Genomic DNA, 57,671 nt, shown 5'->3' with positions numbered 1-57,671 from the left:
GGTTTCATCGTCAACGCGCTGCTCTTCCCGTACCTGAACGACGCGGTGAAGATGCTGGAGGCCAGCTACTCCACCGCCGACGACATCGACCACGCGATGAAGCTCGGCTGCGGCTACCCGATGGGCCCGTTCGAGCTGCTCGACGTCGTCGGCCTGGACGTCTCGCTGGCCATCCAGCGGGAGCTGTACCTGGAACTGCGCGAGCCCGGCTTCGCGCCGGCGCCGCTGCTGGAGCACCTGGTCACCGCCGGCTACCTGGGCCGCAAGAGCGGTCGCGGGTTCCGCGACCACACCAGCCGCTGACCGGTCAACGGCCTGCGCCGGTGACGGCGTCATGAGGGTGTGACCTTCGAGGAGTACGTCGGCAGCCGGGGCCCGGCCCTGTTACGCCTGGCCCGGCTGCTGACCGGCGACGCGCACCGCGCCGAGGACCTGACCCAGGACGTGCTGGCCCGCGCGTACGTGCACTGGCGGCGGATCGCCCGCGCCGACCGGCCCGACGTGTACGTGCGCCGGATGCTGGTCAACGCCAACCACTCCTGGTGGCGGCGGCGGTCCAACCGCGAGCTGGCGATGGACACGTTCGCCGAGCGGCCCGAGCGGGGCGACCTCGACGGCGAGGCGGCCGACCGGGACGAGATGTGGCGGCTGATCCGTGCCCTGCCCGACCGCCAGCGCGCCGTGCTCGTGCTGCGCTACTACGAGGACCTGGACGACGCGACGATCGCCCAGATCCTCGACTGCTCCCCGGTCACCGTCCGCACCCACGCGATGCGGGCGCTCGCCCACCTCCGGGAGCGCTGCGGCGTCCCGACGACCAAGGGGAGCCGGCCGTGACCGACCTCGACCAGCGGATCGCCTCAGTGCTGCGGGAGCACGCCGAAGGGGAGACCGACACCGGCCGCCTGCTGCGCGGTTCCCGCACGCTCGGCCGGCGTCGGCAGGCGCGCCGCCGGGCCGCCGCCGGCGCCGCGCTTGCCCTGGTCGGCGTGCTCGGCCTCGTCGGGGTGGAGCGGGCGGACGTGGGCGGGTTGGCGGGGCGCCTGCCCTGGACCGCCGCCACCCCGGCGACGCCCCCGCCCCCGGTGCCGCCGACGGCCGACGGGGTACCGGGGGCGGCCACCGACCCGGCCCGGGTCGGCGCCGATCCGCGGGTGCTGCACTTCGGCGTCGACCCGACCCAGGTCCGTTACCTGAACTGGGAGGTCCTCGGCCAGGTCGAGTCGATCCAGGTGGACACCGGGCACGGGCCGCCGGTCACGGTGCAGGTGGCGCGTTCCCGGCAGGAACTCGATGTCCGCGAGATCGACGGGTTCTCGGCGAAGGTGAGCCGGGAACGGCTCAGGTTCGACGGTGGGCGCTGGTCCAGGGTCGGCACGGACGGTCGCACGCCCGTCGCCTGGATCCAGTCCTGGCAGCCCGCACCGGGAGTCTTCGCCCGCGCGGCCACCAGCAGCGGTGACCTCTCGGTGCTGGCCCGAGCGGTGAACGCCCTCCGGTGGGACGAGGCGCGCCGGTGCGCCGCGCCGGTACGGATCGACGCGCTTCCGGAGGGATCGATTGTCGACTCGTGCCGCGCCGACGTCTCCTCGTACCCGAAGTTGGTCACCGCCCAGTTCTCGGTGATGCGGAACGGCGCGACGATGACCGTCTGGTATCGCTACGCGGTGGGCGCCGGCACCAGCACCAAGGCCAACCGGTCGTACGCCGGCCGGCCGGCGTACGTGGTGCCTGGTGGATGGACGCTCGACCTGGTCGGCGTCCCGAAGGTGGAGCTGAGGGCCACCGTCGGCACGGCGGTGCCCGGATTCACCGAGGCGGAGGCGGGGATGCTGCTTGCCGACGCGCGACTGGCGAAGGATCCGTCCGACCTGACGACGTGGCCCTGACCGTGCGAGATCCTGGTACGGGAGCCGCCCCGGAAGCGCGGGGCCGTACCAGGATCGCCCGGATGCGGGCCGTACGCTTGGTGACCGTGAGCCCCCGTCGCAATCGGCCCCGCCGGGACGAGACCACCGGTCTGGACGCCGAACGAGCCCGCCACGGCGTGTCGACCGTGCAGCAGTGGCGCGACGGCGACTGGCAGGTGCGTGGGATCAGCGGCGGCGCCTCCGCCAAGACGTACCGTTGTCCCGGGTGTGACCAGGAGATCCGTCCGGGCGTGGCGCACCTGGTGGCCTGGCCGGCCGACGACCGGGGTGACCTGACCGACCGCCGGCACTGGCACAGCGGCTGTTGGCGGGCCCGGGACCGGCGCGCCCCCAACCTCCAGCGCGGCCGGGGCGCCCCCCGGCACGGCTGAGCGATCTGGATCACCCGGTTCCCGCCCCGGCGGGCGGCGGGGCCGGCGGCGCGGGACACTGGCACGGTGAGCACTCCGATTCGCGCGTCGTCGATCCTGCCCGGCCGCCGGGAGGACATCGAGCTGCACACCGCCGACGGGCTGACACTCGTCGGCGAGCTGGCCCGGCCGGTGGAGCGCGAGCCGGTCGGCACGCTGGTGTGCCTGCACCCGCTGCCCACCCACGGCGGGATGATGGACAGCCACGTGTTGCGCAAGGCCGCCTGGCGGCTGCCCGCGCTGGCCGACCTGGCCGTGCTCCGGTTCAACACCCGGGGCACCAGCAGCGTCCGCGGCACCAGCGAGGGGGCGTTCGACAACGCCGTCAGCGAGCGGTTCGACGTGGCCGCCGCGATCGAGTACGCCGAGTTCCACGAGCTGCCGAACATCTGGCTGGTCGGCTGGTCGTTCGGCACCGACCTGGCGCTGAAGTACGGCTGCGACCCGGCTGTCGCCGGCGCGATCCTGCTCTCCCCGCCGTTGCGCTTCTCCGCCCCGGAGGATCTCGCGGTCTGGGCCGACTCGGGCCGGCCGCTGACCGCCCTGGTGCCGGAGTTCGACGACTACCTGCGCCCGGACGAGGCCCGGCAGCGGTTCGCCGCCGTGCCGCAGGCCGAGGTGGTCGGCGTGGACGGCGCCAAGCACCTCTGGGTCGGCGACGCGGAGAAGGCGCTCGACGAGATCGTCCGGCGCGTCGCCCCGGGCGTGCCGGTGCCGCTGCCGACGAGCTGGGACGGCCCGATGGAGACCGGCGACGTCAGCGCGTACGCGGACCGGACGGTCGCCGCGTTCGCCGACACCCCGGTCCCCGGCCCGGCCCAGCGGCGCGCCGAGTAGCGCTCACCCGGCCGGCCGGCTCTCCCCCGCGTGGACGGGGATGGGTGAGCAAGGGGTTTGCGTCATCGCGGAGATCGACTGTGACGCGAACTCCTTGATCACTCCCGAGGCGGGTCAGTCCTTGTCGACGGTGACCGCGCTGGGCTTGGCGCTGCGCTCGTCGGTGGTGGGCTTGGTCGGGCGCTTGCCGTTCTCGCCGGTGCTGGTGATCTTCGTCGGGGTGGCGCCCCGGCCACCCTCGCCCGGCACGGCGGCCACGGTGGGCTCCCCGTCGACACCCGTGCCGACGGCCGAGTCCATCGTGGTCACCGGCTCGGCGATCGGCTTCGCCGGCCCGGCCTCCGCCGGCTCGCCGGCCGACCGGTTCCCGCCCTGCTCCGGCCCGGCGCCGTTGGCCGAGACCGCGGCGGTGCCCTTCGCCGGGCCACGGCCCCCCGGGGCGCCGCCACCCACGGGCACGCCGTCCCCCGCCGGCCGGCCGCCGGTGGCGGCGGTGGCCAGCTCCGCCGGGTCGACCGGGGTGGCCGAGATGCCGGCCGAGTCGGCGTCCCGACGCAGCTCGGTGAGCCGGCGCTCCAGGTCGTCGGACTCCTGCCGGGACTTCCACGTCCCGGTGCGCAGGTCGGCCAGCTCCTGCTGCGCCGTGGCGATCTCCAGCATCACGTGGGCGAGCTGCTGCCGGCCGGCGGCCACCTCCTGCTGGGTGGCGGCGAGGTGCTGCTGGGTGGTGGCCAGGTGCTGCTGGGTGGTGGCCGCGTACTCCTCGAACTGGCGACGCGAGGCCGCCACGTGCTCGTCGGCCCGGCGGCGCTGCTCGGTGGCGTCCGCCTCGGCCCGGCGCAGCAGCTCGGCGGCCTCCAGCTCGGCCTGCTGCCGCATGGTGAGCGCGTCGGACTCGGCGGCCTGCCGGATGCTCGCGGCGTTGCGCTCGATCTCGTCGCGCCGGGCAGCGTACGCCTGCTCCAGCTCCTCGTGCCGGCTGGTGTGCTGCTTGTCGAGCTCGTCGCGGCGCTTGGCGAACTCCTGCTCGGCGGCGGCGCGGCGCTGGGCCAGCTCCTTCTCCGCCTTCTCGCGCTGGCCGGCGACCTCCTTCTCCACCCCGGCCCGCCACGCGCCCAGCTCCTGCTGGGTCTGCGCGCGGGACTGCTGCACGTACGCCTCGGTCTCGGTGCGCATCCGCTGCACGTACGCCTCGACCTCGGCGCGGTTGCGCTTACCGGCCTCGGTGGCCTCGGTGGTGAGCCGACTGGCCTCGGTGCGGGCCCGGCCGCGGGTGGCCTTGGCGGCCTCCTCCGCGTCGTCGACGATCTTCTTGGCCTCGGCGAGCGCCTTGGCGTGGGTGGCCCGGCCCGCCTCGGCGGCGGCGTCGGTGAGCCGCTTGGCCTCCTGCTGGCCCTTGGCGTGCACCTCCTTGGCCGCCTCGCGGAGCTGGCTGGCCTCCTGCTGCGCCTTGGCCAGCACCTCCTTGGCGGCCTCGCGCAGCCGGGCCGCCTCCTGCTGGGCCCGGGCGTGGATCTCCTTGGCGGTGTCCCGTAGCTGGGTGGCCTCCTGCTGCGCCTTGGCCAGCGCGTCCTGGGCGGTCCGGCGCAGCTTCTCGGCCTCGTCCTGGGCGGCCGTACGCAGCTTGGCGGACTCGTCCCTGGCGGCCTTCAGCGTCGCCTCCGCCTCGGCCTTGCGGGTCGCGGTGTGCCGCTCCTCCTCGGCGCGGCGGGCGGCGAGCGCGATCTCGAAGTCGTTGAGCGCCTGCGCGGCCTGCTCCCGGGCCTCCTCGACGATGTGCTCGGCGGCGGCCCGACGGGCCTCGATCTCCTCGTTGGCGGCGGCGAGGATGTCGTCGGCCTGCTCCTCGGCCATGGTGAGGATCTGCTCGACCCGGGGACCGAGGTGCCGGAACGAGGCGCGGTCCACCACACCGACCTGCTTGCGCACCTGGGCGAGGTCGCGCTGGAGCACCTCGACCTGGCCGGCGAGCTTGTGGATCTGGGTGTACGCCTGTTCCCGCTCGGTGGTCAGCGCCGCGATCTCGTGTTCCGCGCGGGCGACGTAGCGGTCGACCTGTCGTTTCTCGTATCCCCGCAGCGCGGACTCGAAGCTGGGCTCCGTGGTCACGTCCCCGCCGAGCGCGAACAGTTCCTCGCCGTGCGACATGCCCCCATCCTCACACGCCTCCGCCTCCGCGGGGGCGATACGGACGCCCCTTCTGGGACCTACTTCACCCTCGTGGCGAAACGGGCCGGGGAAAGCATGACGGCGCGGGGGGCACCGGTCACCCGGTGTCACCCCGCGCCGTGGCGCATGCCCCGTCAGCGGGTGGTGGCTCAGCCGGCCGTCTCGGCCGTGACCTTCTGCCCGGAGGTGTCGGCCTTCGGCGTCTCGGCTGCCTTGTTGCCGCCCGCCGGCACACCCGGCACGATGCCGGCCAGGCCGGAGAGCATCTGCCCGAGCTGGGAGGTGACCGCGTCCTTCTGGCGGGTCAGGTCCTCGACCTCCCGGCGGGCCGCCTGCGTGGTCAGCTCCGCCTCGGTGCGGGCCTCGTTGAGCACCCGCTGCGCCTCGGCCCGCGCCTCGTTGAGCGTCTTGTCGGCCAGCGCCTTGGCCTTGTCGACCGTGTCGTTGGCGGTGCGCTCGGACTCGACCCGGCGCGACTCGGCCCGCTGCTCGATCTCCTTGGCCCGCTCCTGGGCGGCCCGGGCCCGCTGCTCGGCCTCGTTGACCATCTTCTGGGTCTGCGTGACCTGGGCGGCGTGCCGCGCCGACTCCTCGCGCTCGGACTTCTCGCGCCGCTCGGCGAGCTGGAGCTCCAGGGCCTGGAGGTCCTTGTCGCGCTTGTCGCGCGCGTCGGTGAGCAGCTTGGTCGCCTCGGCCCGCTTCTCCTCGGCCTCCCGGGCGGCCTTGGCCCGCTGCTGGGTGATCTCCCGCTCGGCGGTGGCGCGCAGCGTGGCGACCTCCCGCTCGACCGTCGACTTCAGCTCGGCCACCTCGTGCGCGGTGACCGTACGCAGCTGCTTGGTCTCCCGGTCGGCGTCGGAGCGCAGCGTGTCCGCCTCCCGGCGGGCCTGCACGCGGACCTCGGCGGCCTCCCGCTCGGCGGCGGTGCGGACGGTGCCGGCCTCCCGCTCGGCGGTGGCCTTCATGGCGGCGGCCTCGGCGCGGGCCTTGTCGGTGATCTCGCGCGCCTCCAGGCGGGCGGCGGAGAGGATGCCCTCCGACTCGCGCTTGGCCTCGTTGCGGTGGTCGTTGGCCTGCTCCTCGGCCAGCCGCAGGATCTGCTCGACGCGGGTGCCCAGGCCGGAGAGGGTCGGCCGGCTGTTCTCCTCGAGCTGCTTGTTGGTCTCGGTGAGCTTCTGCTCGAGCGCGCCCTGGCGCTGCTCGGCCTGCCGGAGCCGGCGCTGGGCGTCGTTCATCCGCTGCTCGGCCTCGGCGCGGGCCTGCTCGGACTGGCTCAGTGCGGCGCTCAGCCGGCCGATGAAGTCGTCGACCTGGTTGGTGTTGTATCCGCGCAGGCCAACAGTGAAATCGGGCTGTGAGTTCGCGTTATCGAAGAACGCAAGAGGGGAGGACTGCTGCTGGGGCATTGGGACATACTCGCAGACCCCCCAGGGTGGTTCGCAAGAGTGGTCGGCAGCTTTCGCGTCCTCTTTACATGGTCAACTTCTGCCGGCCGGGGGACCGGAGCAATCGGCGATCTTGGCAGGTCCCGGGCCGGACGGTGGCGCCGGACGGTCGGCGGGAAAGGGCCGCGGACGGGTGCCCGCGGCCCTTTGTGTTGATGACTGTCTTCATGACTGTCCGGGCGACAGTCGAATGGCGTCCCGCTCCGCCGGAAAGGCAATCCGTCGACGCCGTACGGTCAGTGCCCGCGGAACCGGTTGATCGCGCTTTCGTGCCGGGAGCGCAGCTCGGTGTCCCGGACGCCGAGCCCGTCGGTGGGCGCCAGGCAGCGCACGCCGACCTTGCCCTGGTGCGCGTTGCGGTGCACCTCGTACGCGGCCTGACCGGTCTGCTCCAGCGGGTACGTCCTCGACACCGTCGGATGCACCTTGCCGAGCGCGACGAGCCGGTTGGCCTGCCACGCCTCGTGGTAGTTGGCGAAGTGGCTGCCGACGATGCGCTTGAGGTGCATCCACAGGTAGCGGTTGTCGTACTGGTGCAGGAACCCGCTGGTGGAGGCGCAGGTGACGATCGTGCCGCCCTTCTTGGCGACGTAGACGCTGGCGCCGAACGTCTCCCGGCCCGGGTGCTCGAAGACGATGTCCGGGTCCTCACCGCCGGTCAGCTCGCGGATCCGCTCGCCGAAGCGCCGCCACTCGTCCTGGTCCTGCGTGTGCTCGTCGGACCAGAACCGGAAGCCCTCGGCGGTGCGGTCGATGACCAGCTCGGCGCCCATCCGCCGGCACAGCTCGGCCTTCTCCGGCGAGGAGACCACGCAGACCGGGATCGCGCCGCCGCCCAGCGCCATCTGGGTCGCGTAGCCGCCCAGGCCGCCGGAGGCGCCCCAGATCAGCACCACGTCGCCCTGCTTCATGTTCGCGCCGTGGTGCGAGACGAGCTGCCGGTACGCGGTGGAGTTGACCAGCCCGGGGCTGGCCGCCTCCTCCCAGCTCAGGTGGCGCGGCTTCGGCATGAGCTGGTTGGCCTTGACCACGCACAGCTCGGCCAGGCCGCCGAAGTTGGTCTCGAAGCCCCAGATCCGCTGCTGCGGGTCGAGCATGGTGTCGTCGTGGCCGGCGGCGTCCTCCAGCTCGACCGACAGGCAGTGCGCGACCACCTCGTCACCGGTCTTCCACCGGGTCACGCCGGGGCCGGTCCGCAGCACCACGCCGGCCGCGTCCGAGCCGACCACGTGGTACGGCAGGTCGTGGCGGCGGGTCAGCTCGGAGAGCCGGCCGTACCGCTGGAGGAACTTGAACGTGGGCAGCGGCTCGAAGATGCTGGTCCACACCGTGTTGTAGTTGATCGCGCTGGCCATGACCGCGACCAGCGCCTCGCCCGGCCCCAGCTCGGGGGTGGGCACCTCCTGGACGTGCAGCGCCTTGCGCGGGTCCTTGTCCCGGGTGGCCATGCCCTCGAACATCCGGGTGTCCTCGGCCCGCACCACCACGCCCCGGTAGCTCTCCGGCACCGGCAGGCCGGCCAGGCCGGCGAGGTCCCGTTCCGGCCGCGCCGAGCCCTCCGTCGCCATGATCGCTTCAAGGATGTCCTGCACGGTGACCTCCCGTTCGTCAGCACCCGCACCGGGGCAGGGGTGCTGCCATCGTCGGCGCCGGTGCGACGGGACCGCCATGTCGGCAATCGACACATCCGGCACCGGTCGCGCTCCTGTGGGCCGGGACGTTACTGAACGGTAGCTTGGGTCGGAAGGGCTGTGTGAAAAACTGCATCGGCCGATGCGTGGAGATGTCCGTGGGAACGCGCAACCGCGCATGGCCGCGCGTGTTCCCACTGGTTAGGAAGGGCCCCTCGTTAACAGACGTCTGTTAACAAGGGGCCCTTCCTTGCGCCTCAGGCGGGTTGGACCAGCTCGATCAGCACGCCGCCGGCGTCCTTCGGGTGCACGAAGTTCACCCGGGAGTCCGACGTGCCGCGCCGGGGCGCCTCGTACAGCAGCCGGACGCCGCGCTCGCGCAGCGCCGCGCAGGCCACGTCGATGTCCGCCACCGTGTACGCGACCTGCTGGATACCCGGCCCGCGCTTGTCCAGGAACTTGCCGATGGTGGTGTCCGGCGAGAGCGGGGCGAGCAGTTGCACCATGCCGCCGGAGGCGTCCGGCCCGACCGCCAGCATCGCCTCGCGTACGCCCTGCTCGTCGTTCGTCTCGGTGTGCACGCAGCGCATCCCGAAGGTGCGCTGGTAGAAGTCGATCGCGGCGTCCAGGTCCGCGACCGCGATCCCGACGTGGTCGATGCGGCGCAGACCGATGTCTGTGACAAACTCGGCAGCGGGCTCGACGGGGGAGTTCTCAGCCATGGCGCTAGTCTGACCGAACAATCGTTAAGGCGTACAGGTCGGCACCCCTCGGAGGCAGGCAATGGCTTCGGTGATCGTCAGCGGCGCGCGAACCCCGATGGGGCGCCTGCTGGGCAACCTCAAGGACCTCCCCGCGACCAAACTCGGTGGCATCGCGATCAAGGCGGCGCTGGAGCGCGCCGGCGTGGCACCGGACCAGGTGCAGTACGTGATCATGGGGCAGGTGCTCCAGGCCGGCGCCGGGCAGATCCCGGCCCGCCAGGCCGCCGTCGAGGCCGGCATCCCGATGTCCACCCCGGCGCTGACCATCAACAAGGTGTGCCTCTCCGGGCTGGACGCCATCGCGCTGGCCGACCAGCTCATCCGGGCCGGCGAGTTCGACATCGTGGTGGCCGGTGGCATGGAGTCGATGACCAACGCCCCGCACCTGCTGCTCGGGCAGCGCTCCGGCTACAAGTACGGCGACGTCACGGTCAAGGACCACATGGCGCTCGACGGTCTCACCGACGCCTGGGACTGCTGCTCGATGGGGGAGTCCACCGAGCGGCACGGCGCGAAGCACGGCATCACCCGCGCGGAGCAGGATGCCTTCGCCGCCGCCAGCCACCAGCGCGCCGCCGCCGCCCAGAAGAACGGCCACTTCGCCGAGGAGATCACCCCGGTGATCATTCCGCAGCGCAAGGGCGACCCGCTGGTGGTCAGCGAGGACGAGGGCATCCGGCCGGACACGACCGCCGAGTCGCTGGGCCGGCTGCGTCCCGCCTTCGCCAAGGACGGCACCATCACCGCCGGCAGTTCCTCGCCGATCTCCGACGGCGCCGCCGCGGTGGTCGTGATGAGCAAGGCCAAGGCCACCGAACTGGGCCTCACCTGGCTGGCCGAGATCGGTGCGCACGGCAACGTGGCCGGGCCGGACAACTCCCTGCACTCGCAGCCGTCCAACGCCATCAACCACGCGCTGCGCAAGGGCGGCCTGAGCCTGGACGACCTCGACCTCATCGAGATCAACGAGGCGTTCGCCGCGGTCGGCATCCAGTCCACCCGTGACCTCGGGATCAGCGCGGACAAGGTCAACGTCAACGGCGGCGCGATCGCGCTGGGCCACCCGATCGGCATGTCCGGCGCCCGGCTGGTGCTCACGCTGGCGCTGGAGCTGAAGCGGCGCGGTGGCGGCACCGGCGCGGCGGCGCTCTGCGGCGGTGGCGGCCAGGGCGACGCGCTGATCATCCACGTGCCGACGGGCGGCGAGTCGCACGCGTGAGTGACGTGACCAACCCGGCCACCCCTCCGGTGCGCCGCAGCCGCGACGTACCCCTGCTGGTCGAGCGGGCCCGCGCGGGTGACGCCCGCGCGGTGGCCCGGCTGATCACCCTGGTCGAGTCCGGCGACGAGGTGCTGCCGCAGGTCGCGGCCGCCCTCGCGCCGTTCGCCGGGCACGCCCAGGTGGTCGGGCTGACCGGTTCGCCGGGCGTGGGCAAGTCGACCACCACGAACGAGCTGGTACGCGCGCTGCGGGCGCGCGGTCACCGGGTCGGCGTGCTGGCCATCGACCCGTCCAGCCCGTTCACCGGCGGGGCGATCCTCGGCGACCGGGTCCGGATGCAGGACCACGCCACCGATCCCGGCGTCTACATCCGTTCCATGTCCAGCCGGGGCCATCTCGGCGGGCTCTCCGCCGCGACCCCCCAGGCGGTGCGCGTGCTGGAGGGCGCCGGCTGCGACGTGGTGCTGGTGGAGACCGTCGGGGTGGGGCAGGCCGAGGTGGAGGTGGCCTCGCTGGCCGACACCACGCTGGTGCTGCTCGCGCCGGGCATGGGTGACGCGATCCAGGCGGTCAAGGCCGGCATCCTGGAGATCGCCGACGTGTTCGTGGTGAACAAGGCCGACCGGGACGGCGCGGACGCCACGGTCCGCGACATCCAGGGCATGATCGCGCTCGGCGAGCGTGGGCCGGGGGAGTGGCGTCCGCAGGTGGTGCGCGCGATCGCGGCCCGCGCGGAGGGCATCGACGACATCGCCGCCGCGATCGACAAGCACCGCGACTGGCTGGAGCGCCACGACGAGCTGCGCCGTCGCCGGGAGGCGCGGGCCGCCGCCGAGATCGAGGCGATCGCGCTGGGCGCGCTCCGCGCCCGGATCGGCTCACTGCACGACGGTACGCAGCTCCCTGCGCTCGCCGCAAAGGTCGCCCAGGGCGCCCTGGACCCCTACGCAGCCGCCGCCGACCTCCTCACTCAACTCGCCACCTGACCCGTCGATCTTGCGGTTACTGCCCCGGCAAAGGCGACACAAGGGGCATTCGCCGGGCACAAAGTCCATGATCGACGGTGGTGTCGGGCGGGGGCGTGGCCGGGGCGGTGTGGCTTGTACGCTCCCGGGGTCGGTTGGAGCGAGGGTGGGGGAAAGCGTGGAGCACGAGGCTACGCAGGAGCTGTCGATCACGCCGGCCGCAACGGCGGGCGGGACGACGCACGTCGCCGACGAGGTGGTCGAGAAGATCGCGGTGGCCGCCGCGAAGTCCGTGCCCGGCGTGGCCGAGTTGGGCGGCGACGTGGCCCGGTTCTTCAACGCCGTGCTGGACCGGGTCGGCCTGGACCAGGTCGGCGACGCCCGGCGCGGCTGCTCGGCCCATGTCACCGACGGCGCGGCCGTGGTCAACCTGGTCATCGTGATCGACGGCGGTCACCCGGTGCCGCAGGTCACCGACGGTGTGCGGGCCGCGGTCACGTCCGCGGTCGAGGCGTACGGGCTGCGCGTCGACGAGATCAACATCCGGGTGGACGACGTCGCGATCGGGGACCCGGGCACGTCTCTCGGCTGATCCCGCTCGCCCAGCGACGCCGGGGCCGGTGAGTGGGTTCGCATAAGCCGGCACGGGAGATGCCTGTGCCGGCCTTCCCCGGTCGTTCACCGCGGGCGCCAAACACCCATGGCGTTCCAGTCAAGCCCTGTCGGGGCGGTGGGTGGAACGCCATGGGTGTGTCAGGGTGCCGCAGACACCCGTGGCGTTCCAGTCGTGCCCTGTCCTGTCCGGAACGAGCGTCGGGGCTGATCGCCTCGGTCAGGCGTCGGGCGGGCGGATTAGCTCCACCTCGCCCGGGCGGGGCGGCCGGGTGGATCCGCCCTTCCAGTGCTCCGACGCGAGAGGCGAGCGCGATGCCGGACCGGTTCGTCATCCACCTGCCAGTGGTTGCCGGTGACCTGGCCGGCGCGGTGCGCCTGGCCCGGGTGGTCGCCCGCTGGTCGGGCGTGCTCACCTCGGCCGACCCCGGGGAGACCACCGTGTCGGCCGAGGCGAGCAGGGCGTACGCCATCGGGTCTTCTGCGACCTGCGGATGATCGGCGGCCGGCGCTGTCTGCTCCGCGCCGACCACGACGGGCCCTGCTCCCGGGTTACCGGCCGGTACGCCGGTCCTTAGCGATCGTTCAGGCATTCGTTCTACACTCGGTCTTCACGAGGACCGAGGAGGAGCTCCGCGCATGGACGCTGACGAGATCGCCGCCGGCCGGGCCCGCTGGCAGGCCCGCTACGACGCCGCCCGCAAGCGCGACGCGGACTTCACCACGCTCTCCGGCCTGCCGGTCGACCCGGTGTACGGCCCGCCGGAGGGGACCGCCTACCCGGGCTTCGAGCGGATCGGCTGGCCGGGCGAGTTCCCGTACACCCGGGGGTTGCACCCGACCGGCTACCGCGGACGGGCCTGGACCATCCGGCAGTTCGCCGGCTTCGGCAACGCCGAGCAGACCAACGAGCGCTACAAGATGATCCTCGGCGCGGGCGGTGGCGGGCTCTCCGTCGCGTTCGACATGCCGACGCTGATGGGCCGCGACTCGGACGACCCGCAGTCGCTCGGCGAGGTCGGCCACTGCGGCGTCGCGATCGACTCGGCCGCCGACATGGAGGTGCTCTTCGACGGCATCGACCTGGCCGGCGTCACCACCTCGATGACCATCTCCGGGCCGGCCGTGCCGGTGTTCTGCATGTACCTGGTCGCCGCGGAGCGCCAGGGCGCCGATGTGTCCACGCTGGACGGCACGCTCCAGACGGACATCTTCAAGGAGTACATCGCGCAGAAGGAGTGGCTCTTCGACCCCGAGCCGCACCTGCGCCTGATCGGCGACCTGATGGAGTACTGCGCGGCGGAGATCCCCCGCTACAAGCCGCTCTCGGTCTCCGGCTACCACATCCGCGAGGCCGGCTCGACCGCCGCGCAGGAGCTGGCGTACACGCTCGCCGACGGGTTCGGCTACGTCGAGCTGGGCCTGTCGCGCGGGCTGGACGTCAACGTGTTCGCCCCCGGGCTGAGCTTCTTCTTCGACTCCCACCTGGACTTCTTCGAGGAGATCGCCAAGTTCCGCGCCGCCCGCCGGATCTGGGCCCGCTGGCTGCGCGACGTGTACGGCGCGACCAGCGAGAAGGCGATGTGGCTGCGGTTCCACACGCAGACCGCCGGGGTGTCGCTGACCGCCCAGCAGCCGGTCAACAACGTGGTACGCACCGCGGTGGAGGCGCTGGCGGCGGTGCTCGGCGGCACCAACTCGCTGCACACCAACGCGCTGGACGAGACGCTGGCCCTGCCCACCGACGAGTCGGCCGAGATCGCCCTGCGGACGCAGCAGGTGCTGATGGAGGAGACCGGCGTGACCAACGTGGCCGACCCGCTCGGCGGCGCCTGGTACGTCGAGGCGCTCACCGACCGGATCGAGGCCGAGGCGGAGGAGATCTTCGCCCGGATCCGGCAGCTCGGCGGCGACGGGCCGCACCAGATCGGGCCGATGACCTCCGGCATCCTGCGCGGCATCGAGGACGGCTGGTTCACCGGGCACATCGCCGAGTCGGCGTTCGTCTACCAGCAGGCGCTGGAGAAGGGCGACAAGAAGATCGTCGGCGTCAACTGCCACACCGGCACGGTCGCCAAGGAGCTGGAGATCCTCCGCATCTCGCACGAGGTGGAGCTGGAGCAGCGTCGGGTGCTGGCCGAGCGCAAGTCGGCCCGCGACGACGCCGCGGTCACCGCCGCCGTACGCCGGATGGTGGAGGTCAGCCGGACCGGCGGGAACATGATCCCGGCGATGCTGGACGCGGTCCGCGCCGAGGCCACCCTGGGCGAGATCTGCGACGCGTTGCGCGGCGAGTGGGGCGTCTACCGCGAGCCCGCCCGCTTCTAGGCACCAGGAAGGGCCTTCCTGACGGGGCGTCTGTCAGGAAGGCCCTTCTTGCGCACTCTGAGCAGGGGTGAGAGTCGCAACGTCGCCGTTGCGGGTGAGCGGAGTTCCGTGCGGTACGTGCGAGACTAGACAACCATGAGCGACCCACGGATCACCTCGTCGATCTTCACCCGCGGCGCGGTCGACCTCAGCGCGCTGCGCACCCCCGCACCGGCCGACACCTCTCCCGCCACACCGTCCCAGGGCGGCCCGCCCGCCGGGCTGCCGGGCAGCCCCGCCGGCTCAGCCGCCGTGATCGACGTGACCGAGGCGAACATCCAGTCCGAGGTGCTCGAACGCTCGCTCGCCACACCGGTCGTGGTCTTCTTCGGCGCCGCCGGGTACCCGGAGAGCGACCAGTTCGCACCGGTGCTGGAGCGGCTGGCCGCCGAGGGCGCCGGCGCGTGGCTCCTGGCCCGGGTCGACGTGCAGCAGCAGCCCCGGCTCGCGCAGATGTTCCAACTCCAGACGTTGCCGACCACCTACGCCATCGTCGGCGGGCGGCCGGTCGACGCCTTCCCGGGCGTGGTGCCCGAGGCGCAGCTACGGCAGTGGATCCAGGCCGTGCTCAAGGCCGCCGGCGTCGAGGTGGCCGAGCCGGAGGACCCGCGGCTCGACGCCGCCGACGACGCGCTGATGAGCGGTGACCTGGACGCCGCCGAGGCGGCGTACCGGAAGATCCTGGCCGAGTCCCCGACGGACGCGGCGGCGGAGGCGGGCCTGGCGCAGGTCGGGCTGGCCCGCCGGGTGGCCGGGGCGGACCCGCAGGGGGCGCTCGACGCCGCCGCGGCGGCCCCCGACGACGTGGACGCCCAACTGCTGGCCGCCGACATCGAGGTGCTCAGCGGTCTGGCCGACCAGGCCTACCAGCGACTGGTCGGCCTGGTTCGCCGCACCGCCGGTGAGGAGCGGGACCGGGTCCGCCAGCACCTGATCGGCCTGTTCACCATCGCCGGCCCGGACGACCCCGCCGTGGCTTCCGCCCGACGCGCCCTGGCCAGCGCCTTGTTCTGAATTCGTCGCACGCCCGCGCGGGCCGGCGCGCCGCCGGCCCGCCCGACCATCGAGGACGGGAGCTCATGATGCGCCGGATCGCCGTCCTCGACGCGCCGACGAACCTCGGACTGCGCCCCCCGACGGTCAGCTCCGTGCCCGGCTGCGGCAAGGCGCCCGGCGCGCTGCGCGACCACGGGCTGCTCGCCCGGCTGCGGGCCCGCGACGCCGGCTGTCTCACCCCGCCCCGGTACGACCCGGGCGACTGGCGGCCCGGCGACGGCGTCTGCCACGCGCCGGAGATCTCGACCTACTCGGTGGCGCTGGCCGACCGGATCGGCGCGATCATCGACCGGGGCGAGTTCCCGCTGGTGCTCGGCGGGGACTGTTCGGTGCTGCTCGGCTCGGCGCTGGCCATGCACCGGCTCGGCGAGGCGGTCGGCGGGCGGATCGGGCTGGTCTTCGTGGACGGCCACTCCGACTTTCGGCACCCCGGCAACGCCTCCTACGTCGGCGCGGCGGCGGGGGAGGACCTCGCCCTGGTCACCGGGCGGGGGCAGCCCGACCTGGCCGCCATCGAGGGGCGACGCCCCTACTTCCGAGACATCGACGTGGTGGTGCTCGGCATCCGCGCGCAGGACGAGTACCGCCTCGACCTGCAGGCCGCCGGCATCACCACCCGGCCGGTGCCGGCGTTGCGCGCCGAGGGCGCGGCCCGCACCGCCCAGTGGGCGCACGAGCAGCTCGTCGACTGTGCCGGCTACTGGGTGCACATCGACGTGGACGTGCTCGACCCGGCCGTGATGCCCGCCGTCGACGCGCCCGACCCGGGCGGCATCGCCTTCGCCGAGCTGGAGATCCTGCTCGCCGGGCTGGTGGACACGCCGCACTGCCTCGGCGTCGAGCTGACCGTCTTCGACCCCGACTACGACCCGGACGGGGCGTACGCGGCGGAGATCGTGAACACGGTGGTGGCCGGGCTCGCCCCGGTCGTCGCCCCGGACGCGGTGCCGCCCCGGCTGCTGCCGGCCGGCCCGGCGGCCCCGGCACCCCGGGCGGGTGACGGCCGGGTGCCGCGCCCCGCGACGACGGTGCTCGTACCCGCCGTCGCGGCGGATCCGATCGGCCCGCCGGCCGTCCCGGACGGGGACGACGACGGTGACGACGACACGGCGGCGTGGCTGCCGGAGCCGGGCGAGAAGGACTCTGGGCCGGCCGTCGGCCCCGGGCTGCTCCGCCGCGTCGCGGTGCCCGGGATGGACGGCGGACCGGTCGGGGAGGCGCCGGCCACCGGGGAACCCGCCTGAGCGACGCCGGACCGCGCGAACCCGGTCAGCGGGTGGGGCCGGTCAGCGGGCCAGGCCGCGCAGGAACCGCTCGGCGATCGGCACCGCGCTGGCCGTGCTGGAGCCGCCCTGCTCGACGAAGACGGCGAAGGCCACGTCGCCCTGCCAGCCCACGAACCAGGCGTGCGTGTGCGCCGGGTTGTTGTCGTACTCCGCGGTGCCGGTCTTGCCGTGCACCGGCTCGCCGGGCACCTTGGCCAGGGCGGTCGCGGTGCCGGCGGTGACCACGCCGCGCATCAGGGTCTTCAGCGCGGCCACCGACTCCGGTTTGAGCGCCGGCCCGGCCGGGGCGGGCTTGCCCGGCGCCGGGTCGAGCAGCAGCTTGGGCTGCTCGAAGCGGCCCCGCGCCACGGCCGCGGTGGCGCCGGCCATCGCCAGCGGGCTGACCAGCGTGGTGCCCTGGCCGATCGCGGCGGCGGCCTGCTCGGTGCGCTCCCCGTTCGCGGAGATCTTGCCGGTGAACACGTCCGCGCCCAGGTCCCACCCGGCCTCCAGCCCGAGCGTGCGGCCGGCCTGGGCGAGCCCGTCCGGGCCGAGTTGCGGGGCCAGCGCGGTGAAGGCGGTGTTGCAGGACTTCGCGAAGTCGGTGGCGAACGGCACCGCGCCGAGCGCGAAGTTTTCCGAGTTCTTGAAGATGCGCCCGTCGACCTCGGCGGTCTTCGGGCAGTTCACCGTGGTCTGCGGGGTCACCGCGCCGCGGTCGAGCAGGCCCAACGCGCTGACCATCTTGAACGTGGAGCCGGGCGGCACCTGGGCGGTGAACGCGAGGTTCTCGCCGGCCGCGCCGGGGCCGTTCGCGGTGGCCAGCACCGCGCCGTCGCTGATCCGCACCGCGACCAGCGCGGAGCGGCGGGTCTGACCCCGCAGCGCGGCGTCGGCGGCGTTCTGGGTGGTCACGTCCAGCGTGGTCCGTACCGGCTGGCCGGGCTTCGGGTCGCTGCGGAACACCTCGGTGCCGGTGGGCTCGGTGGCGCCCTCGGCGGCGGGCCGCTCGGTGATCACGGTGACGCCGGGCACGCCACGCAGCCGCTCGTCGTACCGGCCCTGGAGGCCGCCGTGGCCGACCAGGTCGCCGCGGGCGTACCGGTCGGGGTGGGCCTGGAGATCGTCGGCCTGGGCCTGGTCGACGGAGCCGAGCAGCGCCCGGGCGAACTCCCGGGTCGGGGCCAGCATGAGCTGGTCGGTGGGGAACCGGGTGCCGGGCAGGTCGTAGATGCGGGACTTGATCTGCCGGTACGCCTCGTCGCGCAGCGTCACCACCTCGACGAGCGCGTCCCGGTCGGCCTCCTTGAGCCGCTTCGGCAGGTCGCTGAGGTCGACCGGCGGGCTGAGCGCGGGCCGGACCGCCTTGAACGCGGCGTCGAGCCGGCGCACCAGGCCGGGCACGTCCTTCACCTCCCCGGGCGCGACCTGGACCCGGACCACCGGGCGGGGCGCCACGACGGGCTTGCCGGCGGCGTCCAGGACCGCGGCCCGCTCCGCGGGCTCCCGGCGCAGGGCGAGGTGGTCGCCCTCGGTCAGCTTCTCGTGCACCACGGCCGGCTCCCAGATCACCTGCCACTGGTCGCCGCTGCCCTTGAGGCGCACCGGGTTCTCGTAGGCCCAGCGGGCGCCGCCCGGCAGCGTCCAGGTCAGCCGGACCCGGGCGGTGGCGATGTCGCCGGCGGTCGTGACCTCGCCGGTGCGTTCCAGCGTCGGCGGCGTCGCGGCCAGGTCGCCGGAGAGCGCCTTCAACTGCTTGGTCACCTCGGCCGCCGGCACCCGCGCGCCGGTCGGCGCGAGGAAGCCGACCGGTTGCAGGTCACCCGAGCGCCAGCCGCTCAGGAAGGCGTCGACGGTGCTCCCCGGCCCGTCCTCGCCGGAGCACCCGGTCACCGCGCCGGCGGCCAGCAGCGCGGCGACCAGCGCCGCGATCGGCCGGCGGCGGGATTGGCGACGGGGGTGGACGGGGTACGACAGGGGCATGAAGCGGTCCTCCGGTGCGAAGCTGACCTGCACGCTAGTACGCCACGCGGCTCCCCACCGCCCCGCCACCGCCCGCGGCGGGTTCAGAAGTGGCATGTGGCAGTGTGATGAACATCGCCAGCCGGGGTAATCCGCGACCGGCCGACCACGGACCCGCAACAGGTGAAAGGGCACAGTCCCGATCCGGACGTCCGGCCAGTGGTCCGCCGACCGAGGGGCACAACGGCAGGGCCTAGGCTGGGCGGCAGAGTGACCCACAACGCGGTGGGTCGAGGGGAGTGGCACCGATGGACCGGCGTCCGGCGATCAAACCGGGACCCGATCTCCAGGCTGACACCAGCCGGGACGATGACAGCTTCGATTCGGCGACCGACGGGGACGGTTTCGGCCGTCTCGACACAGGAGTGACCGGCCTGACCGGTTCCAGCATCGACACCCTCTACGACCTGGGCCTGCCCGCGCAGGCACTGGCCGACGACGTGGAGGACGCCGAGCTGGACGAGCCGGTGCCCAACGCGGAGCGGCTGGTCGCCCAGGCGGTCGCGCTGGCCGGCGACGACCACGACGCGGCCACGCTGGTGGACCGGTTCTGGCGGTTCGCGCCGGACGAGGAGCTGATCGGCTTCACCGCCGAGGAGATGCTGGAGGCGGCCCGGGCTCACCGGGACCTGGCCCAGCAGCGGGTGCCGGGCGAGCTGAAACTGCGCATCCACGAGCCGGACGCCGAGCAGCACCACACCGTCGTCGAGATCGTCACCGACGACATGCCGTTCCTGGTCGACTCGGTCACCGCGCTGCTGAACTCCCGCCACCTCGACGTGCACCTGCTGGTGCACCCGTTGGTGGTGGTCCGTCGGGAGCCGCTGGGCCGGCTCACCGAGGTCTCCGCGGACGTGGAGCCGGACGACGCGATCGCCGGTGACCTGGTCGAGAGCTGGATGCGGATCGAGATCGACCCGGTCCGTGACCCGGCCGAACGGGAGGCGGTGCGCCGCGAGCTCCAGCGGGTGCTCACCGACGTGCGGGAGGCCGTCGAGGACTGGCCCAAGATGCGGCAGCGGGCGTTGGCGCTCGCCGACGAGCTGGCCGCCGCGCGGACGTCGGACAGCCGCCCGCCGGTGCCGGAGAAGGACATCACGGACTCGGTGGAGCTGCTGCGCTGGCTCGCGCACGACCACTTCACGTTCCTCGGCTACCGGGAGTACCGCCTGGTCGACGCGGACGGGGCGGCCGGCGGGCAGGCGTTGGAGGCGGTCCTCGGCACCGGGCTGGGCATCCTGCGGTCCGACTCGCCGGAGGCCCGGTCGCTGAACTCGATGACCCCGGAGGCGCACGAGCGGGTGCTGGAGAAGCGCCTGCTCATCATCACCAAGGCCAACTCCCGGGCCACCGTGCACCGCTCGGCCTACCTCGACTACATCGGCTTCAAGATCTTCAACGAGGCCGGCGAGGTGGTCGGGGAGCGGCGCTTCCTGGGCCTGTTCTCGACCGCCGCGTACCGGACCAGCGTGCAGGAGCTGCCGGTGGTCCGCCGCAAGGTCGCCGAGGTGCTGGACCGCTCCGGCCTGAGCCTGCGCAGCCACTCCGGCAAGGACCTGCTCCAGATCCTGGAGACCTACCCGCGCGACGAGCTGTTCCAGATCAAGACCGACGACCTCTACCACGCGGTGATCGGCGTGCTGCGGATGGCCGGCCGTCGGCAGCTCCGGGTCTTCCTGCGCCGGGACGCGTACGGGCGGTTCATCTCCTGCCTGATCTACCTGCCCCGGGACCGGTTCACCACGCAGAACCGGCTGCGCATGCAGGACATCCTGCTGCGCGAGCTGAACGGCGTCGGCGTCGACTACACCACCCGGGTGACCGAGTCGATGCTGGCCCGGGTGCACTTCATCGTCCGCACCGACCCGAACCACCCGCCCGGTGAGATCGACGCCGACCTGCTCGCCGAGGAGTTGGCCGACGCCACCCGGCTCTGGGACGACGACTACCGGCTGGTGCTGGAGCGCAAGCTCGGCGACGAGCAGGCCAAGCACCTGTTCAGCAGGTACGCCGACGCGTTCCCGGAGGGCTACAAGGACGGGCACACGCCGTACGAGGCGATGAAGGACCTGGCCAAGCTGGAGCTGCTGGAGGAGCCCGGCCAGCTCGAGATGCACCTGTTCCGCAAGCAGTTGGCGCCGCGGGCCTACTCGGGCCGGGCGAACGACGGCGACGAGTCGCTGGACGTGCGGTTCAAGGTCTACCGGTACGGCGAGCCGATGATGCTCTCCGCCGTGTTGCCGGTGCTGCACTCGCTCGGCGTGAAGGTGGTCGACGAGCACCCGTACGAGGTGGAGCGCGTCGACGGCCGGATCTGGCTCTACGACTTCGGGCTGGAGCTGCCGGAACGGCACCAGGACCTGGCCGAGGTGCGCCCGCACGTGGAGAACGCGTTCGCCGCCGCCTGGCGGGGCGAGGCCGAGGTGGACGGCTTCAACGAGCTGGTGCTGCGCACCGGGCTCACCTGGCGGCAGGTGGTCGTGCTGCGCGCGTACGCGAAGTACCTGCGGCAGGCCGGCACGGTGTTCTCCCAGGAGTACATGGAACAGACGTTCATCGCGTACCCGAGCATCGCCGGGCTGCTGGTGCAGCTCTTCGAGATCCGGTTCGCGCCCAGCCCCATCACGATGGACGAGCGGCGCCAGCGCGGCGCCGAACTGGTCGACGCGATCGGCGAGGCGCTGGACGAGGTGGCCAGCCTCGACCAGGACCGCATCCTGCGGGCCTTCCTGACGTTGATCCAGGCCACGCTGCGCACCAGCTTCTACCAGAAGCCGGTGGGCGGGCGGCCCAAGCCGTACGTGGCGTTCAAGCTGGACCCGCAGGCCATCCCGGACCTGCCGGCGCCGCGGCCGAAGTTCGAGATCTTCGTCTACTCGCCTCGGTTCGAGGGCGTGCACCTGCGGTTCGGGCCGGTGGCCCGGGGCGGCCTGCGCTGGTCCGACCGCCGCGAGGACTTCCGCACCGAGGTGCTGGGCCTGGTCAAGGCGCAGATGGTGAAGAACGCGGTGATCGTGCCGGTGGGCGCCAAGGGCGGCTTCGTGCTCAAGCAGAAGCCGGGCGACCGGGACGAGGCGGTGGTCTGCTACAAGGAGTTCATCTCCGCGCTGCTCGACGTCACGGACAACATCGTCAGCGGCGAGATCGTGCCGCCCGAGGACGTGGTCCGGCACGACGCCGACGACCCCTACCTGGTGGTGGCGGCGGACAAGGGCACCGCGACGTTCTCCGACATCGCCAACGAGATCTCCACCGCGCACCGCTTCTGGCTCGGTGACGCGTTCGCCTCCGGCGGCTCGGCCGGCTACGACCACAAGAAGATGGGCATCACCGCCCGGGGCGCCTGGGAGTCGGTGAAGCGGCACTTCCGGGAGCTGGGGCACGACACCCAGACCCAGGACTTCACCGTGGTCGGCGTCGGCGACATGTCCGGCGACGTGTTCGGCAACGGGATGCTGCTCTCCGAGCACATCCGGCTGGTGGCCGCGTTCGACCACCGGCACATCTTCCTGGACCCGGACCCGGACGCGGCCACCTCGTTCGCCGAGCGCAAGCGCCTGTTCGACCTGCCCCGGTCGTCCTGGGAGGACTACGACCCGGAGCTGATCTCGGAAGGCGGCGGCATCTTCCCGCGTACCGCGAAGTCGGTGCCGCTCACGCCGCAGGTCCGCGCGGTGCTCGGCCTCGACAACGACGTCACGCAGCTCAGCCCGCAGGAGCTGATGAAGGCGATCGTCACCGCGCCGGTGGACCTGTTCTGGAACGGCGGCATCGGCACCTACGTGAAGGCGTCGACGCAGACCAACGCCGAGGTCGGGGACAAGTCCAACGACGCCATCCGGGTGGACGGCAAGAGCCTGCGCTGCCGGGTGGTCGGCGAGGGCGGCAACCTGGGCTTCACCCAGCAGGGCCGGATCGAGTACGCCGCCGGCGGTGGACGCATCTACACCGACTTCATCGACAACGCGGCCGGGGTGGACTGCTCCGACCACGAGGTGAACATCAAGATCCTGCTGAACACCGCGGTCGCCGACGGGGAACTGGACCGGCCGGAGCGGGACGAGCTGCTGGCCCAGATGACCGACGAGGTCGCCGAGCTGGTGCTGCGGGACAACTACGACCAGGCGCGGGCGCTCAACAACGCCCAGACCCAGGCCGCCTCGCTGCTCCCGGTGCACCGCCGGATGATCAACGAGCTGGAGCGGTCCGGCGCGCTGGACCGGGCGCTGGAGGCGCTGCCGTCGGACGAGGAGCTGGCGGTCCGCACCGAGACCGGGCTGACCCCGCCGGAGTTCGCGGTGCTGCTCGCGTACGTGAAGATCGTGCTGGAGCGGGAGATCGTCAGCGAGGGGCTGGCGGACGAGGAGTGGACGACCGACGTCCTGGTCAACTACTTCCCGACCCCGCTGCGGCAGCGCTTCGCCGACCGGATGGGCCGGCACCGGCTGCGCCGGGACATCGTCACCACGGTGCTGGTCAACGAGGCGATCAACCGGGGCGGCATCTCGTTCGTGTTCCGGGTGGTCGAGGAGACGGCCGCCTCGGCGGCGGACGTGCTGCGCGCGTACGTGGTGGTCCGCGAGGTGTTCGGGCTGGGCGAGCTGTGGAACGCGGTCGAGGCGTTGGACAACAAGGTCTCGCCCGAGTTGCAGACCGCCGTCTACCTGGACACCCGACGGCTGCTCGACCGCGCGGTGCGCTGGCTGGTCACCAACCGGCGCTCGCCGATCGACGTGCCGGCGGAGATCACCCGGTTGCGGGACGGCGTGGCCCAGCTCATGCCGGACCTGGAGCACCTGTTCTGGGGCACCGAGCGGGAGGCGATCGCGGCGCACATCGAGACGCTCGTCGGCAAGGGGCTGCCGCGTGAGCTGGCAGTGCAGGCGACCCGCCTGATGTACAGCTTCGGCCTGCTCGACATCGTCGAGACGGCGAAGACGACCGGGCGGGAGGTGAGCGAGGTGGCCTCGGTCTACTTCGTGCTCTCCGACCGGTTCCGGGTGGACGCGCTGCTGTCGAAGATCTCCCTGCTGCCGCGGGAGGACCGCTGGCAGACGCTGGCCCGGATGGCGCTGCGCTACGACCTGTACGCCGCGCTGGCCGCGCTCACCGCGGAGGTGCTCAGCTCCACCTCGGACAGCCAGCCGCCGGTGGAGCGGGTGCAGGAGTGGGAGCAGGCGAACGCGACCTCGATCCACCGGGCGCACCGGGCGATGGGGGAGTTCGACGAGTCCCGCGCCGACCTGTCCGCCCTGTCGGTGCTGCTGCGTCAGATCCGTACCCTGGTCCGCACCTCGGCGGCGGCCTGACGCGCCACGTCACTGATGCACGGAAAGAGTGCCCATCGCGCTTCGGATGGGCACTCTTTCCGTGCCTGAGGTGGATCAGCGGGTCATCCGGGCGTAGACCACGATGTTGTTCAGGTAGCTGCCGGCGGTGCGGTCGAACACCCCGCCGCAGGTGACCACGCGCAGGCCGGGCACGGTGGACGGGCCGTAGACCTGTTCCGCCGGGAAGGCGGTCTTCGGGTACGACCGGACCTCCTCCACGGTGAACGTGACGGTCGAGCCGTCCTGCCGGGACACGGCGATGGTGTCGCCCGGCACCAGCGCGCCCAGGTTGAAGAAGACCGCCGGGCCGAGCTTGGCGGAGTCGACGTGCCCGACGATCACGGCGTTGCCGACCTCGCCGGGGCTGGCGCCGGGGGAGTACCAGCCCGCCTTCATCGCCTGGTCCAGCGGAGGCACCTGGACCGTTCCGTCCGGGTTGGTGCCGAGCGTCATGACCTCGGCACGGACTCCGATCCGGGGGATCACGACGGTGGTGGGCGCGGAGCGGGGCAGTGCGGCCGGGACACTCGTGGGCCCGGTCGGCGTGGCGCCGGGGGCCACCGGGACGCTCCCGGGCGGTGTGCCCGGCGCGGTCCCGGGCCCGGTCCCCGACGGCGTCCCCGGCGCGGCCCCGGGCGGGGTCGCCGGCGCGGCCCCGGAGGGCGTCCCCGGCGCGGCACCGGGTGGCGTCCCCGGATCGGCGTACGCGGTCGACGGGCCGTCCCAGGGCGCGCCGCCGTCGGCGTCCGGATCGGTGTCGGAGGCGGTGGGCGGGTCGGTGGCATCCGTCGTGCCGGCCGGTCCGGCCTGCGCGATCGGCTGCGGCGGGGTGGGCGGCGGGACGGTGCGAACAGACGCGCCGATCAGGCCGGAGCCCACCATGGCGAGCAGGACGACGACGGCCGCGCCGACGGCGCGCCACGGTTTCCCGTGACGGCCGCCGGCCCGGATCGTCGTCCGGTCAGACCAGGCCACCGGCCCGCCGCCGACGCATCAGCACCAGCCCGCCGAGTGCGGCGGCGCCGATCATGCCGGCGCCCCCGGTGGCGAGACCACGGTCCAGGCCGGTGGTGGCCATGCCGCCGTCACCGCCGTCGACCCCGCCCCGGGGGAGGACCACCAGTTCGCCCTCGCCGCAGGAGCCGTTCAGTTCGTAGCGGCCCGGGTGGACGTCCTCGGAGACGCGGGCCTCGCCGTAGTAGACGAAGTCCTTCCCGTGCTCCCAGCCGGCCTCGTCCTCGCCGTGGCCGTACCCCTTGTCGTCCTGCCAGTCGCCGTGGTGCTCGTCCTTGGCGTCCCTGCCCTGCTCGTCCTTGCTGGCCTCCGGCGGGGCGCCGTGCTCGTCCTTGGCGTCCTTGCCGTGCTCGTCCTTGCCCTGTTCGTCCTTGCCGTGCTCGCCCTTGCCGTGCTCGTCCTTGCCGTGCTCGTCCTTGGCGTCCTTGCCGTGCTCGTCCTTGTTGGCCTCGGGCGGGGCACCGTGTCCGTCCTTGCCGTCCTTGCCGTGCTCGTCCCGGGTCCAGTCGGCAGCCGGCCAGCCCGGCTCGGCGTCCTGGCCGTACTCCTCGTGGCCCTGCGGTCCCAGATCCCCGGCGTCGGCGGCCATGCCGGCACCCGCACCGCCCGGCTTCGGCGCGTCGGCCGGCGGCTCCGGCATGCCCGCCTCGCCGGGACCGTGCCCGTCCTTGCCCTTCTCGTCCTTGCCCTCGGGACCCTTGCCCTCGGGACCCTTGCCCTGTTCGTCCTTGCCCTGCTCTTCCTTGCCGTGCTCGTCCTTGGCGTCCTTGCCGTCCTTGCCGTGCTCGTCCTTGTTGGCCTCGGGCGGGGCACCGTGCCCGTCCTTGCCGTCGGGACCCTGGTCCGCGTCCTCGGCCCAGTCGCCGCCCTTGTCGGCCCAGTCGCCGCCCTTGTCGGCCCAGTCCCCGTGCTCCCCGTCCCGGGCCGGGTGGAGGTCGACCTTGCCGGTCACCTTCGACCAGACGTAGGCGTGCTCCTGGGGCTCCGGGCAGATCTGGAGCAGTTCCACGGTGTCACCGGCCTTGACCACGTGCGGCTTGGCGATCACCTTGCCCTCGTCGTCGTGCCCGCCTGCGTAGGCCATTCCCGGGGTGAACACGAGAAGGCCCGCACCGCCGAGAGCGGCACCCGCGACGATCTTCCCGAGCATCTTGTCAGCCATACCAGCGTCACTCCATCCCTGTTCGTCCTGAGCCCGACGTCAGTCGAGCTACGGCCGACGTTAGACCTTTTCGCGACCTATCCGGGGAAAGTTTCGTTTTTCGGGCTTTGTCGATGATGTGGCATTTCGCGTAGCCCCGGCCACCACCGAGCCCTCTGCGCCCTCTGCGCCTCCCGCCCGGTCCCCCGCACCCCCGTCCGGGCGGCCGGCGACCAGTGACCATGGAGTTGGTGGCAGGGGGAGCGCTTCCCATCTGCCGTCAACCTCATGATCGACGGGCGTGGGGTGGCGGGGGTGGGGGTAGGGTCGGGGTGCGTATCGAGGCATTGCCATGGAAGCGCTCCCATGCAAGAATCGCTGCACGCGGTTCGGGGAGCCACACCGCGAGCACAGACGTCGAGGGCAACCGGTCTCACCGGACGACGTCCGGCTCCTTCGACCGGTCCTGCGGACCGGTCGGCACCACCACCTTCACGCCCGTCCGGGTCGGGCGTCCCCCGAAGTAACCCGTGGCGCGCACTGGTCGTTCCCGCAGGGCCGACCAACCGCCGCCATTCCGCCGGGCCGTACGCGGATCCGGTCTCGCCCAAGGAGATCAGTGGTATGAATCTGTGGAGAAGGCTGTCCGGCCGGAGCCGGACGCTCGCGCTCACCGGCGCCGGCGTCCTCGTGGCCGGCGGGCTGGTGACCCTCCCGGTCACCGCGGCGCAGGCCGCGACGCAGTGCAGCGTGGACTACACCACCAACGACTGGGCCGGTGGCTTCACCGCGAACGTGGTCATCAAGAACCTCGGTGACCCGGTCAGTTCGTGGACCCTCGGCTTCACGTTCGGCAACAGCAGCCAGCGCGTACAGCAGGGCTGGTCGGCGAAGTGGACCCAGAGCGGCCAGAACGTCACCGCTCAGAACGAGTCCTACAACGGCTCGCTGGGCACCGGCGCCAGCACCAGCATCGGGTTCAACGGCGCCTGGAGCGGCAGCAACCCGAAGCCGACCCAGTTCACGCTCAACGGCACGGTCTGCAACGGCGGCACGCCGCCCACCAGCACCCCGCCCACGAGCACGCCGCCGACGAGCACGCCGCCGACGAGCACGCCCCCCACCAGCACCCCGCCCACCAGCACGCCGCCGACCACCACCCCGCCGGGGCAGAAGGTCGACAACCCGTACGCCGGGGTCAAGGGGTACGTGAACCCGGAGTGGAAGGCCAAGGCCGAGTCGGTGGCCGGTGGCAACCGGGTGTCGAGCAACCCGACCGCGGTCTGGCTGGACCGGATCGCCGCCATCAACGGCACCACGGGCAGCAGCTCCAACGGATCGATGGGCGTACGTGACCACCTGGACGCCGCGCTCGCCCAGGGCGCCGGCTACATCCAGTTCGTCATCTACAACCTGCCCGGCCGGGACTGTGCCGCGCTCGCCTCCAACGGTGAGCTGGGCCCGGATGAGCTGCCGCGCTACAAGTCCGAGTACATCGACCCGATCGCCGCGATCCAGGCCGACGCGAAGTACAAGAACCTGCGGATCGTCAACATCATCGAGATCGACTCGCTGCCCAACCTGGTGACCAACACCTCGGGCAACGCGGGTGGCACCGCGATGTGCGACACGGTCAAGGCCAACGGAGCGTACGTCAACGGCGTGGGCTACGCCCTCGCCAAGCTCGGCGCGATCGGCAACGTCTACAACTACATCGACGCCGCGCACCACGGCTGGATCGGCTGGGACAGCAACTTCGGTCCGGTCGCCGACCAGCTCAAGGCCGCCGCCGTCGCGTCCGGCAGCACCGTCCGCAACGTGACGGGCTTCATCGTCAACACGGCGAACTACTCCGCGCTCAAGGAGCCGTACGTCAAGATCACCGACTCGGTGAACGGCCAGACCGTGCGGCAGTCCAAGTGGATCGACTGGAACCAGTACGTCGACGAGCTGTCGTTCGCCCAGGCGTTCCGGCAGAAGCTGGTCTCGATCGGCTTCGACAGCAACATCGGTATGCTGATCGACACCTCCCGCAACGGTTGGGGCGGCACTGCCCGGCCCACCGGCCCGGGCCCGCTGACCAGCGTGGACGCCTACGTCAACGGTGGCAAGGTCGACCGCCGCATCCACCTCGGCAACTGGTGCAACCAGGCCGGCGCGGGCCTCGGCGAGCGGCCGAAGGCCAACCCGGAGCCGGGCATCGACGCCTACGTCTGGGTGAAGCCCCCGGGTGAGTCGGACGGCTCCAGCAAGGAGATCCCGAACAACGAGGGCAAGGGCTTCGACCGGATGTGCGACCCGACGTACACCGGCAACGCCCGCAACGGGAACAGCATGTCCGGCGCCCTGCCGGACGCGCCGATCTCCGGCGCCTGGTTCTCGGCCCAGTTCGCGCAGCTCATGCAGAACGCCTACCCGGCGCTGTAGAGCCCCGCGGCCGGACCACCCGCCGCGGCGGGAGTGAGGCACCGCCGCGCGGGTTTCCCCGGGCCCCTGGTCGACGCCCACGTCGACCAGGGGCCCCCGGCCGTTTCCGGTCAGGGCACCGTCTTCTCGATCGCCGCGCGGCCCAGCTCGGCGAGGTCACGGCGGGCCCGCTCGACGTTCTCCGGGGTCACGTCCTGACCGCGGGCCCGGACCAGGTCCTCCGGCTCCCAGGGCTGCTCGGCGCCGGTACGGATGTTGTCCCCGCCCGCGCCGGTGCCGGTGCCGGTCGCGCCGGTGCCGGCCGCGTACGGGTCGCCGAGGATGTCCGGCGAGCCGGTGTCGGCCACCGCGCCGTCCGGCTCGGCGAACGCGGGATTGTCCGGATCGGCGCCGCCGCCGCGGAACTGCGGCACCGTGCTGTCGTCGTCCACCGCGGCGGCCACCTCGGGGGTCTCCTCCAGCGGTCGCTCGCCACCGGGGTCACGATCGGTCATGCTGCTGCCTCCTGTCCCCATCCGCGCCTGGCGTACCCGGTGCGACGCCGGGCATGCCGGCGGGGCCGGGGCGAGGATCCGGTGCGGCTCAGGACTCGTCGGAGCGCGTCGACGGGGCCTCGGTCGGGCGCAGCCGCTGCCAGAGCAGCATGAGCAGACCGAAGACCAGCATCATCGCCCCGGCCCACAGGTTGATCCGCAGGCCCTGCGCCTTGTCGATCTCGGCCGACGAGTCGAAGAGCCCCGTCAGCCCGACGATCAGCCCGTACGCGACGAACAGCCCACCGATGACCCGGCGGATGTCGAACAGCCGGGCCGCGGCGGAGTGCTCCTCCCGGGCGTCCTCGGTCTCGTCGACCAGCGGGTCGTGGGCCTCGCCGTCCTGGTAGCGGTCCGCGTTGTCTGCCATGACGTGGGTCCCTTCCTCAGAAGACCGGGATGTAGAAGAGGGCGGCGAGCACCACGGCGACGACGCCGAGCAGCACCGGGGAGCGGTACCAGGCCGCGTCGCCGGCCAGCGAGTCGTCGGCGAGTGTGGTGTCGCTGAGGCCGTACACCAGGCCGGTCAGCTCGTCGTCGGTCTTCGGCCGGGTCAGCGGCGTGATGATCGCGGCCACCACGGCGACGGTGACGAAGGCCAGGCCGGCGCCCCAGAAGCTCTCCTCCAGGTCCGAGTTGAAGCTGATCACGCCGGTCTTGTACAGCACGTACGTCACGACCGCCACCACGGTGCCGGACAGCAGCGACCAGAAGCCGGCCAGCGCGCTCATCCGCCGCCAGAACATGCCGATGATGAACGTGCCGAACAGCGGCGCGTTGAAGACCGAGAACAGCGCCTGGATGTAGTTCATGATGTTGCTGAAGCCGGCCGCGATGAACGCGGTGCCGATGCCCACCACCACCGCGATCACGGTGGCGATCCGGCCCACCTTCACGTAGTACTCGTCCGGGCGGTCCCGCCGGAAGTACGCCTGCCAGATGTCGTACGTGAAGACGGTGTTGAACCCGCTGACGTTGGCCGCCATGCCGGCCATGAACGACGCCACCAGGCCGGTGACCGCGATGCCGAGCACGCCGTTGGGGAGCAGGTCGCGCATGAGCAGCGGGATGGCGTTGTTGTAGACCAGGTCGCCCTGGTCGGCGCCCAGCCCCTTGACCGTGATCAGGGCGATCAGGCCGGGAATCACGGTGACCAGCGGGATGAGCAGCTTCGGGTACGCCCCGATGATCGGCGTGCGGCGGGCGGCGCTCATGTTCCGCGCCGACAGGGCGCGCTGCACCTCGGCGAAGTTGGTGGTCCAGTAGCCGAAGGAGAGCACGAAGCCGAGGCCGAAGACGATGCCCAGCCAGTGCGCGCCGAGCGGGTTGTCGGTGCTGCCGGTGCCCTGCCAGGCGTGCAGACCGGCCTCGCCGAGCTTGGACTCGCGTACCGCGTCCATCAGGCCGCTCACGCCGCCGACCTTGACCAGGCCGATCACCGTGATCGGCACCAGGCCGGCGATGATCACGAAGAACTGGAGCACCTCGTTGTAGATCGCGCCGGAGAGCCCGCCGACGGTGATGTACGCCAGCACGATCACCGCGCCGACCACGATCGCGATCCAGAGCGGCCAGCCCAGCAGCGCCTGCATGATCAGCGCCAGCGCGTAGAGGTTGACGCCGGCGATCAGCACCTGGGCGACCGCGAAGCTGATCGCGTTGAGCAGGTGGGTGGGGCGGTTGAAGCGCAGCCGCAGGTACTCCGGCACGCTGCGGACCTTCGAGCCGTAGTAGAACGGCATCATCACGATGCCGAGGAAGACCATCGCCGGCACCGCGCCGATCCAGTAGTAGTGCACCGTCATGATGCCGTACTGGGCGCCGTTGGCGGCCATGCCGATGATCTCCAGCGCGCCCAGGTTCGCCGAGACGAACGCCAGACCGGTGACCCAGGCGGGCAACGACCGCCCGGACAGGAAGAAGTCGACGCTGGTCTTGATGGCGCGGCGGGCGGCGAAGCCGACCCCCAGCACCGTGACGAAGTAGAGCGCCAGGATCAGGTAGTCCAGGGCGTTCATGTTCAACCGTAGGCCGCTGCCCATGCCTGTTGCTCCCCTCGTGTGGGTGCGTGCTGCGGCGGCAGGTACCCCGATCGCGAAGTTTCATGCCTGGTGTTCGATCCGCCGTGCGCGACGGAGCCCCGACCGGGTGACCGGCCGGGGCTCCGTCGCAGGTGAGGGGCGTCAGCGGCCCAGTACGCGGTCCAGGAAGTCGCGGTAGCCGCGTACCGCCACCCGGAGCTGCTCGGTGTCCCCGGACTCCTGCCAGGTGCCGAGGCGGGTGCGCTGCTCCCGCAGCGCCGTGGACAGCGCCTCGATCGCCTCCTCGACGAGCGACTCCGCCTCGCCGACCGCGGCCTTCGGGTCGTCCACGAAACGCAGCTGGACGTCGCGCCAGCGGTCCCGGAAGCCCTGCGCCGCGTCCGGGTCGAACAGCGTGGCCGCGTCCGCCGGCACGGCGCCGGACGTGGCCCGGCCCGCCCCGGCCACCGCCGCGTCCGCCGCGTCGCCGGTCGGCGTCACGCCCGCCGCGTCGCTGGCTGCCACCGCGCCCACCTCGCCGCCGGTCACGGTCGCGCCCGCCGCGCCGCCGGCCGCCGTCGTGCCGCCGGTCGCCGTGCCCGCCGCCGCGATGGCGGCGTCCCGGTCGACGGTGTCGTGGTGCCGGCCGGAACCGTGGGCGTCGGCGCCCGCCGCGACCGGCACGGCGTCCGGGTCGACCAGCCCCGGCTCGGGGCTGCCGTAGCCGACCGCACCGGCGGCCACCGCGTCGTCGGAGTCCCGGTCGGCGATCACCCGGTCGTGGCGCCGGTCCGCGTCGGCGGTCACCGTGTCGTCGTCCCGGTCGGTGACGTCCACGTCCCGGTCCGCGTCGGCGTGCTCGGCCGCCCAACGGTCCCGGTCGTGCAGCCGGTCCCCGGCGGTCGGGTCGGCCCGCTCGTCGTCCAGCGGGTCGGTACGCCCCGGCGCCCCGTCGCCCGGCGCGGCGGTGTCCTCACCACGCGCGTCCCGCTCGTCCTGCGGACGACCGCCGGCCAGCGCCGAGGCGGCTACCGCGTCGCCCACCGTGGCCGCGCCGAACGCCGTCGGCAGCGGCGCCGGCTCGTGGAAGGCGGGCCGCTCGCCGTCCCGCGTCCCGTCGGCGTCGTCCGACCGGTCCGCCGCGTCGCGCAGATCGTCGGCGTCGTACGCCCGGGTCTCGTCGGGCCGGGCGTCCGGCTCGTCGGTCACGGCCGGGTCGTCGAACGTGCCCCGGTCGTCAAGCGCGTCCTCCGGAAGCTCGGCCCGGCCGGCGCGGTCGGTCCCCGACCGGTCGGCGTGGGCGCGGTCGTCCGGCGGCGGGACCGGCACCGGCGCGGATCGTACGGTCTCCGGGTGCTCCGGCGTGACCTGCTGCTCTTCGTGGCGCATGGCGGCGGCTCCTCAGCGGCTCGTGGCGTCGTGCTCGGGATCGGGGTGGCGCTGCTCCGGCGACCGCTGGCCGACCGGGTCCGCGCCGAGCAGGTCGGCGAAGAGGGCCCGGTAGTGCACCAGCGCCTGGCGGAGATCCTCGGTGCCGGCCTCGCCGCGTTCGTTGCGCTGCCGGATCTCGTGGGCGTCGCGGTAGTGGGTGAGCGTGCGGGCGTGCTCGACGGAGAGATGGGCGATCTGGTCGGAGAAGTCCCCGGTGGGGTATCCGCGCTCCGCGATCAGGTGACTGACCAGCTCGTCGGCGTCGCCGACGGTTTCGGCCGGCGAGTCCACGAAACGCACCTGGATTTCCTCCCAGGCGGCGGCGTAACGGGCCCGGGACTCCGGGGTGAGCGGGGTCAGCTCCAGCTCGGCGTGCCGACGCTCGCGCTCCCGCAGCTCCCGCTCGGCGGCGCCGCGGCTGTCCTGCTCGGCGACGACCCGGTCGTACTCCGGGCCGAAGCGCTGCCGCAGCGCCCGCCGGCGGTTCGCGACCACGGCGAACGCGACCAACGCGGCGACCACGGCGACGACGATGACTATGACGACTACCTGCGTGGGCGACATGGCTCCTCCTTCGCCAGCTGGTATTCCCTCCTCCGGGTGATCGCCAATCCCGTTCCGGGGCACTTTCCCGGGTCGGGTACCCGGCGCGGGGCCCGCGGCCGCCGGTCCGGCCATGCGACGGGGGTCCGACGGGGCCCGCCAAGACCATCTCGGACCGTAGTGAGCGGCGAGACGGCCGGTAGTGCATCCGTCGGGGATTACGTATCCTGCCCAAGGCGTCCGGGCCGGGTCCCGGCGTCGTGGCCGTCGACCTGACGGCCACTGCCGGCGCCACCCAGCGAACCTTCCCGGGCGAGGTCTGATTGAACACCCGCGACTGGCCGATCCGCGCCAAGCTGACCGCGCTGGTCATCGGCCCGGTGACCGGGCTGCTGGCACTGTGGATCTTCGCCACCACGCTCGCCTTCGGGCCCGCGCTCGACCTGCTCGCCACCCGCACCCTGCTGTACGACCTGGGCCGGCCGGGCGAGAACGTGGTGGCCGAATTGCAGCGGGAACGGCGGCTCTCCGTGGTCCAGCTCGCCGGGGACGGCGTCCTGCCGGAGCTGGCCGCGCAACGCGACCGCACCGACCGGGCCGTCGCCGAGCTGCGCCGCCGGATCGACGGCGAGGCGTTGCGCGACGCGGCCGACGACCAGCTCGACGCGCGCCTCGACCAACTGGGCTCGGCGCTGGAGGCGCTCCCCGCGGGGCGGGTCTTCATCGACGACCGGAAGGTCGACCGGGCCGGCGCGGTCGGGCTCTACAGCGGGATGATCGGTTCGGCGTTCCAGGCGTTCTCCGCCATGGCGATGCTGCCCGACGTGCGGCTCAACCGGGAGGCGTCGGCGCTCACCGCGCTGGGCCGCTCCCGTGAGCTGCTCGGTCAGGCCGACGCGCTGCTGGCCGGCGCCGTCACCGCCGGCCGGTACGCCGACGGCGAGCACGAGCAACTGGTACGCACCGTGGAGAACCAGCGGTTTTTGGCCGAGAACGCGGTCGCCGACCTGCCGCCCGACGAGCGGGCCGGCTACCAACGACTCACCGAGGGCACCGCGTTCCTCCGGCTGCGCGCGCTCCAGGACGCGCTGATCCGCGCCGACGACCTCCCCGCCGGCTTCGACGTCCGGGCCTGGGAGGCCGGCCACGCGGAGGTCTGGCAGGGCCTGCGGGACTTCGAGCTGCGCGGCGCGGACAGCCTCGCCGAACGGTCGGTGCCGATCGCGGTACGCATCCTGGTCCAGCTCGCCGCCGCCGGCGTGCTCGGCCTGATCGCCATCGTGGTCTGCGTGCTGGTGGCGCTGCGGGTCGGCCGGTCGCTGGCGCAGCGGCTGACCGGCGTCCGCACCGCCGCGACCGAGGTGGCCGAGCAGCGGCTGCCCGACGTGGTCGCCCGGCTGCGCCGGGGCGAGGAGGTCGACGTCGACCGCGAGGCCCCGGAGCTGGATCACGGCGGGGACGAGATCGGCCAGGTGGCGCGCGCCTTCAACGAGGTACGCCGGACCGCTGTCCGGGCCGCGGCCGACGAGGTCACCCTGCGCCGCGGCTTCAACGAGGTCATCCTCAACCTCGCCCGGCGCAGCCAGGGCCTGGTGCACCGGCAGTTGGCGCTGCTGGACCGGCTGGAACGGCGCACCGAGGACCCGGACGAGCTGGCCGGGCTGTTCCAGGTCGACCACCTCGCCACCCGGCTCCGCCGGCACGCCGAGGACCTGGTCATCCTGGCCGGGGCCGCGCCCGGCCGGGGCTGGCGCCGGCCGGTCGCCGCGGTGGACGTGATGCGCGGGGCGATCTCCGAGGTCGAGGCGTACGACCGGGTCGACGTGGGCGAGGTGCAGCCGGCCGGGGTGCTCGGCCGGGCCGTCGGCGACGTGATCCACCTGCTCGCCGAGCTGATCGAGAACGCGACCGCGTTCTCCCCGCCGGGCACCCGGGTGGACGTCACCGGCCGGACCGTGCCCGGCGGCTACACCATCGAGATCACCGATCGAGGGCTGGGCATGTCGCCGCCGGCCATGGCCACCGCCAACCGCAAGCTGGCCGCCCCGCCCGAGTTCGACCCGACCGACAGCGCCCGGCTGGGCCTGTTCGTGGTGGCCCGGTTGGCCGCGCGGCACGGCGTCCGGGTGGAGCTGCGGCGGGGCCGGCCGGCCGGGACGATCGCGGCGGTCCTCGTCCCGTCGGATCTGATCACCGACGAGCCACCGGTCGGCCCGGACGCCACCGCCGGCCCGGAGCGGCGGCGGATGGCGAAGGTGAGCCGGCTGACCACGGTGCCCCGCGGGCGGCCCACCCGACCGGGCCGGGAGCGTCCCGAGTCCACCGTCATCCCGTTGCCGGCCGCCCGGGCCTCGACCGTGGAGCCGCCCGCCGACGGCGACGGCCTGCCCCGGCGGGTGCGCCGGCGCGGCCCGGCGCGACCCCGCGCGGTGGTCACCGACACCCCGGCCAGCCGCCCGCCGGAGGAGGCCCGCCGCACCATGTCCGCGTTGCAGGCCGGCACCGCGCGCGGACGCCGGGACGGCACGCGCGCCACCGGCAACCCGACGGTCGCGCGGATCCGGGGCACCGTTCCCGACCCGCCCACCGACGTGCCGGTGGACCCCGGTACGCCGGCCACCGCGCCGGATCCGGCCCCGGAGCCCTCCCCGCCGGCGTCGGACCAACGAACCGCGACTGAGAGGGACGCCTAGTGGTGCACACGACGCGGCAGAACGCCGATCTCGACTGGCTGCTCGACGACCTGGTGGAGCGGGTGCCCGCCGCCAGCCGGGCGGTGGTGCTCTCGGCGGACGGGCTGCTGCTCGGCGCCTCCACCGACCAGGACCGCACCGACGCGGAGCACCTCTGCGCGCTGGCCTCCGGATTCTCCGGGCTGGCCAAGGGGGCCACCCGGCACCTGGGCGGCGGCGCGGTCCGGCAGACGGTGGTGGAGATGGAGTCGGCGTACCTGTTCGTCACGGCCGCCGGGCAGGGCGCCTGCCTGGCCGTGGCCAGCGACGCGGACGCCGACATCGGCCTGGTGGCGTACGAGATGGCGATGCTGGTGATCCGCGTCGGGGAGAACCTGGCCGCGCCGGCCCGGGTCCCGGGGGAGCCCACCGATGCGAGCTGAGTGGCCCGGGCCGCAGCACGAGTGGCTCGACGCCGACGCCGGCCCGGTGGTCCGTCCGTACACGCTCACCGGTGGCCGGGTGCGCCCGCCGGTCGACGGGTTCGACCTGCTGGCGTTCGTGCTGACCACGTCCGCGGCCGAGCCGGCCGGGGTGCCCGGTCTCCAGCCGGAGCACCGTCGCCTGGTCGAGCTGGCCCGGCGGCCGAAGGCCGTGGCCGACCTCGCCGCCGACCTGGACCTCGCCGTGGGCGTGGTCCGGGTGCTGCTCGGCGACCTCCTCGCCCATGGGTTCGTCGCGGTGCACCGGCCACCGGCCACCGCGTACCTGCCCGACGACAACATCCTCAAGGCGGTGGTCAATGGACTCCGTGCGCTTTGACCCGGAGCCGGCCGCGTCGCGGGTGCCGCTGGCCCTGAAGATCCTCATCGCGGGCGGCTTCGGCGCCGGCAAGACGACGCTGGTGAGCGCGTTGAGCGAGGTCCGCCCGTTGCAGACCGAGGAGGTGCTGACCGGGGCCGGTCTGGGCACCGACGACGTCTCCGGGGTGGAGCAGAAGTCGACCACCACGGTGGCGATGGACTTCGGCCGGATCACCATCAACGACGACCTCCAGGTCTACCTGTTCGGCACCCCGGGCCAGGACCGCTTCTGGTTCCTCTGGGACGAGCTGGCGTTCGGCGCGCTGGGCGCGGTGGTGCTGGCCGACACCCGCCGGCTGGCCGACTGCTTCCCCTCGATCGACTACTTCGAGCAGCGGGGCATCCCGTTCGTGGTGGGGGTCAACTGTTTCGACGGCTCCCGGCAGTTCGGCCTGGAGGCGGTCCGCGACGCGTTGGACCTCGACCCGGACGTTCCGCTCGTGCTCTGCGACGCCCGGGACCGGCAGTCCGGCAAGCTGGTGTTGATCACGCTGGTCGAGCACGTGGCCCGGCAGCGCGGCGAGCCGGTCCCGGTGGGCTGATCCGGCCCGCCGGTCGGGGCGGCGTTCGACGACTGACCGGGCGACCGCCCGGGAAGCCTGGTTGGATCGCAGCAGGACCGACGGAAGGTGGGAAGCGGTGGCGGGGCAGCACGAGGTCGTCCACATCGGGGGCTACACGGCGGAGTCGGACGGGCGGGCCGAGGGGATCGTCGCGGCCCGGCGTGACCCGGCGACCGGGGCGCTGACCCCGCTCGGCACCGTGGCGGTCACCCCGTCGCCGTCGTTCCTGGCCCGGCACCCCGGGCAGCCGGTGCTGTACGCCGTCAACGAGCTTCCCGAGGGCGGGCTGAGCGCCTTCCGGGTGGCCCCGGACGGCGGGCTCACCGCGCTGGGCGTACGCCCGACCGGCGGGGCCGAGCCGTGCCACCTCGCGATCGCGCCGGACGGGCGGCACGTGTTCGTGGCGAACTACGGCGGCGGCAGCCTGGCGGTGTTCCCGCTGGACGCCGACGGCGTGCCGGGGGAGCGCACCGACCTGGTGCGGCACGAGGGGCACGGCGCCGATCCGGAGCGGCAGGAGGCGGCGCACTGCCACATGGTCTCGCCCGACCCGGCCGACGGGCCGCTGCTCGCCGTCGACCTGGGCACCGACTCGGTCTACCGGTACGACCTCGACGCCGCCTCGGGGCGGCTGGTGCCCCGGGGCCCGCGGCTGCGGACGCCGGCCGGCACCGGGCCGCGGCATCTGGCCCGGCATCCGGACGGGCGGCGCTGCTGGCTGGTCGGTGAGCTGGACGCCACGGTCACCGCTTACGACCTGACGCCGGACGGGCTGCGCCAGCGGGTCCGGGTCGACGCCAGCGGCCGGACCGGGCACGTGCAGCCCGCCGGGGTGGCGGTCGGGCCGGACGGCCGCTTCCTCTACGTCAGCAACCGCGGCGTCGGCACGGTGGCCGTGTTCGCGCTGGCGGGCGAGACGCCGGAGCTGGTGGCCGAGGTGGACGCCGGCGGTGGCTGGCCCCGGCACTTCGCGCTGGCCGGCTCGCACCTGTACGTCGCCGACGAGCGGGCCGATCTGGTGCGGGTCTTCCGGGTGGACCCGGCCAGCGGGGTGCCGGAGCCGGTCGGGGAGCCGGTGCCGGTGGCGAGCCCGACCTGCGTGCTGGTGTGACGGAGCCGTCACGCAGCGCGCGATCCGCAGTGGACGGTGGCCGCCTCGGTCACTGATTCCTAACTCAGCGTGCCGATTAAGTGATCAACTGTTTCTCCTGCGTAACTTTCGTCCGAACGGTTGTGGCAGTAACCCCACGAGATACGCAAGATGGTCATCGTGTCTGGCCGCCATCGCATGCGTCACAACCTCCGAGGAGCAGGCGCCGCCGCAGCGGCGACCGCGCTCGTCGCTGTCGTAGCCGGTTCCTGGTTCGGTTACCAGCAGCTGGCCGGCCCGAACTGCTCGGGCCGGATCGAGCTGTCGGTGTCGGCCGCCCCGGAGATCGCCCCGGCGGTGCAGGGGGCTGCCGACGAGTGGGTGGCCAACGGCGCGGCGGTCGGCGGCACCTGCATCGCGGTGAACGTCGCCTCGGCCGAGCCGGTCGACGTGGCCGCCGCCGTGGCGGGCAAGCACGGCGCCACGCTGGCCGGCGTCGGGCAGGCCAGCGGCACCGCGGTCACCCCGGACGTCTGGGTGCCCGACTCCTCGACCTGGCTGGTCCGGCTCAAGGCCGGCGGCGCGAGCGCCTTCGCCCCGGCCAACGGCGCCTCGATCGCGCGCAGCCCGGTGGTGGTCGCGCTGCCCGAGCCGGTGGCCACCCGGATCGGCTGGCCGGACAAGGAGTTCCGCTGGTCCGAGCTGCTCCAGCAGGTGACCGCCAGCAAGCCGCTGCGGGCCGGGATCGTCGAGCCGACCCAGGACGCGGCCGGCCTGTCCGGCCTGCTCTCGCTCACCGCGGCGGCCAGCTCCACCGGTGAGGCCGGCTCCCCGAAGGCGCAGGAGGCGATGGTCGGGGCGCTGCGCGCGCTGGCCACCAACCGCTCCTCGCTGCGGCAGGACCTGCTCGCGCGGTTCCCGCGTTCGTCCGACCCGACGGCCATCGCCAACGGGCTGGGCGCGGCGGCGCTGTCCGAGGAGGACGTGATCGCCTACAACAACACGAAGCCGCCGATCAAGCTCGCCGCGCTCTACCTCGACCCGCCGCCGATCCCGCTGGACTTCCCGTTCGCGGTGCTGCCCGGCATCGAGCCGAGCAAGGCGTCGGCCGCCCGGGTGCTCTTCGAGGCGCTGCGCTCCGCCGACTTCAAGGACCGGCTCGCCGCGCAGTCGCTGCGCGCGCCGGACGGCAACTGGGGTCGGGGCTTCCAGGCCCCGACGGGTGCGCCGAGCCCGTCCAACGGTGGGGAGAAGCAGGTCCCGCCGTCCGGTCAGGGCGGCGCGGCCGACCTGGACCCGGTCGCCATCTCGACGGCCACCACCACCTGGTCGGTGGCCACCCAGTCCGGTCGGATGCTCTGTGTCGTCGACGTCTCCGGTTCGATGAAGAAGCCGGTGGCCACCGCCAACGGCGCCAGCCGGGAGCAGGTCACGGTGGCCGCCGCCGGTCAGGGGCTGGGGCTCTTCGACGACTCCTGGTCGATCGGCCTGTGGACCTTCTCCACCAACCTGAAGGGCTCGCAGGACTGGAACGAGCTGGTCGGCATCCGGCCGCTGTCCGGCAACCGGGGCGAGTTGCAGCGCGGGTTGGCCTCCATCCGGCCCTCCAACGGCGACACCGGCCTGTACGACACCATGCTCGCGGCGTACAAGAAGGTCCAGCAGGACTGGGAGCCCGGCAAGGTCAACTCGATCGTGCTCTTCACCGACGGCAAGAACGAGGACGACAACGGCATCTCGCAGAAGGCGCTGCTGGATCAGCTCAAGAAGCTCCGGGACGACGAGCAGCCGGTCCAGGTGATCATCATCGGCATCGGCAACGAGGTGAACCGGGCCGAGCTGAAGTCCATCACGGACGTCACCGGCGGCGGCGCGTTCGTGACCACCGACCCGAGCAAGATCGGCGAAATCTTCCTCCAGGCGATCGCGTTGCGGCCACCCGCGCCGCGCTGATCCCGCACTCAGCGATAATCTTCCGCCGTGCCGGCGATCCGGTGCGGCGGAAGGCTTCCCGGGTCAAGGCCTGGGAAGTGAACTGACGGTAATGTGTCCGAATCAATCGGTAACCATAATTGTCCTGGCATGATGTCCGGGTGCCTCGACCGCAGGCCTTTACCGGGGGCCGGGCGGGGACGGGGCGGTCCTGAGTTAAGTGGGGAGGACCGGTGACCTCGGCGACGTTGTTGACCCCTGCCAGGACGTCGCGTCCCGGGGGTGATCGACCCGGTGCGACGACGCGAGCCGCGGAGCGGGCCTACATCCGGGTCCTGGTGGTGCTCGACACCGCCGTGCTGGCCGTGGCCATCCTGGCCGGCTACCTGGCCCGGTTCGGGGACGAACAACCCACCGGGTCCGAGATCCCGTACGTGGTGGTCGCCCCGGTGCTCCTGCTGGTCTGGTTGGTGTCGCTGAAGGCCATGCGCTGTTACGACGACCAGGTCCTCGGCTACGGCGCGGACGAGTACCGCCGGGTCAGCGCCGCGAGCCTGCGGCTGGCCGGCGGCATCGCCATCGCCGGCTACATCGCCGACGTCGGGGTCTCCCGGGGCTTCCTGGCCATCTCGTTCGCGGTCGGCACGATCGGTCTGGAGGTGGCCCGGTTCGCGGCGCGCAAGCGGCTGCACCGCGCCCGGGACCGGGGCGCCGGCTGGTCCCGCAAGGTGCTCGTGGTCGGCGACACCGCGCACGTGCTGGAGCTGGTGCACACGCTGCGCCGGGAACCGTACGCCGGCTACCAGGTGGTCGGCGCGTGCATCCCGGACGCGCTGCTCGCCCCGGTGCCGCAGCGGCTGGGTGACGTGCCGGTGGTCGGATCCTTCCGGGGCATCCCAGAGGCGGCCACCGCGATCGGCGCGGACACGGTCGCGGTCACCGCGTCCGGTGAGCTGACCGCCACCCGGCTGCGCCGCCTGGGCTGGCAGTTGGAGGGCACCGGTGTCGACCTGGTGGTGGCCCCGGCGCTGACCGACGTGGCCGGCCCGCGCATCCACACCCGTCCGGTGGCCGGCCTGCCCCTGATCCACGTCGAGGCGCCCGAGTTCCGCGGCGCCCGCAAGCTGGTCAAGGGATTCGTGGACCGGTCGCTCTCGCTGATCGCCCTGCTCCTGCTCTCGCCGCTGCTGGGGGTGCTCGCGCTCGCCATCAAGCTGGACAGCCGGGGCCCGGTGCTGTTCCGGCAGACCCGGGTCGGGCAGGGCGGCGAGGAGTTCGGCGTCTTCAAGTTCCGCACCATGGTGGTCAACGCGGACGCCCTGCTCGCCGAGCTGGCCGCGCGCAACGAGACCGACGGCCTGATGTTCAAGATGCGCGACGACCCCCGGGTGACCCGGACGGGCCGGCTGCTGCGCAGGTGGTCGCTGGACGAGCTGCCCCAGCTCGCCAACGTGCTGCTCGGCCACATGAGCCTGGTCGGCCCGCGCCCGCCGCTGCCCTCCGAGGTGGCCCGCTACGACGGCGACGTGGCACGCCGGCTGCTGGTCAAGCCCGGCATGACCGGCCTCTGGCAGGTCAGCGGCCGGTCCGACCTGAGCTGGGAGGACGGCATCCGGCTCGACCTCTACTACGTGGAGAACTGGTCGCTCGCGGCGGACCTGACCATCCTCTGGAAGACGTTCGGCGCGGTGCTGGGCAGCCGGGGCGCCTACTGATCCTGCGGGCCCAGCCAGTCCAGGCAGACGACCACCGCGTCGTCCACCAGGTCACCGGCGACGAAGGCCCGCAGGTCGCCGATGAGTGACCGGACCGCGTCCAGCGGCTCCATCGGGCCGGTGCGGCGCAGGAACCGGTCCAGGGCCGACTCGCCGTAGCGGACCCGGTCCGCGGTGGCGTCGATCACGCCGTCGCTGACCACGAAGAGCCGGTCCCCGCGCTCCAGGTGGAACCGCTGCTCGCGGTAGTCGGTGCCCTCGAACATGCCGAGCGGGAACTGCTTCTCCAACGCCTGGGACGTCACCTCGCCGGCGCGCAGCCGGATCAGGTGCGGGGAGCCGGCGTCCACCGCGACCAGCGCCCCGGTGGCCAGGTCCAGCTCCATCAGGAGCACGGAGAGGTGCTGCTCGCCCCGGTGCTGGGCGTAGACCGCCTGGTCGGCCAGCGCGGCCTGGTCGGCCAGGGCCAGCCCGGCGCGGCGCGCGTTGCGCAGCGCGTACGTGGCCAGCGAGGTGAGCAGCGCCGCGGCCACCCCCTCGCCGAAGCCGTTGAGCACCGCGAGCCAGAGCCGGTGGCCGTCGTCGGACCAGTCGAAGCTGTCGCCGCGCACCGCGTACGCCGGCTCCAACTGGCCGGCCAGGCTGAACGACGGGCGGATGCGGCTGCGGCCGGGCAGCAGCTCCCACTGCATCTCGGCGGCCAGCGTGAGCCGCCGGCTGCGCCGGGCGCTCAGGTAGATGTCGGTGGTCGAGGTGACGGCGGCCACCTCGTGCCCGAGCACGGTGGCGACGGTGTCCAGCTCGCGGCGGGCGGCCGGGTCGGCGGGCACCGGCGAGACCCGGAGCACGCCGCGTCGTTCGCCCCGCATCCCCACCGGGAACCAGCCGGTCCCGTCGGCGAACACCGGCTCCTGGTGGTCGAACGCGTACCAGGCCGGGTGGCCGGGGCCGGTCAGCGCCTCGCCGCCGCCCAGCGGCAGCAGCTCGGCGAGCCGGTAGTCGACCTGGTACAGCTCGGTCCGGGTGATCCCGTACGTCCGCCGCAGCTCGTCGGCGAGGCGCGCCACGATGAGATCCGTCGGCGCGTCCGTCACGTTTCGGCGGGCGCGCGCCTCCGCTTCGCTCATCTTTGCTCCTTTGCACAGGTCGCCGGGCTGGGCCGGGGGGTAGTCTCGGGCCCACCATGACCGAGGAGCCCGGTCCCGTGGGACCCGAAGCGAGTATGTCCGCCGCCCTGGACGAGGCGGCGGGCACCCTGCTCTCCGTCTGGGAGGCGGCCCGGGAGCGGACCACGAGCCGCCTCTCCAGCGCCCAGTTGCGCGCGGTGATGGTCGTCGAGCAGTACGACGGGATCAACCTCCGCCGGCTCGCCTCGCTGACCGACATGCTGCTCTCCTCCGCCAGCCGGCTCTGCGACCGGCTGGTGGCGGCCGGCATGCTGGAGCGGGAGCCGGGCCGCTACGACCGCCGGGAGATCTCGCTGCACCTCACCCCGGCGGCCAACCGGCTCCTGGCCGAGCTGCGCGCCGACCGGCGACGCCGCCTGGCGCGGATCCTGGCCGGGATGAGCGCCGAGGGGCGGGTGGCGCTGCTGCGCGGGATGCGGGAGTTCGACGAGGTCGGTCGCCGCGACGAGGCGACCGTGGCCGAGGACTGGCCGGTGCTGCGCCCCTCCGGGGAGCGGATCGGCGACCCGCTGGTGGGTCTGGGCGCGCCGCCGGCGCCCGGTCGACCGGGCGCGCCCCGCGGGCCCGTCGAGCCGGTCCCGCCCGACGGCCCCTCGGCGGTCCGCACCGCCTGACACCGCAGCCCGGCCCTCCGTCGACACCGGCGGCGGGCCGCGCCGGCGGGGGCGCGCCACGCCGGTCAGCCGGCCGCGACCGCGGCCCGCGCCGTCCGCAGCCGCGCGGCCACCCGCGGATACTCGGTCAGGGCCCCCTCCAGCGTGGCGAGCACGTCGTCCAGCAGGCGGCGGCCACCGCGGGCGGTGAGCGCCTCCTCCTGCCACCTGACGAAATCCCGCAACAGCCGGTCGTCGTCCACCCGTACCGTCGCCACCAGCGCGTCGACCAGGTGCGCGATGCCGGAGGCGACGTCCTCGACGCTCTCCGGCGGCGGATCCACCGCGCCCAGCGCGAGCCGGACCAGCTCGCGCCGGCGGTGCAGCACCGCCACGTACGCGTCGTCCGTCGGGGGCGGCGGCGGGCCGGTGTGCGTGCCGGCGGGCAGCGGCCCGGCCAGCAACCGCACCGCGTCCCGCGCGCTGGCGCCCCACGCCGCCGCGCCGATCGCCGTCGCCCACCGGCCCTCGGGGCCGAAACCGGGCCCGCCGGCCAGCACCGGCACCCCGGCGGCCCGACTGGCCTCCACCATCCGCGCCGCCCGCACCAGCCGGTTCGGCTGCACGCAACTGAGCAGCACCGCCTCCGGGCCGGTCTGGTGCAGGTAGGAGACCAGATGCCGGGCCGGCACACTGGCCCCCAGGAACGTCACCCGCCAGCCGGCCGCCCGGACCACCTCGCTGACGATCCGGGCGGCCAGCGCGTGCCACTCGCCCTCCACGCAGGCCACCACCACGAGGCCGTGGCGCGGCGCGCTGACGCTCGCGCCGAGCGCGTCCACCACCAGCTCACTGACGTGGGTGGCGGCATGTTCCTGGGCGACGCTCCACGAGCCGGTGAGCCACCGCCGGCCGATCTCCCGCTGCGCCACCGCGACCAGGTCGACCAGGACGTCCGCCACCGAACAGCCGCCGGCCACCAGGTCGCGGGCGAGCGCCACGGCGCCGACCCGGTCGGCCCGGTCCAGGTGGTCGAGGTACGCGGCGAGCGTCTCCGGCCCGATCCGGCAGGACGGGCTCACCCGGCGGCCACGGCCAGCATGGCGATGTCGTCGTGCGGCTGCCCGTCGAGCCACTCGTCCACGAGTTGGAGCACCCGGTCGACGAGCGCGGCCGGTGGCAGCCCGGCCCCGGAGGCGAGCGCCTGCCGCAGCCGGTCGTCGCCGAACATGGCCGGCTCGGTGGGGCCGCCCCGGGCCTCGGTGACCCCGTCGGTGTGCGCCAGCAGCAGGTCACCGGGGGCCAGGCGTACCTCGACCTCGGCGAACCGGGCCGCGGTCAGCGCGCCGACCGGCATGCCGCCCACCCGGACCGCGTCGATGCCACCGCCGGCGCGGACCACGAGCGGCGCCGGGTGCCCGCCGCCGGCCATCCGGACCAGCAGCCCGCCGTCGGGTTGCCGGCTCAGCGTGCCGAGCAGGAGCGTGGTGAACTGGGCCCGCGAGGCCGCGCCCGGCGCGTCCAGCAGCGCGCGGTTGAGCAGCTCCATCAGCTCCCGGGGGCGCTGCTCGACCAGGCGCAGGGTCTGCAACGACTGGCGTACCCGCCCGGTCAGCACGGCCGCGCCGACGCCCTTGCCGCAGACGTCGCCGAGCGCGAACAGACCGCCGTCGCCGGTGGGGAACAGGTCGTAGAAGTCGCCGCCGATGCGCAGGCTGTCCCCGGCGGCGCGGTAGCCACCGGCCAGCGTCATCCCGGGCAGGCGGGGCAGCTCCGGCGGGAGCAGGCTGTTCTGGAGCACCCGGGCCAGGTGGGTCTGCTCGCCGTACAGCTCGGCGGCGGCCAGCGCGGCGCCGGCCCGGCCGGCGAACTCCCGGGCCAGCGCGATCTCCCGCTGGTCGAAGCCGGCCCGGTCGGGGCGGCGGGCCAGGACCAGCGCCCCGGCCGGCCCGCCGGCGCTGGGCATCGGGCTGATCAGCACGGTGCCCGGCCGGCCGAAGTCGGCGGGCAGCACCTCGGCCAGGTCGGCCAGCTCGGCGTCGAGCCAGGGGCTGGGCGCGGTGAGGTCGCCGTCGAGCGCCTCGACCAGACCGGGGACGGACTCCACGGTCCGCCAGCCGGCCACGCCGGTGATCGGCCCCGCGTCGCCGGTCGCGTACCGGATCCAGTGCGGCTCGTCCTCGGCCGGCGGCGGCGGTCGGTGCACCACCACGGCCACGTCGGCCAGGTAGGGCACCGGCAGGGTGACGGCGGCGCGCAGTGTCTGGTCCCGGTGCAGGGAGAGCCCGAGCCGGCTGCCGGCCTGGGCCAGGAACGCGGTCCGGGAGCGTTCGGTGAGCAGCGCGTCGGTGCGCGCGTGCTCCTCGGTGACGTCCCGCACATACCAGGCGCCGCGCTCCCCGGCCAGCCCGCGCCGCAGACCGCGCAGTCGCCGGCCGAGGTGCTCGGTCTCGAACGTGTCGGCGCCGTCGCGGGCCGCCTCGGCCAGCGCGGACACCTGGCAGCCGGCCAGGCCGACGCCCGGCGTCAGCTCGGGGAGAAGCTCCGCCGCCATGGCGTTCACCAGGGTCACCACGCCGGCCGGGTCGACCGTCACGACGGCCTCGGCCAGCCCGTCCAGCAACTCTCGGGCGAGCCGGTCGTCGGCCGGCAGCGCGACCCCGGCCACTCGCCGGGGTCGTTTCCTCCAGCCGTGTCCACCGCCGCTGACCGGCCCGGCGACACCGCCCCGGCGTGTGGCGGTCACCGCCGCTGGCCGGGCGCTTCGGTCGGTCGACCCGTGTGCATGCTGTCGGTGCACTCCTCGCTCGTGGACAGGTTGCCTGACGGCAAGCGTACCGAGCGGGAGCGACGAACGCCCGTCGAGGAATGCGCGAGGTACTGCTCAGCCGGTGGCGGCCCGGGCGAGCCAGCCGACCGGGCGGTCGACGATGCGGCGTACCACCGAGGTGGCGCCGCCGACCGCGGCCGACTGGGCGCCGAGCGCGGCGGGCCGCACCGTGACCGGTGACCAGGCGGCGGTGAGCACCCGTCGGGAGATCTCCGCCACCACCGGCGGGCACAACCACGACGCGAGTGGGGCGTATCCGCCGCCGAGCACCACGGTGTCCAGGTCCAGCAGGTTCACCACGCCCGCCACCGCCACCCCCAGCGCCACCCCGGCGTCGGCCAGCGCGGCCAGCGTGGCCCGGTCCCCGGCCCCGGCCAGGTCGGCGAGCCGGGTGGCGGCGGTGTCGGCGGGCAGCTCCGCGCCGGGCAGCCCGGCGGCGGCGAGGATGGCCTCCTGACCGGCGTACCGCTCCAGGCAGCCCTGGCCACCGCACCGGCAGGGCCGCCCCTGCGGCTGGACCGGGAAGTGACCGATCTCTCCGCTCCAGCCGCGCGCGCCCCGGTAGAGCGCGCCGTCCAGCACGATCCCGGCGCCGATGCCGATCTCGCCGGTGATGTGCAGGAAGCTGCGCGGGCCGGCCGGCCCGGCGTACAACTCACCCAGCGCCGCCAGGTTGGCCTCGTTCTCCACCACCAGCGGCGGGACACCGTCGACCGGCTCGACGAGCGGACGCCCGGCGAGCAGCGCCGGCACGTCCACGTCCCGCCAGCCGAGGTTCGGGGCCAACCGGACCAGGCCGCCGTCGCCCACCAGGCCGGGCACGGCCAGCGTCGCGCCGGCCAGCGTCAACCCGTCGCGTACGGCGGCGGCGCGCGCCTCGGCGGCCAGCGCGGTGAGCCGGTCGAGCGCGTCGGCGGGGGAGACCGGCCGCAGGTCGGCGCGACGGACCAGGTGGTGCCGGACCGTGCCGCTCAGGTCGACCACGCAGGCCGCCAGGTAGTCGACGTTCACCTCCAGCCCCAACCCGGCCGGGCCGTCCACGGCGAGCACCAGGCCGCGCGCCGGCCGGCCCGCCCCGGTCCGTGGGGCCGGCTCCGCCTCGGCGACCAGCCGCCCGGCGATCAGGTCGTCGACGACGGCGGAGACGGTGGCCCGGGTCAGCCCGGTCCCGGCGGCGAGCCCGGCCCGCGACGGGGGCCGGTCGGCGGCGGCGATCCGCCCGAGCACGACCGCGAGGTTCAACTCGCGCAGGCTGCCCTGCCGGACCGCTCCGGCGGTGCTGGCGCTGGTCACCACTTGACACTGCCACATCCCCGCCATTTAATTCAACCGCTGAACAAATCGCGGACGACACCACCACCGGAGGTTCCCATGGCACCCCGTCCCACCCCCGCGGACAAGTTCTCCTTCGGTCTCTGGACGGTGGGCTGGACCGCCCGCGACCCGTTCGGCGACGCCACCCGCCCCGAGCTCGACGCCGTCGAGGCGGTGCACCGCCTCGCCGAGCTGGGCGCGTACGGGATCACGTTCCACGACGACGACCTGGTCCCGTTCGGCGCGGACGCGGCCACCCGGGACGCCCGGCTGAGCCGGTTCCGCAAGGCGCTCGACGAGACCGGCCTGGTCGTGCCGATGGTCACCACCAACCTCTTCACCCACCCGGTGTTCAAGGACGGCGGCTTCACCAGCAACGACCGCGACGTGCGCCGGTACGCGCTGCGCAAGGTGCTGCGCAACGTCGACCTCGCCGCCGAGCTGGGCGCGAAGACGTTCGTCATGTGGGGCGGCCGGGAAGGCGCCGAGTACGACCTGTCCAAGAACATCGGCGCCGCGCTGGAGCGCTACCGCGAGGCCGTCGACCTGCTCTGCCAGTACGTCGTCGACCAGGGCTACGACCTGCGCTTCGCCATCGAGCCGAAGCCGAACGAGCCGCGCGGCGACATCCTGCTGCCCACCGTCGGCCACGCGATCGCGTTCATCTCCACCCTGGCCCGCCCGGAGATGGTCGGGCTCAACCCGGAGGTCGGCCACGAGCAGATGGCCGGGCTCAACTTCGCCCACGGCATCGCCCAGGCGCTCTGGCAGGGCAAGCTGTTCCACATCGACCTCAACGGCCAGCGCGGCATCAAGTACGACCAGGACCTGGTCTTCGGCCACGGCGACCTGCTCAACGCGTTCGCCCTGGTCGACCTGCTGGAGCACGGCGGCCCGGACGGCGGCCCCGCGTACGACGGCCCGCGGCACTTCGACTACAAGCCCTCCCGGACCGAGGACATCGCCGGGGTGTGGGCGTCGGCCGCCGCGAACATGAGCACGTACCTGCTGCTCAAGGAGCGGGCCAAGGCGTTCCGCGCCGACCCCGAGGTGGCCGAGGCGCTCGCCGCCAGCCGGGTGGCCGAGCTGTCCACGCCGACGCTGAACCCGGGCGAGGGCTACGCCGAGCTGCTCGCCGACCGGACCGCGTTCGAGGAGTTCGACCCGGAGGCCGCCGGCGCGAAGGGCTTCGGCTTCGTCCGGCTCAACCAGCTCGCCGTCGAGCACCTGCTCGGCGCGCGCTGAGGCGGGCCGCCATGCCGCTCGTCGCCGGGGTCGACTCGTCGACCCAGTCCTGCAAGGTGGTGGTCCGGGACGCGGAGACCGGCGCGCTGGTCCGGCAGGGCCGCGCGCCGCACCCGGCCGGCACCGAGGTCGACCCGTACGCCTGGTGGGACGCGCTGCGCGCCGCGGTCGCGGAGGCCGGCGGGCTGGCCGACGTGGCCGCCGTCTCGGTCGGCGGCCAGCAGCACGGCATGGTCTGCCTGGACGAGTCGGGCGAGGTGGTCCGGCCGGCGCTGTTGTGGAACGACACCCGATCTGCCGACGCCGCCCGGGAACTGGTCGAGGAGGCCGGCGGCGGGGAGACCGGCCGCCGGTTCTGGGCCGACGCCACCGGCGCGGTGCCGGTGGCCAGCTTCACCGCCACCAAGCTGCGCTGGCTGGCCCGGCACGAGCCGGCGAACGCCGACCGGGTGGCCGCGGTCAGCCTGCCCCACGACTGGCTGACCTGGAAACTGGCCGGTGCGCCCGGGCTGGACGCGCTGCGCACCGACCGGGGCGACGCCAGCGGCACCGGCTACTGGTCACCGCGTAGCGGTGAATACCGGCTCGACCTGCTGGAGCAGGCGTTCGGCCGGCGGATTCGGGTGCCGGTGGTGCTCGGTCCGGCCGAGGCGGCGGGGCACCTCGACCCGACGGCGCTCGACGGCGGTCCGGCCGCGGGCCCGTCCGGTGCCGCGCGCTCGTCCGGCGGCGGGGCAGCCGGCGCGGTCGGCCCGTCCGGCGTCGCCGGCCGGGCGCTGCTCGGCCCCGGCACCGGGGACAACGCCGCCGCGGCCCTCGGCGTCGGTGCCGGTCCGGGCGACGTGATCGTCTCGATCGGCACCTCCGGCACCGTCTTCGCGGTCGCCGACGCCCCGGCCGCCGACCCGAGCGGCGCGGTGGCCGGCTTCGCGGACGCCACCGGGCGGTTCCTGCCACTGGTCGCCACGCTGAACGCGGCCCGGGTGCTGGACGCCGCCGCGACGCTGCTCGGTGTCGACCTGGACACGCTCGGCGAGCTGGCGCTGTCCGCCCCGGCCGGCGCGGACGGGCTGGTGCTGGTGCCGTACCTGGAAGGGGAGCGGACCCCGGACCGGCCGCACGCCACCGGCAGCCTGCACGGTCTCACGCTCGGCACCTCGACCCCGGCGCACCTGGCCCGGGCCGCCGTCGAGGGGCTGCTGTGCGGGCTGGCCGACGGCCTCGACGCGCTGCTCGCGCAGGGCGCCCGCGCGGACCGGATCATCCTGGTCGGCGGCGGCGCCCGTTCCGCCGCGGTCCGGCGGATCGCGCCGCAGGTCTTCGGCCGCCCGGTGGTGGTCCCGCCGCCGGGCGAGTACGTCGCGGACGGCGCGGCCCGACAGGCTGCCTGGGTGGCGCTGGGCGGCACCGCTCCGCCCACCTGGTCCATCGGCGACACCGAGGAGTACACCGCCGAGCCGGTCCCCACCATCCGCACCCACTACACCCAGGCCCGGGGGTAAGGACGGGCCCCCTGTTAACGCCTCCCGCATAGAAGGGGCCCCGTTCAACACCGGGCGCACCGGGGGGTCGCGCTGCGCGAGGGGCGCGGGCCTGGTTGGCTGCCGGCATGAGCGGCACGAGGGTCTCCCGGCGCGGGAACGCGGCGCACCGGTTCTACAGCGTCGTGGTCTTCGTCGTGCTCGCCTCGCTGGACAATGTGGCGATCGGCCTGGTGCCACCGCTGTACGGGCCGATCTCCGGCGCGCTCGGCGTGCCGCAGCGGCTGCTCGGCCTGGTCACCGCCGTCAGCTTCCTGGTCAGCGCCGTGGCGGCGGTGGGCTGGGCGTACGTCGGGGACCGCACCAACCGCAAGCCGCTGCTCATGGTCGGCACGCTGATCTGGGCGGCCGGCACCGGCGGCAGCGCGCTGGCCGGGCACTACTCGACGTTCCTGGTCGCCCAGCTCGTCGCCGCGGTCGGGCTGGGCGCGGTCGGCTCGGTGGGCTTCTCCGTGGTCACCGATCTGATCTCGCCGCGCCGCCGCGGCCTGGTGATGAGCTTCTGGGGCCTGTCCCAGGGCGTCGGCACGCTGGCCGGCACGCTGGTCGGCGGGCTGCTCGGCGCGACCGACTGGCGGCGACCGTTCCTGCTGCTGACCGGCGTCGGCCTGGCCGCCACCATGGCGTACCTGTTCACCTACGACATCCGGCGCGGGCAGAGCGAGCCGGAGCTGGCCGAGGCGTTGGACGCCGGTGGCGAGTACGACTACCGGATCAGCCGCGCCGACCTGCCCCGGATCCTGGCCCGGCGGACCAACCGCTGGCTGATCCTCCAGGGGCTCACCGCGCAGGCCGCGTTCGGCTCGCTGGTCTGGCTGCCGGTGCTGTTCAGCCAGCGGGCCGAGGCGCAGGGCTACTCGGCGGCCACCGCGGTGGTGGTGGGCAGCGTCTTCGCCACGCTGTTCCAGCTCGGCGGCGTGCTCTCCATCGTGGGTGGGCTGGTCGGCGACGCGCTGCAACGGCGTACCCCGAGCGGTCGGGCCCGGGTCGCGGCCGTGGGCGTCCTCGCGGCCGTGCCGTTCTACCTGGTCCTGTTCTTCGTGCCGTTGCGCATCGACGTGCCGGACGGCGGCAGCTCCGGGGCGGTGGTGGCGGCGGTGCTGTCCAGCGTGCTGACCGAGCCGACGATCGGGCTGAGCCTGCTCACCGCCGTGGTGGCGCTGGCGCTCACCTCGGCCAACTCGCCCAACTGGTTCGCGCTGATCGCCGACGTCAACCCGCCCGAGCACCGGGGCACGGTCTACAGCCTCGGCAACCTGGTCAACGGCGTCGGCCGGGCGGCCGGCAACGGGCTGGTCGGGGTGGCGTTCGCCGCGCTGCGGGTGGCGTTCCCGCCGCCGTTGAACTACGCGGTCGGGCTGGCCGCGTTCCAGCTCTTCTTCGTCCCGACCGGGATCATGTACTGGCTGGCGGCCCGGACGTCCCCCCGCGACATCGCGCAGGTGCACGACCTGCTGCACGCCCGCGCCGACCGCCTCGAAGGAGGGGCCCCCTCTTAACGGGTGGGTGTCAAGAGGGGGCCCCGCCTATACCGGAGGCGTTAACAGGGGGCCCCTCCTTACGCCAGCCAGACGGTGACGTCGGTGGGGACCGTGGCGTCGGTGAGGGGGGCGCTGGTGGCCAGCACCGTTGCGTCGGCGGGCAGCGGGGCGGGCTCGGGGCCGAAGTTGGTCAGCACGGTGAGGTCGCCGTTGGTGAACGTGAGCACCTCGTCGCCGGAGGAGAGGAAGCGCATCGGGCCGCGGGCCAGTCCGTGCTCCCGGCGCAGGCGCAGCGCGGTCCGGTACAGCTCGTACGTCGAGCCGGGCACCCCGCGCTGGCGGTCCAGCGCGTACTCGGCCCAGATCGGCGGCTGGGGCAGCCAGCTCGCGTCGGTCGGGCCGAAGCCGTACGACGGGGCGTCGGCCTCCCACGGGATCGGCACCCGGCAGCCGTCCCGGCCGCGCTGGGTGTGCCCGCTGCGCGCCCAGGTCGGGTCCTGCCGGGCCTCGTCGGGCAGCGTGGTGTGCTCCGGCAGCCCCAGCTCCTCGCCCTGGTAGAGGTAGGCCGAGCCGGGCAGCGCCAGCATCAGCAGGCTGGCCGCCCGGGCCCGGCGCAGGCCCAGCGCCACGTCCGGCTGCGGGTCGTCGACGCCGATGCCGTTCATCCGGCCGCCGCCGGTGGTCAGCCCGAGCCGGGAGGCGTGCCGGACCACGTCGTGGTTGGACAGCACCCAGGTGGTGGGCGCGCCGACCGCGTCGGTGGCCTCCAGCGAGCGGGTGATCACCGCGTACTGGGCGGGTGCGGTCCAGGCGGCCATCAGGTACTCGAAGTTGAACGCCTGGTGCATCTCGTCCGGCCGGACGTAGCGGGCCAGCCGCTCGGCCGGCTCCACCCAGGCCTCGGCGACCAGGACCCGCTCCCCGGCGTACGAGTCGAGCAGCCGCCGCCACTCCCGGTAGACCTCGTGCACGCCGTCCTGGTCCCACATCGGCGGCCGGGGCTTGTCCGCCTCGTTGCCGGAGAGGATCTCCTGCGGCTCCTGCCAGTCGGCCAGGTCGGCCTGCTTGATCAGCCCGTGCGCCACGTCCACCCGGAACCCGTCGACGCCACGGTCCAGCCAGAAGCGCAGCACGCCGAGGAACTCCTCGCGGACCTCCGGGTTGTCCCAGTTGAGGTCCGGCTGGCCGGGGTCGAACAAGTGGAGGTACCACTGCCCGTCGGGCAGTCGGGTCCAGGCCGGCCCGCCGAACACGCTCTCCCAGTCGTTCGGCGACTCGGCGCCGTCCGGCCCCTTGCCGTCCCGGATGACGTACCGCTGGCGTTCCGGGCTGCCCGGCGCGGCGGCCACCGCGGCGGTGAACCAGCGGTGCGCGGACGAGGTGTGGTTGGGCACCAGGTCGACGATCACCCGCAGGCCGCGGGCCTTCGCCTCGGCGATCATCTGGTCGGCGTCGGCGAGCGTGCCGAAGAGCGGGTCGACGTCCCGGTAGTCGGCCACGTCGTAGCCGGCGTCGGCCTGCGGGGACGGATAGAACGGGGACAGCCAGACCGCGTCGACCCCCAGTTCGGCGAGGTGGTCGAGGCGGGCGGTGATGCCCGGGAGGTCGCCGATGCCGTCACCGTCGGAGTCGGCGAACGAGCGCGGGTAGACCTGGTAGATGACTGCCTCGGTCCACCAGCCGGTGGCCGGGGCCTGCTGCGTCGCGTCGGTGTTCAGCGCCTTCTCCCTGTCGTGGATGCCTGACGAACGGGTCCGTTCAGTGTGCCCGGGGCGGCGCGGTCGAGTCCCGCACGACCAGCCGAGTGGGGAGGATCACCGAGGTCGGCGTCCGTCCGTCGCCGCCGGCCCCGCGCGGCGCCGGCACCGGGCCGGGGTACGGGTCGGCGGCGCCCGCCCCCAGCGGGTCGAGCAGGATACGGGCGGCGAGGCGCCCCTGGTCGGCGGCGGGTTGGGCGATGGTGCTCAGCCCCAGCACGCCGGCCAGGTCGTGGTCGTCGATGCCGATCACGCTGACGTCCTGCGGCACCCGCAGCCCGGCGTCGCGCAGCGCGCTGACCGCGCCCATCGCCATCTCGTCGCAGGCGGCGAAGATGGCGGTCGGTGGTTCGCCGCGGGCCAGCAGCTCGGCGGTGGCGTGGATGCCGCCGTCGATGGTGAACTGGGACTCGACGTCGAGGCTCGGGTCGGGCCGGAGGCCGGCGACGCGCAGCGCCTCCTGGTAGCCGCGCCGCCGGTCCAGGTGGGTGGTGAACGCCAGCTCGTCGTCCGGGTCGCCGGAGATGTGCGCGATCCGGGTGTGCCCGAGGTCGAGCAGGTGGCGGGTGGCGGTCCGGGCGGCGGCCACGTCGTCGATCCGGACGCAGGGCCAGCCGGGCACTCCGCTGCCGGAGCTGATCGTCACGCCGGGCAGGTCGAGTTTGGTGAGCGCGTGCACGTCCGCCGCGCGCAGCGGCGTGGCGACCAGGATGATCGCGTCCACCCGCTTGTGCAGGCTGGCCGTCCGCAGCACCCGCTGGCGGGTCTGTTCCCGGCCACCGAGGTTGTAGAGCAGCGTGTCGTAGCCGTGCTGCTGGAGGGAGTCCTCGACCGCCTCCACCACGGTGCCGAAGAACCACCTGGTGATCCGGGGGACCACCACAGCGACGGTGCCGGTCCGCCCGCCGGCGAGCCGGGAGGCGCTGGGCGAGACCGCGTACTGGAGTTGCTCGGCGGCGGCGAGGACCCGGCGGCGGGTGGCGGCCGAGACCGTCGGCAGGCCGCGCAACGCGCGGGAGACGGTGGCCGTGGAGACCCCGGCCAGGCGGGCGACGTCGTCAATCTTGGTCATCGTGGCTCCCCGCTGCGACCCGTGTCCCGCCGCCGCCGGCACTCCGGCGGCGGCGGGACGGTGGATCAACCCTTGACGCTGCCGGCGAGCAGGCCCCGCACGAAGTAGCGCTGGAGGGACAGGAAGACGATCAGCGGTACGACGATCGACACGAACGCGCCGGCCGTGAGCCGCTGCCACTCGTTGCCCCGGGTGCCGGCCAGCTCGGCGAGCCGGACGGTCAGCGGGGCGGTCTCGTCGCCGCCACCGGCGAAGATCAGCGCGACCAGCAGGTCGTTCCAGACCCAGAGGAACTGGAAGATGCCGATCGCCGCCAGCGCCGGGGTGATCAGCGGCAGCACGATGGTGCGGAAGATCTTCGGGTGGGTGGCGCCGTCGACCCGGGCCGCCTCCATCAGGTCGCCGGGGAGCTGCGAGATGAAGTTGTGCAGCAGGTAGACGGCGAACGGAAGCGCGAAGCAGGTGTGCGCGAACCACACCTGGGCGAACTTCTGCTCGTCGACCAGGTCCCACGCGGGGAGGACCTGGACCCCGGCGATGGTGACGCCGGTGGAGAAGAACCGCAGCAGCGGCACGAGCGCCATCTGCAACGGCACGATCTGCAACGCGAAGATCCCGATGTAGAGCCAGTCCCGACCCCTGAAGTTGATCCAGGCCAGCGCGTACGCGGCCAGCGAGGCGAACGCGATCGGGAACAGCACCGACGGGATGGTGATCGCCAGCGAGTTGATGAAGTAGCTGGCGAGCTGCCCCGACGATCCGCTGCTGAACAGCACGTCCTGGTAGTTCTGGAAGGTGAACTGGGGGTCGCGGAAGAACGTCCACCAGCCGGTGGTCTTGATCTGGTCCTCGGGCCGGAACGAGGAGACGAACAGGCCGAAGGTCGGGACCGTCCAGAGCAGCGCGAGCACGATCGAGACAAGCGTGGCGGTGCGGCTGTTCAGCCGCTTGCGGACCCGGGCGGCCCGGGTGGTCGGCCCGGTCGCCTGGACGCCGGCTCCGACGGTGGGCGTGGCGGTGGTCATCTCAGCCCTCCCGCTGCTTGCGCAGGTTGCGGATCTGGTAGATCACGAGCGGCAGGACCAGGACGAACAGGAAGACCGCGAGCGCCGAGCCCTGGCCGTTCTCGCCGTACCGGAACGCCTGGTTGTACATCTCGTTCGCGATCACGCTGGTGTCGTAGTTGCCGTTGGTGGCGGTCCGGACGATGTCGAAGACCTTGAGCGTGGCGATGGAGATCGTCACCACCACCACGATCAGCGCCGGCCGGATGCTCGGCATGGTGATCCGCCAGAACATCTGCCACGCGGTGGTCCCGTCCAGCCGGGCCGCCTCGATGATGTCCGCCGGGATGGCCTTGATGGCCGCGGAGAGCACCACCATGGCGAAGCCGGCCTGGATCCAGATCATGATCACGATGAGCAGGAGCGTGTTCAGCGGCGAGTCCAACAGCCACTGCTTCGGCTCGCCGCCCAGGCTGACCACGATCTGGTTGAGCAGGCCGATCTGCTCCTGCCCGTCGCCCCGGTAGGCGTAGACGAACTTCCAGATGATGGCGGCGCCCACGAACGAGATCGCCATCGGCAGGAAGATCAGCGACTTGGCCGCCGACTCGAACCGGGCCTTGTCCACCAGGACCGCGTAGATCAGGCCGAACGCGCTGGCCAGCAGCGGCACCAGGAGCACCCAGACCAGGGTGTTGAGCAGCACCCGGACGATCGAGTCCTCGGCGAACATCCAGGCGTAGTTGTCCAGCCCCACCCAGTCGGTGCTGCCCGAGTCCATGAACGAGAGCAGCGTGGTGCGGACGGCCGGGATCACCAGCCCGACGGTCAGCAGCAGCAGCGTCGGCAGCAGGAAGAAGAACGCGAAGGCGCCCTCGCGCGGCTTGCGCCGCCGGGGTGCCGGTCCGCCGCCCGCCGCGACCGCGACCAGTTGCGCCTCCCGGCGCCGGGCGAACCACGTCGGCACCACGTCGAGGAGCAGGAGCAGCCCGCCCACCACCGCGACGAAAGCGATCAGCCCGTACATCAGCATGAGGAACTTCGGCTGTTCCGCCGCGAAGTCGAACTCCATCAACCCTCCCTCAAGGGTTCGGATGCGGGCGGGTGGCCCGGCCCGTGCACACGGACCGGGCCACCCACGCGGATCACTTCCAGCTGCCCTCGATGTCGTTCAGGACGGTGGTGGTGTCCTTGCCGTTGATCCAGGCCACCATGCCCTTCCAGAACGTGCCGGCGCCGACCGCGGCCGGCATCAGGTCCGAGCCGTCGAAACGGAAGACGGTCTTCGGGTCCTGGAGGATGCCCACGGAGAGCTTGTCGACCGGGTTCGGGACGTTGTTGATGTCCAGCTTCTTGTTCGCGGACACCCAGTCACCGATCTTGGCGCGGCTGTTGGCGTACTCGCCGGAGGCCAGGTAGGTCTGCACCGCCTGGATCTCGGGCCGGTCGGCGAAGGCCGCGACGAACTCGCCGCCGCCCAGCACCGGCTTGCCCTTGGCCGGGTCGATGGCCGGGAAGTAGAACGCGAAGACGTCGCCGTCCTCGGCCACCTTGGTGCCCTTCGCCCACTGGTTGGCGTAGAAGGACGCCTGGCGGTGCAGCGCGCACTTGCCGGTGAGAACCGGCGCGCCGGCCTCCTGGAACGAGGTGGTGGCGATGCTCTTCACGCCGCCGAA

The 57,671-nt window shown here is 73.4% G+C and carries 44 protein-coding genes and 2 pseudogenes (2 of these 46 running past the window's edge); 25 read left to right on the top strand and 21 right to left on the bottom strand.

Annotation, left to right across the window (positions count from 1 at the left end; all coding sequences use genetic code 11):
• The 5 genes from AB0B02_RS23375 to AB0B02_RS23355 form a co-directional block, all read left to right on the top strand.
• On the top strand, positions 1–303 hold the final stretch of the coding sequence (locus AB0B02_RS23375; RefSeq protein WP_357303426.1) for a 3-hydroxybutyryl-CoA dehydrogenase. It extends 1,488 nt beyond the left edge of the window; 303 of the gene's 1,791 nt are visible here — the last part of the coding sequence; its start codon lies beyond the left edge, outside the window; the stop codon is at positions 301–303.
• A gap of 39 nt (positions 304–342) precedes the next feature.
• Positions 343–837, top strand: a complete 495-nt coding sequence (locus AB0B02_RS23370) for a SigE family RNA polymerase sigma factor (RefSeq protein WP_281937554.1) — start codon at positions 343–345, stop codon at positions 835–837.
• On the top strand, positions 834–1,889 hold the full coding sequence (locus AB0B02_RS23365) for a hypothetical protein (RefSeq protein WP_357303422.1): 1,056 nt from the start codon (positions 834–836) through the stop codon (positions 1,887–1,889). The genes AB0B02_RS23370 and AB0B02_RS23365 overlap by 4 nt, the downstream gene beginning before the upstream one ends.
• 80 nt (positions 1,890–1,969) lie before the next feature.
• Complete coding sequence (locus AB0B02_RS23360; protein ID WP_281938573.1) at positions 1,970–2,302, top strand: hypothetical protein; 333 nt, start codon at positions 1,970–1,972, stop codon at positions 2,300–2,302.
• Positions 2,303–2,368: 66 nt separating this feature from the next.
• Positions 2,369–3,178 (top strand): alpha/beta hydrolase, encoded by an 810-nt coding sequence (locus AB0B02_RS23355; protein ID WP_281937550.1) that lies wholly within the window; start codon positions 2,369–2,371, stop codon positions 3,176–3,178.
• A 114-nt stretch (positions 3,179–3,292) separates the two neighbouring features.
• Here the strand turns inward: AB0B02_RS23355 and AB0B02_RS23350 are convergent, their stop codons facing one another.
• The 4 genes from AB0B02_RS23350 to mce all read right to left on the bottom strand — a co-directional run bounded on the left by AB0B02_RS23350 (position 3,293) and on the right by mce (position 9,145).
• Positions 3,293–5,326 (bottom strand): hypothetical protein, encoded by a 2,034-nt coding sequence (locus AB0B02_RS23350; protein ID WP_281937548.1) that lies wholly within the window; start codon positions 5,324–5,326, stop codon positions 3,293–3,295.
• A gap of 170 nt (positions 5,327–5,496) precedes the next feature.
• The gene (locus AB0B02_RS23345) at positions 5,497–6,753 is read right to left on the bottom strand and encodes a DivIVA domain-containing protein (RefSeq protein WP_357303418.1); all 1,257 of its coding nucleotides are present in this window, start codon (positions 6,751–6,753) and stop codon (positions 5,497–5,499) included.
• Between the two features lie 275 nt (positions 6,754–7,028).
• Positions 7,029–8,384 carry a crotonyl-CoA carboxylase/reductase gene (ccrA, locus tag AB0B02_RS23340; RefSeq protein WP_357303415.1) on the bottom strand — a complete coding sequence of 452 codons (1,356 nt, stop codon included), beginning with the start codon at positions 8,382–8,384 and terminating at the stop codon, positions 7,029–7,031.
• 296 nt (positions 8,385–8,680) lie between these two features.
• Positions 8,681–9,145, bottom strand: a complete 465-nt coding sequence (mce, locus tag AB0B02_RS23335) for a methylmalonyl-CoA epimerase (RefSeq protein WP_107157028.1) — start codon at positions 9,143–9,145, stop codon at positions 8,681–8,683.
• Between the two features lie 61 nt (positions 9,146–9,206).
• Between mce and AB0B02_RS23330 the strand changes: the two genes are divergently transcribed.
• The 7 genes and pseudogenes from AB0B02_RS23330 to AB0B02_RS23300 all read left to right on the top strand — a co-directional run bounded on the left by AB0B02_RS23330 (position 9,207) and on the right by AB0B02_RS23300 (position 16,653).
• Positions 9,207–10,406, top strand: a complete 1,200-nt coding sequence (locus AB0B02_RS23330) for an acetyl-CoA C-acetyltransferase (RefSeq protein ID WP_357303412.1) — start codon at positions 9,207–9,209, stop codon at positions 10,404–10,406.
• The gene (meaB, locus tag AB0B02_RS23325) at positions 10,403–11,395 is read left to right on the top strand and encodes a methylmalonyl Co-A mutase-associated GTPase MeaB (RefSeq protein ID WP_357303409.1); all 993 of its coding nucleotides are present in this window, start codon (positions 10,403–10,405) and stop codon (positions 11,393–11,395) included. The genes AB0B02_RS23330 and meaB overlap by 4 nt, the downstream gene beginning before the upstream one ends.
• A gap of 157 nt (positions 11,396–11,552) precedes the next feature.
• Positions 11,553–11,966, top strand: coding sequence for an Asp23/Gls24 family envelope stress response protein (locus tag AB0B02_RS23320; RefSeq protein ID WP_281937539.1), 414 nt, complete (start codon positions 11,553–11,555; stop codon positions 11,964–11,966).
• A 335-nt stretch (positions 11,967–12,301) separates the two neighbouring features.
• A pseudogene (locus AB0B02_RS23315) lies at positions 12,302–12,564 on the top strand (hypothetical protein).
• 61 nt (positions 12,565–12,625) lie between these two features.
• Positions 12,626–14,314, top strand: a complete 1,689-nt coding sequence (locus AB0B02_RS23310) for a methylmalonyl-CoA mutase family protein (RefSeq protein ID WP_357303405.1) — start codon at positions 12,626–12,628, stop codon at positions 14,312–14,314.
• Between the two features lie 135 nt (positions 14,315–14,449).
• On the top strand, positions 14,450–15,367 hold the full coding sequence (locus tag AB0B02_RS23305) for a tetratricopeptide repeat protein (RefSeq protein WP_281937534.1): 918 nt from the start codon (positions 14,450–14,452) through the stop codon (positions 15,365–15,367).
• Between the two features lie 65 nt (positions 15,368–15,432).
• A complete protein-coding gene (locus AB0B02_RS23300; RefSeq protein WP_308447826.1) occupies positions 15,433–16,653 on the top strand; it encodes an arginase family protein in 1,221 nt (406 codons plus the stop codon).
• Positions 16,654–16,695: 42 nt separating this feature from the next.
• On the opposite strand, the gene AB0B02_RS23295 is transcribed toward AB0B02_RS23300, so the two are convergent.
• Positions 16,696–18,657, bottom strand: a complete 1,962-nt coding sequence (locus AB0B02_RS23295) for a penicillin-binding transpeptidase domain-containing protein (RefSeq protein WP_357303401.1) — start codon at positions 18,655–18,657, stop codon at positions 16,696–16,698.
• A gap of 287 nt (positions 18,658–18,944) precedes the next feature.
• Here AB0B02_RS23295 and AB0B02_RS23290 point away from each other — a divergent pair, with 287 nt between their 5' ends.
• Complete coding sequence (locus tag AB0B02_RS23290) at positions 18,945–24,005, top strand: NAD-glutamate dehydrogenase (RefSeq protein WP_357303398.1); 5,061 nt, start codon at positions 18,945–18,947, stop codon at positions 24,003–24,005.
• 75 nt (positions 24,006–24,080) lie between these two features.
• Here the strand turns inward: AB0B02_RS23290 and AB0B02_RS23285 are convergent, their stop codons facing one another.
• Both AB0B02_RS23285 and AB0B02_RS23280 read right to left on the bottom strand, forming a co-directional pair.
• The gene (locus AB0B02_RS23285; protein WP_357303489.1) at positions 24,081–24,908 is read right to left on the bottom strand and encodes a class F sortase; all 828 of its coding nucleotides are present in this window, start codon (positions 24,906–24,908) and stop codon (positions 24,081–24,083) included.
• A gap of 79 nt (positions 24,909–24,987) precedes the next feature.
• Entirely contained in the window at positions 24,988–26,202 is a 1,215-nt protein-coding gene (locus AB0B02_RS23280; RefSeq protein ID WP_357303395.1) for a hypothetical protein, read from the bottom strand.
• Positions 26,203–26,805: 603 nt separating this feature from the next.
• Here AB0B02_RS23280 and AB0B02_RS23275 point away from each other — a divergent pair.
• Complete coding sequence (locus AB0B02_RS23275; protein WP_281937526.1) at positions 26,806–28,608, top strand: glycoside hydrolase family 6 protein; 1,803 nt, start codon at positions 26,806–26,808, stop codon at positions 28,606–28,608.
• 110 nt (positions 28,609–28,718) lie between these two features.
• On the opposite strand, the gene AB0B02_RS23270 is transcribed toward AB0B02_RS23275, so the two are convergent.
• The 5 genes and pseudogenes from AB0B02_RS23270 to AB0B02_RS23250 form a co-directional block, all read right to left on the bottom strand.
• Positions 28,719–29,102 (bottom strand): hypothetical protein, encoded by a 384-nt coding sequence (locus AB0B02_RS23270; protein ID WP_357303390.1) that lies wholly within the window; start codon positions 29,100–29,102, stop codon positions 28,719–28,721.
• Positions 29,103–29,190: 88 nt separating this feature from the next.
• Positions 29,191–29,511 (bottom strand): hypothetical protein, encoded by a 321-nt coding sequence (locus AB0B02_RS23265; protein ID WP_357303388.1) that lies wholly within the window; start codon positions 29,509–29,511, stop codon positions 29,191–29,193.
• 16 nt (positions 29,512–29,527) lie between these two features.
• On the bottom strand, positions 29,528–31,183 hold the full coding sequence (locus AB0B02_RS23260; protein WP_357303385.1) for a sodium:solute symporter family protein: 1,656 nt from the start codon (positions 31,181–31,183) through the stop codon (positions 29,528–29,530).
• Between the two features lie 918 nt (positions 31,184–32,101).
• Positions 32,102–32,314 (bottom strand): annotated as a pseudogene (locus AB0B02_RS23255) (hypothetical protein); the annotation flags it as partial.
• Between the two features lie 249 nt (positions 32,315–32,563).
• Positions 32,564–33,157: a hypothetical protein gene (locus tag AB0B02_RS23250; RefSeq protein WP_357303382.1), complete on the bottom strand. Its 594-nt coding sequence runs from the start codon at positions 33,155–33,157 to the stop codon at positions 32,564–32,566.
• A gap of 302 nt (positions 33,158–33,459) precedes the next feature.
• Here AB0B02_RS23250 and AB0B02_RS23245 point away from each other — a divergent pair, with 302 nt between their 5' ends.
• From AB0B02_RS23245 to AB0B02_RS23215, 7 genes are all read left to right on the top strand, one after another.
• Entirely contained in the window at positions 33,460–35,829 is a 2,370-nt protein-coding gene (locus AB0B02_RS23245) for a nitrate- and nitrite sensing domain-containing protein (RefSeq protein WP_357303379.1), read from the top strand.
• Positions 35,829–36,251, top strand: a complete 423-nt coding sequence (locus AB0B02_RS23240; RefSeq protein ID WP_281937512.1) for a roadblock/LC7 domain-containing protein — start codon at positions 35,829–35,831, stop codon at positions 36,249–36,251. The genes AB0B02_RS23245 and AB0B02_RS23240 overlap by 1 nt, the downstream gene beginning before the upstream one ends.
• Complete coding sequence (locus tag AB0B02_RS23235; RefSeq protein ID WP_281937511.1) at positions 36,241–36,630, top strand: DUF742 domain-containing protein; 390 nt, start codon at positions 36,241–36,243, stop codon at positions 36,628–36,630. The genes AB0B02_RS23240 and AB0B02_RS23235 overlap by 11 nt, the downstream gene beginning before the upstream one ends.
• Entirely contained in the window at positions 36,611–37,213 is a 603-nt protein-coding gene (locus AB0B02_RS23230) for an ATP/GTP-binding protein (RefSeq protein WP_281937509.1), read from the top strand. Before AB0B02_RS23235 ends, AB0B02_RS23230 begins: the two co-directional genes overlap by 20 nt.
• A 97-nt stretch (positions 37,214–37,310) precedes the next feature.
• Positions 37,311–38,345, top strand: a complete 1,035-nt coding sequence (locus AB0B02_RS23225) for a lactonase family protein (RefSeq protein WP_357303373.1) — start codon at positions 37,311–37,313, stop codon at positions 38,343–38,345.
• Between the two features lie 156 nt (positions 38,346–38,501).
• Positions 38,502–40,277, top strand: a complete 1,776-nt coding sequence (locus AB0B02_RS23220; RefSeq protein WP_281938569.1) for a substrate-binding domain-containing protein — start codon at positions 38,502–38,504, stop codon at positions 40,275–40,277.
• Between the two features lie 212 nt (positions 40,278–40,489).
• A complete protein-coding gene (locus tag AB0B02_RS23215) occupies positions 40,490–41,971 on the top strand; it encodes a sugar transferase (RefSeq protein ID WP_281937505.1) in 1,482 nt (493 codons plus the stop codon).
• Here AB0B02_RS23215 and AB0B02_RS23210 read toward each other — a convergent pair.
• On the bottom strand, positions 41,965–43,098 hold the full coding sequence (locus tag AB0B02_RS23210) for a PP2C family protein-serine/threonine phosphatase (RefSeq protein ID WP_281937503.1): 1,134 nt from the start codon (positions 43,096–43,098) through the stop codon (positions 41,965–41,967). The genes AB0B02_RS23215 and AB0B02_RS23210 overlap by 7 nt on opposite strands.
• Before the next feature lie 95 nt (positions 43,099–43,193).
• Between AB0B02_RS23210 and AB0B02_RS23205 the strand changes: the two genes are divergently transcribed.
• On the top strand, positions 43,194–43,772 hold the full coding sequence (locus AB0B02_RS23205; protein WP_281937501.1) for a MarR family winged helix-turn-helix transcriptional regulator: 579 nt from the start codon (positions 43,194–43,196) through the stop codon (positions 43,770–43,772).
• Positions 43,773–43,837: 65 nt separating this feature from the next.
• Here the strand turns inward: AB0B02_RS23205 and AB0B02_RS23200 are convergent, their stop codons facing one another.
• From AB0B02_RS23200 to AB0B02_RS23190, 3 genes are all read right to left on the bottom strand, one after another.
• Positions 43,838–44,833, bottom strand: a complete 996-nt coding sequence (locus AB0B02_RS23200; protein ID WP_357303368.1) for a cobalamin-dependent protein — start codon at positions 44,831–44,833, stop codon at positions 43,838–43,840.
• Positions 44,830–46,419 (bottom strand): PP2C family protein-serine/threonine phosphatase, encoded by a 1,590-nt coding sequence (locus AB0B02_RS23195; RefSeq protein WP_357303365.1) that lies wholly within the window; start codon positions 46,417–46,419, stop codon positions 44,830–44,832. Before AB0B02_RS23195 ends, AB0B02_RS23200 begins: the two co-directional genes overlap by 4 nt.
• A 216-nt stretch (positions 46,420–46,635) precedes the next feature.
• A complete protein-coding gene (locus AB0B02_RS23190; protein WP_281937496.1) occupies positions 46,636–47,901 on the bottom strand; it encodes an ROK family protein in 1,266 nt (421 codons plus the stop codon).
• A gap of 51 nt (positions 47,902–47,952) precedes the next feature.
• Between AB0B02_RS23190 and xylA the strand changes: the two genes are divergently transcribed.
• The 3 genes from xylA (at position 47,953) to AB0B02_RS23175 (ending at position 52,180) form a co-directional block, all read left to right on the top strand.
• Entirely contained in the window at positions 47,953–49,140 is a 1,188-nt protein-coding gene (gene xylA, locus AB0B02_RS23185) for a xylose isomerase (RefSeq protein ID WP_281937495.1), read from the top strand.
• Between the two features lie 11 nt (positions 49,141–49,151).
• Entirely contained in the window at positions 49,152–50,642 is a 1,491-nt protein-coding gene (locus tag AB0B02_RS23180) for an FGGY family carbohydrate kinase (protein ID WP_357303360.1), read from the top strand.
• Positions 50,643–50,749: 107 nt separating this feature from the next.
• Entirely contained in the window at positions 50,750–52,180 is a 1,431-nt protein-coding gene (locus tag AB0B02_RS23175; RefSeq protein WP_357303357.1) for an MFS transporter, read from the top strand.
• Between the two features lie 59 nt (positions 52,181–52,239).
• On the opposite strand, the gene AB0B02_RS23170 is transcribed toward AB0B02_RS23175, so the two are convergent.
• From AB0B02_RS23170 to AB0B02_RS23150, 5 genes are all read right to left on the bottom strand, one after another.
• Complete coding sequence (locus tag AB0B02_RS23170) at positions 52,240–53,880, bottom strand: alpha-amylase family glycosyl hydrolase (RefSeq protein WP_357303485.1); 1,641 nt, start codon at positions 53,878–53,880, stop codon at positions 52,240–52,242.
• A gap of 40 nt (positions 53,881–53,920) precedes the next feature.
• Positions 53,921–54,991, bottom strand: a complete 1,071-nt coding sequence (locus tag AB0B02_RS23165) for a LacI family DNA-binding transcriptional regulator (RefSeq protein WP_357303354.1) — start codon at positions 54,989–54,991, stop codon at positions 53,921–53,923.
• A gap of 65 nt (positions 54,992–55,056) precedes the next feature.
• Positions 55,057–56,016, bottom strand: a complete 960-nt coding sequence (locus AB0B02_RS23160) for a carbohydrate ABC transporter permease (protein ID WP_281937487.1) — start codon at positions 56,014–56,016, stop codon at positions 55,057–55,059.
• Position 56,017: 1 nt separating this feature from the next.
• A complete protein-coding gene (locus AB0B02_RS23155) occupies positions 56,018–57,067 on the bottom strand; it encodes a sugar ABC transporter permease (protein WP_281937485.1) in 1,050 nt (349 codons plus the stop codon).
• Between the two features lie 73 nt (positions 57,068–57,140).
• On the bottom strand, positions 57,141–57,671 hold the 3' end of the coding sequence (locus tag AB0B02_RS23150; RefSeq protein ID WP_281937483.1) for an ABC transporter substrate-binding protein. It continues 810 nt past the right edge of the window; the window shows 531 of its 1,341 coding nt (coding positions 811–1,341); its start codon lies off the right edge, out of view; its stop codon occupies positions 57,141–57,143.

The organism is Micromonospora sp. NPDC049240 (genome assembly GCF_040647835.1).
Taxonomy (GTDB): domain Bacteria; phylum Actinomycetota; class Actinomycetes; order Mycobacteriales; family Micromonosporaceae; genus Micromonospora.
The sequence above is the reverse complement of the archived record's forward strand: the minus strand, read 5'-3'. Positions and strand labels throughout refer to the sequence as shown.

Coding starts and splice junctions, on each gene's coding strand:
- AB0B02_RS23350 (WP_281937548.1), bottom strand. CDS start 5,326: ATGTCGCACGGCGAGGAACTGTTCGCGCTCGGCGGGGACGTGACCACG.
- AB0B02_RS23345 (WP_357303418.1), bottom strand. CDS start 6,753: ATGCCCCAGCAGCAGTCCTCCCCTCTTGCGTTCTTCGATAACGCGAAC.
- mce (WP_107157028.1), bottom strand. CDS start 9,145: ATGGCTGAGAACTCCCCCGTCGAGCCCGCTGCCGAGTTTGTCACAGAC.
- AB0B02_RS23330 (WP_357303412.1), top strand. CDS start 9,207: ATGGCTTCGGTGATCGTCAGCGGCGCGCGAACCCCGATGGGGCGCCTG.
- AB0B02_RS23310 (WP_357303405.1), top strand. CDS start 12,626: ATGGACGCTGACGAGATCGCCGCCGGCCGGGCCCGCTGGCAGGCCCGC.
- AB0B02_RS23305 (WP_281937534.1), top strand. CDS start 14,450: ATGAGCGACCCACGGATCACCTCGTCGATCTTCACCCGCGGCGCGGTC.
- AB0B02_RS23300 (WP_308447826.1), top strand. CDS start 15,433: ATGATGCGCCGGATCGCCGTCCTCGACGCGCCGACGAACCTCGGACTG.
- AB0B02_RS23295 (WP_357303401.1), bottom strand. CDS start 18,657: ATGCCCCTGTCGTACCCCGTCCACCCCCGTCGCCAATCCCGCCGCCGG.
- AB0B02_RS23290 (WP_357303398.1), top strand. CDS start 18,945: ATGGACCGGCGTCCGGCGATCAAACCGGGACCCGATCTCCAGGCTGAC.
- AB0B02_RS23285 (WP_357303489.1), bottom strand. CDS start 24,908: ATGGTGGGCTCCGGCCTGATCGGCGCGTCTGTTCGCACCGTCCCGCCG.
- AB0B02_RS23280 (WP_357303395.1), bottom strand. CDS start 26,202: ATGGCTGACAAGATGCTCGGGAAGATCGTCGCGGGTGCCGCTCTCGGC.
- AB0B02_RS23275 (WP_281937526.1), top strand. CDS start 26,806: ATGAATCTGTGGAGAAGGCTGTCCGGCCGGAGCCGGACGCTCGCGCTC.
- AB0B02_RS23270 (WP_357303390.1), bottom strand. CDS start 29,102: ATGACCGATCGTGACCCCGGTGGCGAGCGACCGCTGGAGGAGACCCCC.
- AB0B02_RS23265 (WP_357303388.1), bottom strand. CDS start 29,511: ATGGCAGACAACGCGGACCGCTACCAGGACGGCGAGGCCCACGACCCG.
- AB0B02_RS23260 (WP_357303385.1), bottom strand. CDS start 31,183: ATGGGCAGCGGCCTACGGTTGAACATGAACGCCCTGGACTACCTGATC.
- AB0B02_RS23250 (WP_357303382.1), bottom strand. CDS start 33,157: ATGTCGCCCACGCAGGTAGTCGTCATAGTCATCGTCGTCGCCGTGGTC.
- AB0B02_RS23235 (WP_281937511.1), top strand. CDS start 36,241: ATGCGAGCTGAGTGGCCCGGGCCGCAGCACGAGTGGCTCGACGCCGAC.
- AB0B02_RS23230 (WP_281937509.1), top strand. CDS start 36,611: ATGGACTCCGTGCGCTTTGACCCGGAGCCGGCCGCGTCGCGGGTGCCG.
- AB0B02_RS23210 (WP_281937503.1), bottom strand. CDS start 43,098: ATGAGCGAAGCGGAGGCGCGCGCCCGCCGAAACGTGACGGACGCGCCG.
- AB0B02_RS23205 (WP_281937501.1), top strand. CDS start 43,194: ATGTCCGCCGCCCTGGACGAGGCGGCGGGCACCCTGCTCTCCGTCTGG.
- AB0B02_RS23190 (WP_281937496.1), bottom strand. CDS start 47,901: ATGGCGGGGATGTGGCAGTGTCAAGTGGTGACCAGCGCCAGCACCGCC.
- xylA (WP_281937495.1), top strand. CDS start 47,953: ATGGCACCCCGTCCCACCCCCGCGGACAAGTTCTCCTTCGGTCTCTGG.
- AB0B02_RS23180 (WP_357303360.1), top strand. CDS start 49,152: ATGCCGCTCGTCGCCGGGGTCGACTCGTCGACCCAGTCCTGCAAGGTG.
- AB0B02_RS23175 (WP_357303357.1), top strand. CDS start 50,750: ATGAGCGGCACGAGGGTCTCCCGGCGCGGGAACGCGGCGCACCGGTTC.
- AB0B02_RS23165 (WP_357303354.1), bottom strand. CDS start 54,991: ATGACCAAGATTGACGACGTCGCCCGCCTGGCCGGGGTCTCCACGGCC.
- AB0B02_RS23160 (WP_281937487.1), bottom strand. CDS start 56,016: ATGACCACCGCCACGCCCACCGTCGGAGCCGGCGTCCAGGCGACCGGG.
- AB0B02_RS23155 (WP_281937485.1), bottom strand. CDS start 57,067: ATGGAGTTCGACTTCGCGGCGGAACAGCCGAAGTTCCTCATGCTGATG.